This window comes from Desulfosoma sp. (assembly GCA_037481875.1).
Lineage (GTDB): Bacteria > Desulfobacterota > Syntrophobacteria > Syntrophobacterales > DSM-9756 > Desulfosoma.
Genome location: JBBFKY010000001.1, coordinates 519044 through 576354, shown reverse-complemented (window position 1 = coordinate 576354; position 57311 = coordinate 519044). Strand labels below are relative to the sequence as shown.

Sequence of the window (57311 nt, the reverse complement as noted above, 5' to 3'; positions counted from 1 at the left end):
CCTTCCCCTTTATGGTTTTCCTAGGCGAAGGATTCTAGCGAAGGCGCTCAGCGTTGACAAGTCAATAGGCCGAAACCTTGGCCCCCCTTTCAGACAGACAAAACAGGTGGTTTCCAGGAGAGGTTTGGGCGGGGCGGCATCGCCCTTCCAGAATGGACCGCCGCAACAGCCGGGATGAAACGCACATATCCGGGTCGCTCACACAGGGCTCTCAACAGACGATTGTGCAGAGCATGCCCCGCCTTGTAAGCTTCAAAAGTTCCAAAGACCGGAAACGGGCACAGCCCCAAATCACCCACAAAATCCAGCACCTTATGCCGGACGCATTCATCCCGATACCGAAGCCCCTCTGGATTAAGGACATCCAGATCGTCAAAGACCACGGCGTTTTCCAAAGAACCTCCCAAAGCCAAGCCGCGACTTTGCAGGCTTTGTACGTCCCTCAAAAACCCAAAGGTGCGTGCGCACGCCACTTCCCTCGCAAAAGATCCAGGATCAAAGGACCAGACATAAGCCTGGCGCCCTACCAAAGGATGCGGAAACTCAATAGTGTAGCAAATACGCAACTCATCGGACGGAAACACCTTGATGTAGGCGTCCCCTTGACTCACCATAAACGGATGATCAATCCGCAAGCACTTTTTCGAAACCTTCTGGTCCTTGACGCCCGCGTCTTGAAGAATATCCAAGAAAGGTTTCGCGCTGCCGTCTAAAACCGGCATTTCCGCCCCATCGATTTCCACCCGCACATTGTCCAATCCGACCACCCGCAAGGCCGCCATGAAATGTTCCACCGTGGACACGCACACCCCGTTTTTGCCGATCACGGTGGCCAAGGATGTGTCCACCACATGGTCATAACGGGCGGGGACGCTCGGAGATCCCGGCATATCCACGCGGTAAAAGATCACGCCGTGGTCGGGAGGCGCGGGACAGAGCCTGACATGCACACAAGCCCCCGAATGCAGGCCCGTCCCGCTGAATCGCACTTCCGCTTGAATCGTATGTTGCGTGAAAAGGTCATAGCGCACTGGTCTCTTCCTCCTCGACGATTCTGCTAGAGCAAGCGGTGTACCAGAAGACCCTTTCCCTTGAGCAGAGGCGGGGTTTTTCTTACATAGCTGTAAAGTCAAGGTTTTCGTGGTGGAATGAGGGCCTCCGGTGAGGTCTTCACGGTCGTCGGGTGTGGCGAAAAAAGCACACGACCCTTGGGAGTGTATCCTTTTTGCAACGCAACCCGTCCTCACGGCATGACCCTCCACAAATCCGCTGGGTCTTGTGAGGCGGCACCGTTGTGTGCCCCTTGATCTGCTCCCAAACCTCGGGCCTTTGGGACGCACATATGGGGTTGTCCCCACAAGGTGTTCCGTGTGGACCAGACAGGGAAATCACCGAGACCAGGCGTTCATCTCGGGGCGGACACTTGGGTCCGCCCCGACAGGAAAGGCCGAAGATCCGGTTTTTGAGAGTCCTGAGGGTTCCTATGCTTTTAAAGTGAATTTCCAGGCACACCACCAAGAATCCGGATGGGCATCAGGCGGGCACCCGACGCATTCGGTACGAATTCTTGGATCAATGGCTTCGGCGAAATAGGGGTATTCCACAAGGCCTGCCGATTTACAGGGATAGTCGGGAAGGCCCTTGCGTTTACGAGCCGCTTGCACACGGCAATCCACCATGCGAAAGATAAAACTATGATCGTCCACATCTTCGATGGTTTGGCGATTGATACGGGCGTAAAGGCGGTAACCCAGAGCGGCTTTAAGGCCGGCCAATCCAGGAAGCGGCTCCAGGCCCAAGAGTTTTTTAATGCGCAGGGCTTCATAGGGAGAAAATCGTGTCCAACACGTATCATTGCACCGTTTGGCCGCATCCATACCAAAGCGTTTTTCCACCGCCTGAAACCACACACCGTCATTGGCCAGCCAGTTGGTGCCCACAGCGTCCATGAGCTCCAACAGTTTGGTCTTGTCCAGGTTCTTAAGCGCCTTGGGGACATCGCCGTCCATTTCAAAGCCCAAAACCTTTGACAACCTTTTAAGAATAATGGAAAAAGCGGCATCTCCGGCTTCCGCTTCCACCTCCATGGCCTTGATCATTCCCAATTGGTATTCCACTTCACGAAACCAACATCCGTAATGCACCAGCGTGCGCCGAAGCCCGTCCATCACCCAAGGAACCAGTTCTTCCGCCGTCAATTCTTCAAAACTCTTGATTGCCGATAGCTCACCCATGCGTGCCACCTCCCGTTCCAGAGTTTCCAGTATCCACCTCGCTTCCACAACGCCCACCAGAAAAGCACTCCCATCCATGGCTCAAAGAAAGCCGTCCGCTTAGCCCTTGTCCAAGGTTTCGCGAATTTTTTTCGCAAGATCTTTATACCCGAACGGCTTTGCCAAGAAGGACACTCCAGGGTCCAAGATCCCGTGATGGGCAACCACGTTGGACGTATACCCTGACATATAGAGGACTTTCACGCCAGCGCGTCCTTCTCGAACCTCGGTAGCCAGAGCCTTTCCGTTCATGTCGGGCATGATCACATCGGTCATGAGCAGATCTATGGTCCCGGAATATTCCTTGGCCAAGGCCGAAGCCTCCTTGGGATTTGCCGCCGCCAACACTTCGTAACCAAGATCCTCCAGCATGACTTTCGTCATTTCCAAGAGCACAGGGTCGTCTTCTACCAGGAGAACGGTCTCCCCTTTACCCCGCGGCACCTCATCCAAGGATGGCTCTTTAGCCGGGGTGGACACCTCTTCCGTCTCCCGTGGTAAATAGATTTTAAAGGTGGTTCCCACACCGGGCTCGCTGTACACATTAATGAAACCACGATTTTGCCGTACAATACCGTAAACCGTGGATAATCCTAACCCAGTTCCCTTTCCCAATTCTTTGGTGGTGAAAAAAGGCTCGAAAATCTTATCCAGAGTGTCCTTATCCATACCGCAGCCTGTGTCGGTTACGGCCAGCATGACGTAATCTCCGGGAATAAACTCCGCATGGGTCGCGCAGTAGTCTTCACCGATGGAAATGTTTGCCGTCTCCAAAGTTATGGTTCCAACACCTCCGATGGCGTCCTTAGCATTGACACATAGATTCGCCAGGATTTGATCTAACTGCACGGGATCCATCTTGACCTTCCATAAATGGGACCCTGGCTTCCATACCAAATTGATGTCTTCCCCGATGAGGCGCCTTAGCATTTTTAGGGTTCCCTCCACCGAAACATTCAAATCCATCACGATGGGCTCGATGATTTGTTTGCGGGCAAAAGCCAGCAATTGACGTGTGATGGACACGGATCGTTCCGCCGCTCGAGTGATTTCACGAATGTAGTCGGCAGCCAAGCTTTCCTTGGGAAGTTCTCTCAAAGCGAGATCCGCAAATCCCAAAATAATGGTGAGGCTGTTGTTGTAGTCGTGGGCCACTCCTCCCGCCAGGCGTCCCACAGATTCCAGTTTCTGAGCCTGGTAAAACTGCTGTTCCAACTGAAGCTTTTCCGTAATATCCCGCATGACGGCCACATAATTAACGACATTGCCTTCGGCATCCTTAACCGGCGTGATGGTAGTCTCTTCCGTATACAAGGTTCCGTCTTTTTTCTTGTTGACCAAGCGGCCTGACCATTTCTTTCCGGCCTTCAAGGTAGCCCACATATCGCGATAAAACGCCTCATCTTGAAGCCCGCTCTTTAAGATGGCGGGCTTTTGGCCAACCGCTTCCTCCCGAGTGTATCCCGTAACAGCCTCAAAAGCCGGGTTCACGTACTGAATGAAACCGTCGGCATCGGTGATGAGCATCACTTCACCGGCCTGCTCGATAGCAGTCAGCCACCGAGCCCGCTCGGCTTCCATTCTTTTCCTTCCGGTCACATCGTGAATGATGGAATGGAGGTACGGTTTTCCGTCCACATCAATGCGGCTGCTGTACACTTCCACGTCTCTTACGGATCCATCGGCAAGACGGTGCTGGAACTCAAAATAGCCCCGCCGTCCTTCCTTCACTTCTTTCATGCGTTCTTTGACGGCTTCTGGAGGCAACGTGTTGATCTGTTGAATGAACATACGCGTCAATTCTTCTTGGGACCAGCCGTAAAAATCCACCGCTGCTCGATTGGCGTCCACGATGTGTCCGTTCTGTGGGTCTATCAGGAGTTTCACGGCCTTGTGATCTTGAAAAAGGCTCTTGTAGCGGGCTTCACTTTGTCTGAGTTTTTCTTCGGCTTTGCGGTGTTCCACCACCTGATGGATGAAGCTGGCCAGCGTCTCGAGGGTTTCCGCATCCAACTGAGTATATTCGGAACTTTTATTAGCCAGGGCTAATAAGGCGCGGGGCTTGCCGTCCTGGATAACGGGCACCACGAGAAGACGCTCCACCGGTCCGTGGCCCTCGGGCATACCTCGCCCAACTCCCAAGGTTCTGCTGTCGTTTATGATCAAAGGCTTATGCGATCGAGCTGGTTCAGCCCACATTCCGGCGTGTTCCAAATGGCGATGACCGTCCGTGCAATTCTTTCCACAAAAATTTTCCGGCATTTTTTCGGACCAATAGACGCATTGAACTTCGTCGGTATCGCCAACCAAGGACACATAGAAACCTACGGCACTTTCCATAAGATCCGCCACATCCTGAAGAATCTTGGGTAAAATACGGTCAACGCCTTCGGTTTCGGATCGTTCCATCAAATCCAATCGAATCTCCATGATCCGTCTCGATAGCCTTTCACGGCTCTCATCCCTCAAGCAAAAGATAAAAGCCTTCGGTTCGCCGGATTGACTTTCCAGGGGAGAGACACTCACCGAGACGGGAATCGTTCGACCCGACCGATGCACGAGATAAAAAGAAGGAGCGGCGCTCCCATCAAATTCTTTCCTCGCCAGTCCTAAAAGGCCTTCGGGCACCGGTTTCTTTGCAGCATCCTGAATCGCAAGAATCTGGGACAATGTTTTCCCCATAACCTCATGAGCTGAAAAACCCGACAGCTTTTCCGCCTCCGGATTCCACACTTCCACACGGCCTTCAGGGTCCGTAGCGATGACCGCATCGCTCATGGCATCGAGCACGGCCGCTTGACGAGCCATGGATTTTCTTAGGTCGGATTCAGCACGATACAAGCGTTCATAGTAGGCCTTTTCGGCGCTTTGACGCGCCCCGAAAACCAGGACGATGAGAAAGGCAGTGAACCCTATAAAATGCCCCACAATCGATAGAGACATCTTACGCAAAGGAGCCTCTATTTCCTGGCGATCCATTTTGGCCACCAGAAACCAGGGAGTTCCTTTCACAGGCATGATGGCCGCCGTCACGGGAACACCGCGATAGTCGATCCCTTGAACCACACCTGTTTGGCCTCGAGCCGCCATGGCCGCCGGGAGATCCACTCGGTCCAAGGACAGGCGAAGACGAAAGGCCGCATCGGGTTTATGGCGCAAAGCATTCAGAAACACCACTTCGTTTCCTTCACGCCTCACCAGCAGCACTTCTCCCGTGGAACTGGGAACAGGCCATGCCTGTGTTATGGGGTTGATAAACCGCAAAGCTTTGGTCACCAGAAGAACTCCTCCTAAAGCTTCCACGGGTGTGGTTCCCCAGCCATAGACCGGCACGGCCACTGTAAGAAAGGCTTCATCGGTATCCAGATCGACATGCAGATCAGTCATGACGGGACGACCTGTTTTGAGCGCTTCTTCAAGAGCGGCAGCGTCATCCGAATGAACCTTCTGGGCACCGCTCAAAGCAAACCGAACTCGACCCTCTCGATCCAAGACAAGCACATCGTCCGCAACATGGCTGGTGGCCACGTATCGCAGGAGATCCTCCAGGGATTCCGTAATAGGGGCTTCCGCGTCCGCCAAAAAGCGCGTCAAATAGTCCCTGAAGAGGGTTGAATGCTGCAAAGCCGATGCATCATCTTTTTGGTCCTGAACCCAATTCGCAAGCTCTTCGGCTTTGAACTGGGCGATGGTCTCCAGGAAATGCGCCGTCTCTTTTTCATGGGCATTTTCATGAGTGAGATAGAACCATAGGAAACCGGCCCCAAAAGCTATGGCGGCCAAAACGCCCAAGAGGATCCACTTCAGTGAGACTTGGGGGAGATTCATTCCGGCTTTCATGGTTTCGCTTCTCCGGCCTTCAGAAAGCTTAAGGCTTTTCGTGCCGCATCCTGCTCCGCCGCCTTTTTGCTCTTGCCCACTCCTCGAGCCAGAAGCTTTCCTTCCACAGTGACAGTCACGTAAAACACTTTGTCGTGGTCCGGTCCTTCTTCCCGTTCCACGTCATACTGTGGCACCAACCTTTTTTGAGCCTGAGTGAGTTCTTGAAGTTGCGTTTTATAATCTTTGTCCAAACGGCGCAAAGGATCTTCTTCAGCGGTCACTTGTTCCAATTTTTCCTGAAAAAACCGGCGCACCACCTCAAAAGCGGCGTCCAAGCCACCGTCTAGGTAGACGGCCCCCAGCAAGGCTTCCACCGCATCAGCCAAAATAGACGGTTTCGTCCGTCCTCCGGAAACTTCTTCTCCTTTTCCCAACCGAATCAAGTTTCCCAGCCCAAGGTCCGTGGCAATGGCCGCCAAACTCCCTTCGTTGACCAAGGATGCTCGCATACGAGACAAGCTTCCTTCATCCGCTTCCGGAAATCGCATCCACAGCATGTGAGATATGGTGAGGCTCAAAACGGCGTCTCCAAGGAATTCCAGGCGTTCGTTATCCTCCATGCCCGAGTTCGCTTTTTCGTGGGCGTAGGATCGATGCACCAAAGCCTGATGCAACGTTTCAACGGATCGAAACTGGTACCCTAAGAGCTTTTCAAGATGGTAAAGGGATCTTGTGTTCACGCACTTTTCCTGTTAGGAGCGAAAGGGCCGTATCGTGGAAATTTGCAACGTGACATTTTTTTCTTAGAATGTGTTTATGTCAAGGCATGAAAGAGGCAAAAGGTTCCATTGATCATCTGGATAGCTCAACCGAATCCTTCACCGGGACCCTTTCTTTTTCTGGATCGGGACGGCATTCTCAATGAGGACCGTCCCGACTATATCAAGAACCGCGACGAGCTAGTTTTTTATGCCGATGCCCTGGAAGCCTTGCGATGGCTGAATGCGCGTGGTATTCGTGTGATCATCATCAGCAACCAATCCGCCCTGCATCGAGGTCTGGTGGACTGGCAAGAATTTTTTGCCATGCATCAACTCATGCTTGAGCAGGCGCGTTCAGCTCAAGGATGGATTGATGCAGCCTTTTATTGCCCACATCGGCCCAATGAAAGCTGTTCTTGCCGAAAACCGGCACCAGGTATGCTTTTGGCTGCGGCTTCTTACTTTCGTATTCCTCTCGCGGAAACGGCCTTTATCGGTGACAAGCTCAGCGATGTGGCCGCCGCTCAAAACGCCGGCTGTCTTCCCGTGCTTGTTCGGCGTTCTTCTAATCCCGTCAATATTCCTTCACACGTTCCTGTATACAATTCCTTGCTCGATGCTGTAATAAGGTTTTTGTAGCCTTGTTGAATCGGCCAGAGATCTTTTACAGGAGCGGCTCGCCATGGAAACATGCAACAGACCCACGGAAGGTCGAAAGGTTCCTATAGAAGTTCAAGGTATGGTCAATTACACGCGTGTTCTATATAACGCCCCGACACCGGTCCTTTACGAACAAGCCATCAAGCGCCAGGAAGGTCTTTTGGCTCGGCAAGGCCCTTTGGTGGTCCGCACCGGAACCTACACGGGCCGAGCGCCGCAAGACAAATTCCTGGTTAGAGAACCCAGCTCTGAAGACAAGATTTGGTGGGGCCCCGTCAATCGCGCTTTTGATCCTTCGGACTTCGACAAACTGGAAGCACGTCTCTTAGCTTACCTTCAAGGTCGGGAAATCTATGTTCAGGACTGCTATGTGGGAGCCGATCCTCGATACCGAGTCCCGGTGCGCATCATCACAGAAATGGCGTGGCAGAGTCTTTTTGCTCGGAACATGTTCATTCGTATTGACGACCGGCGGGAACTGGAACAATTTCAGCCGGAATACACGCTGATCGCCGCCCCACACTTTCGCGCTTCGCCCGAATGGGATCACACGCGTTCGGGAGCTTTCATTATCGAACACTTTGGCAAGAAACGCATCCTCATCGGTGGGACAGGGTATGGCGGAGAAATCAAAAAATCCGTGTTTACGATGATGAATTTTCTTTTGCCGCAAAAAGGTGTTTTCCCCATGCATTGTTCGGCCAACGTGGGGTCAGACGGCCATTCGGCCATCTTTTTCGGCCTTTCGGGTACCGGAAAAACCAGCCTATCCGCCGATCCCCATCGAACCTTGATCGGCGATGATGAACACGGTTGGAGCGACAACGGTATTTTCAATTTTGAAGGGGGCTGTTACGCGAAGGTGATTCGTTTGTCACCGGAAGCCGAACCTCAAATTTATCAATGCACACGGCGTTTCGGGACGGTACTGGAGAATGTCGCCATTGACACACAAACGCGGCACATCGACCTTAATGACGATAGTCTGACCGAAAACACTCGAGCGGCCTATCCCCTGTCGTTTATTGAAAATGCCTCCTCCAGCGGCATGGCTCCTCATCCCAAGGACATTGTCATGCTCACCTGCGACGCCTTCGGCGTGCTGCCGCCCATTGCCAAACTGAATCCTTATGAAGCCATGTTTCACTTTCTTTCCGGATACACGGCTAAAGTTGCGGGCACCGAGGCCGGTATTACGGAACCTCAGGCCACCTTCAGCACCTGTTTCGGTGCTCCTTTTATGGCTTTGCCGCCACACGTTTATGCCGAACTGCTGCGATGTCGCATGGAAGCCCATGGTTCCCGATGCTGGCTCATAAACACGGGATGGATCGAAGGGCCTTATGGGGTTGGTCGACGGATTCCTATCGCCTACACACGTGCCATGGTTCACGCGGCTTTGAGCGGTGCTCTGGATTCGGTGGAATTTTACAAGGAACCTTATTTCGGTTTACTCATACCAAGGGAATGCCCTCAAGTTCCCAAGGCAATGCTGACACCTGCTGCCACCTGGCAAGATACCAAGGCCTATACCCGTCAGGCGGAACATCTTAAGGAGCTTTTTCGAAAGAATTTCGAACAATATGCGGACCATGTGGATCCCGCCGTCAGAGCCGTCCTGGGCTGAAAGGATTACCTATGTTTTTTCCACCGTTTCTTGTGATCTTTTTCTTTCTGTTCGTTTTTCTTTTGTTTCTTGTCTTCGGGCTCGTCAAATTCGGGCTTTTTGCCATGGCTTTTGCCAGGCTGGGTATTCCGCCGGAACATCTTTTTTCTTTGCTCTTCCTGTGTATCGTCGGAAGCATGGTCAATATTCCCGTGAAACGTCTTCCATTGGAAGACGAACCGACGATCATCGACGTGGTTTCTTTCTTCGGGTTACGGTATCGCCCACCACGCTGGCAACGGCCTCGAGAAATGGTTCTGGCCGTCAACGTGGGCGGGGCCGTCATTCCCACGCTCATTTCCCTTTATCTTCTCATCAACGCTCAAAATCCCATTCGCATGCTGTTGGCCACGGGTGTTGTGACCTATGTGATTCATCGTATCGCCCGTCCCGTTCCCGGGCTGGGGATCGCCACCCCCATGTTCATTCCGCCTCTTGTGGCCGCTTTGGCCGCCCTTTTGTTCAATCACCAGTGGGCGCCTCCCACGGCCTACGTGGCCGGAACCTTGGGCACTCTTATTGGGGCCGACCTGCTGAACTTGCATCGACTTCGGGAACTAAAGGCTCCTGTGGCATCCATCGGGGGAGCCGGCACCTTTGACGGAATCTTTCTTACGGGCATTCTAGCCGTTCTTTTGTCCTGGTAGCCGGAAGGAGAAAACATGCCAAGAAGTGCTGTATACTTTATCGATCTTCGAGCCGATGATACCTGCAATCTTTTGGACAAGATCACCTATCTTCTAAAAGAAGCTGGACTGGCGAGACGTATTCCCAAACGGGCTTTGACAGCCGTTAAAATGCATTTTGGAGAACGAGGCAATACAGCCTTTATACGCCCTTTGTTGGTCCGTCCCATCATCGACGCCATTGCTGCCGCCGGAGGACGCCCGTTTTTAACCGATGCTGGGACGCTTTATGTGGGCACACGAGGCAACGCTGTGGATCATTTGGTAACAGCCATCCGCCACGGGTTCGTTTTGGAAGTGGTGGGCGCACCCGTGCTGATCGCCGATGGTCTGGACGGCCGGGATGAAGTGGCGGTTCCTGTGTGCTTGCAACGATGCCAGGAGGTATACATCGCTTCGGCACTGGTTCGAGCCGAGGCTTTGGTTTCTGTGGCTCACTTCAAGCTGCACGAATTAGCCGGGTTTGGAGGCGCCATCAAAAATGTGGGTATGGGCGGCGCGTCGCGCCGTGGAAAGCTGCACCAGCACAGTGTCATGGAACCCAAAATACGCCCGAAAAAATGTATCGCCTGCGGTTCCTGTGTTGCCGTGTGCGCTCATGAGGCTCTATCGCTGGTGGAGCGACCTGAAGGCATGGCATGCCCCAAAGAAGCCGTCAAGAAAGTGGCCCGCATCGATCCGGCCAAATGCGTGGGGTGCGGATCGTGCATCCATGCATGCCCCGAAGAAGCCATTGACATCCAGTGGGACAAGGACATCGTAGGATTTATGGAGCGCATGGTGGAATACACAGTCGGGGCTTTGCACGGTAAAGAGGACAAAAGCTTTTTCATCAATTTTCTTACGCAAATTTCCCCGGCCTGCGATTGTCACTCATCAGCCGACGCTCCTATCGTGGCGGATCTTGGCATCATGGCTTCAACGGACCCCGTGGCCATTGACCAAGCTTCAGTGGATCTTTTGAACGCCCAGCCTGTTCTGGCCGGAAGCCGACTAGGTGCCATGCTGCCTGCACCGAAGGACAAGATTCGGGCCGTCTATCCTAACATTGCGTGGGAACATCAACTAGAATATGCGGAATCCTTAGGGTTGGGTTTTCGAGACTACGAGCTGATTAGAGTAAGCCCAGCAAAAAAACGCAAGAGTCATTAAATGAATCCGGAAGACAAAGTCCAGCTCACACCCAACGCCGCCCCGACGAAGGACCCGGGGCAAAGCCTTGCCAAAAACGTTCCTCTGGATTAAAAAGGGCGGCGGAAGTGCCAAGCTCACTGGTGGGGCTCCCGGACTTCAAATCCGGTGTGGGGCGCTGAGGGGCGTCCCAGGTGGGTTCGATTCCCATGCACTTCCGCCATTTTTTACGATGGTGATTTTTGGTCGATCCCACACATTAAGGCATAGAGCGTTTCCATGTGAGGCACGGGAACGCGAAAATGACGGGCTATCCTCACAGCATTGCCCAAAATGGCTTCCACTTCCATAGGACGACCCCCTTCATAGTCTAAAAGCATGCTGGTTTTGTAAGGGGTCATTTTTCGTGTATCGGCAATCATGCGATCCACCACGTCTTCTGGCAGCTCATGGCCCGCCGCCGAAGCCACGGCACACACCTCTTCCATGACCGATCGCACAAGCCGCGTCGTTTCTTCATGGGCAAGCATCTGCGCCGTGCTGGCCCCTCCACACAGGACGGACATGGGATTAAAGGGAGCATTCCAAACGAGCTTTTGCCATCGAGCCGTGACCACATCTTGAGTAACCTCACACGGCACGGCGGCTTTGCGAAACATTTCGGCCAGCTTTTCGGCCGTTGTGGACGATCCCGTGGGGTAACGCCCTAAGACCAATCGACCGTAATCCTGATGGAGCACACATCCGGGCGCTGTTCGATGAACACAGATGAAAGCCAGTCCGCTGAGAATTTCGTTTTCGGGAAAAGCCTCCACCCAAGGTCTTTCTATGTCCACCCCGTTTTGAATAAGAAAAATTGATGTTTTCGGGCCTACGGCTCCCGCAAGGAGATCCGCTGGTCGAATGGAAGGCAGAACCTTTAAACCCACCAAAATGACCTCGGGAAAGCGACCCAGATCCGCGGCCCTTTGGACCACGTGATCCGGCCGAAAACGAAAATTTCCCGCCGGGCTCTGAATGTGAATCCCTTCCCGAAGCACCACCTCGTAATCAGACCGAGCCACCACCGAGACGCGAGCGCCCCCTTGAGCCAGTCGGCCTCCATAGTAGCCACCGATGGCTCCCGCCCCCACAACCAGCACATCCATGGCTTGGCACCTCCTTCATACCGCGCCCTATTTCATCAGGCGAAAAAGACATCTGTTCGCATTGCTTCGTGAAAATCGTTTGCCGACGGGACGATTCGAATCGCTACGGGCGATGCTTTTCGACCTTGGAAATGGGTTGAACACTTGGACCTTCCAAAAGCCGCACCTCCACGGGAACACCGAATTCCTGACGGAGTTCAAAAGCGGTTTTTCGCACCAAGCGTTCCAAATCTTTGATTTCATCACTGAAAAGTCTCTCTTCCATGCCCAAACGCACTTCGAGCGCTTTGTAGCCACCTTGCTGCACAAGGTGCACGGAAAGTCTTTCCGGAGCGAAGCCCATGGTTTGAGCCACTCGAACCGCCACCTGTTCCCTTTGAATCTTCACTCCCTGAATCACCATGAGATCATCCACACGGTCTGGTAACCATTCCACTCGGAGCAAAGTCCGCCCACATGGACATTCACGATTCAAAACTCGCACCGAATCTCCCGTACGGAAACGTATCAGCGGAAACGCTTGAGTGCTAAGGCTGGTCAGAACCAGTTCGCCGCTTTCACCGTCCGGGACCGGCTCCTGAGTGTTCGGGTCCAGCACTTCCACCAGAAAATGGTCTTCGGAAACATGCAACCCCTCATGCCCTTCGCATTCATAGGCTACCGCCGGTCCGGGCACTTCACTCAAACCATAGTGTTGCCAGGTGGTGACATGCAGATGGTCTTCGATGAATCGACGAACATGAAGCTCGGCGGGTTCTCCTACAAGAATCAAGGTCTTCAAGGACAATTCATTGGGATTGATATCGGCTGCAAACAAGAGTTCTTGAATCTGCAGCGCGGAACTGGGCGTTGTGACCAGCACCGAAGTCTTATAATCGCGAAGGACCAAAATCTGTTTACTGATATGCAAAGCGTTGAGGGGAATGACGCCGGCCAGAAGCGCCTCGGCTCCGTCTTTGTAATCCTGGCCCCAATTGGCCAAGCCTGGGTGAAGAACGATCTGAAGGATATCGTCGGCGCAGACCCCGGCCGCAAGGAGCGCCCGAGCCACCATTTCTTTCCACACCCGCAGGTCCCGGGCGGTGTAACCGCTCACCGTCAAGCCTCCGGCGGCTCCAGGAGCCGTGTGAATCCTTACGATGTCACGCAAAGGCACGGCAAACAACCCATACGGATAATGCTCTCTAAAATGCCTCCGTTCCGTGAAAGGAAGGCGTCTGAGGTCGTCCAGACTTGTGATGTCTTGAGGGGACAAGCCTAAGGCCTGGAAACGGTTACGGTAAAACGGCACGCTCTTATAGGCTCGATTGCATGAGACCTGAAGCTGTTCCAGCTGCTGCTGGCGTCGTTCCTCAGGCGTCCATCTTTCCCCGTTGCCGTTCCTTAGACCGCCCATCAGGCCCTCCCTTCCGCAAACTCTCGATAATCCTTGCCCAAGTACGCTCTTTTGACTTCATGATCTTCCAACAGGTCTTGAGCTTTTCCTTGAAGCACCATACGGCCGGTTTCCAAAACATAGCCGCGGTTCGCCACGGCCAGCGCGGCTCGAGCGTTTTGTTCCACAAGAAGAAAGGTGATACCTTCTGCGTTAAGCTGCACAATGATTTCAAAGATCTTTTCCACGAGCAGAGGCGCCAGTCCCGTGGAAGGTTCATCGAGCATGAGCATCTTAGGACGGCTCATGAGGGCTCGAGCAATGGCCAGCATCTGCTGTTCTCCTCCGGAAAGGGAACCCGCCTGCTGTTTTCTTCGTTCAGCAAGAATGGGAAAGATTTCCAGAACACGTTCCAGATCCAGGCGAACCCCTTCCTTGTCCCCTTCCCGCAGTCTCAGGTAAGCCCCTAAAAGCAAATTGTCCACAACACTCATGGGCGGGAACAACCATCGTCCCTCGGGAACGAATCCGACACCTGCAGCGATGATTTGCGGCGGGTTCTCGCCGGCTAAGGACCGATCTTCCAGAAGAATTTCTCCTTGCGAAGGAACTATCAGACCGGCAATGGTCTTGAGCAAAGTACTCTTGCCGGCTCCGTTGGCTCCCACCAAGGCCACAATCTCTCCACGCCTTACGGAAAGACTCACCCCGTGCAGAACCTCGATACGACCGTAGCCGGCTCGAAGATTTCGAACCACCAACATGGAATCGTGACGCCCTTTCCTTTAGTGCTTTTTACCGAGATAGGCTTCCATGACCGCTTCACTGGCCTGGATTTCTCGAGGGGTTCCTTCCGCCAGCTTCCGACCGCGATCCAAGACCACGATTCGGTCGGAAATGTCCATGGTAAGATTCATGTCGTGCTCCACCAGCAGCACGGTGATGCCTCGAGCACGAATCTCCTGCACAAGACGGGATAACCTCTCGGTTTCCACAGCATTAAGTCCGGCAGCAGGCTCGTCCAGAAGCAGGAGTTTCGGGTCGCTGGCCAAAGCTCGGGCAATTTCCACAAGACGCTGCCACCCAAAGGGAAGATCCACAGCCCGACGGTGCGCTACCTCAACCAGTCCGACAAACTCCAGAAGATCCATGGCCTTTTGTCTTGCCCAACGCTCTTCGCGACCCACCCATGGCCAGCGTGCCATGGCCCCCAAGAGGCCGCAGCGGGTTCGGGTGTGACAGCCGACAAGGACATTTTCCAGCACGGTCATGCTGGCAAAGAGTTCCACATTTTGAAAGGTTCTGGCAATACCTCGCCGCACCAGTTCATGCATAGGTCTTCCCTGGATCGAAGCCCCATTCAGGGAGACGGATCCCTTATCCGGAGCAAACGCTCCGGAAATGACATTGAACAGAGTGGTTTTTCCCGCACCGTTGGGACCAATGAGGGCGTGAATGTGCTCCCGAGCAACCGAAAAGGACACCTCATACAGGGCCTGAACACCCCCAAAGGCCTTGCAGACGCCTTCGATGGAGAGAAAAGTTTGTGATGCCCCCTTCACACTTCTTCTCCCTTCCTCGAAGCGGACGCCTCTTGAGCCCCCCTGATGTTGCGGTGAGTGTGGGATCGAGCCTGCTGCACGGCATCCAGGACGCCTCGAGTCAGTCCTTGAGGTAAAAAAATCATGACGACCATAAGGATCAAACCGTACACCATCATCTCGTAGTCGGAAAACACGTGAAGCCATTCCGGAAGCAGCGTGATGACAGAAGCTCCCAGCAGCGATCCCCAAATGCTGGCCATCCCTCCGATCACCACCATGGTGACCATGCGAATGGACATAAGAAAATCAAAGGAACTCGGGCTAATGAATCCCAAAAGATGAGCGTACAGGTATCCGGCTAAGGCGGCCATCATTGCGCTGAACGAAAAGATCAGGGCTTTGAGGTGCGCTGTATGGATTCCGCAGGCGGCCGCAGCTTTCTGACTATCTCCCAAGGCGCGCAACGCCCATCCCACACGGGAATTCACCACACGGCCGCATAGGACGAAAAACAAAAGGACCGTTCCCCAGACGGTGTAGAAGCCGCTAGTGCCAAGCATTATCATCACGGGGCCGAAGGTCAATGGAGGAATCCCCACCAGACCGGAAGCTCCTCCCGTAAAGGTATCCCATTCGCGAAAAATGACATGAGCGATGATACCCAAACCAAGGGTTCCCATGGCCAGGTAATAACCGGAAAGGCGAAGCACAGGTCGTCCGATAAGGTAGCCCAAAAAACACGCTGCGACCAACACCAGAGGCAGGGATGCCAATGGGGACCATTGAAAATGGGTGGTGAGAATGCCCGTACCGTAGGCTCCCATACCGAAAAAAGCCGCATGCCCCAAAGAAATCTGGCCGGCATACCCCATAAGCATGTTCAGACCCAGGGCTAACAAAGTGTGAATACCAATAATAATAAGAAGTTGCTGAACATAGGGATTCTTTGTCCATAACCCAACGGTCGTCACCCCCAGTGCAAAAGCGGTGGTCGACCCTAACCTCTTCACGGAACCCACCGACACTCCTTTGCTTCACCCGGAACCAGAAGACTGTGCCATAATACCCATTTCCATGAAAACACGGGCGTGCCGCCTACATGAATTTCGGGCTGGAAGACCCTCGCCCCAAGAAAAAACGAAGCTTCAGACTTGGAGGGGCGAGGCGATGCCTCGCCCCTACCTTGGAATAAACGCTGGATCCAAGGACCCTTGATCGTTCTGGGACACGCTTCTAAAACCGCTTCACTGCTGAGGCTCCCAGAAGCCCCGACGGACGCACAATCAAAATGATCAGGAGCACGAGAAACGCAATGGCGTCCTTGATGCCCGAAGAGAAATAACCCACCCCCAAGGATTCCAGAACACCTAAGAGCACGCCTCCCAAGGCTGCTCCCCAATGGCTTCCGAGACCTCCCAGCATGGCCGCACAGAACCCTTTCAACCCTAACATGGTACCCATGTCATAGCTGGGCATGGTGATAGGGGCAATAATGACGCCACCGACAGCCCCCAAGGCCGCACTTAGAGCGAAAGCCAAAAGGATCATGCGTTCACTGGGAATACCCAGAATCCATGCGGCGTTTCGATGAATGGCGCAGGCTTCCATGGCCTTGCCGGTCAAGGTGCGCTTTGTGAAAAGATGCAAGCCCGTCATCAGGACCACAACAACACCTAAAATCCATAAGCTCTGGGGCATGAGCGCCGCCCCCCATAGGCGAACAGGCTCCACGGAAGCCGTGATGGGCGGCACGCTGTAAGGATCCTTACCCCACAGACGCATGGCCACTCCTCGAAGAAAGATGCTCGCCCCAACGGTGATAATAATGAGGGTGATCGGTTCCGGTTTCTTGACCGGCCGAAGCGCCGCTCTTTCCAGGAGAAGCCCCAACAGAGCCACCAGAAGGACAGCGATGGCAAAAGCTGCCACCATGGGCCATCCCAAGGATACGCCCAGGCTGTAAAACAGCAGGCCGCCGAGCATCACCCATTCGCCTTGAGCGAAATTGACAAGATCCGTGGCGTTGTAGAGCACATTGAAGCCCAGAGCGATTAAGCCGTAGATGGCCCCGGTGGTGACGCCTGTAAAGAGAAACTGAAGGAATTCACCCATGAAACGGTCGTATCCTCTAGCCTTTTAGTCCACAAGTTTCCATGTGCCATTGCGAATTTCAACCATGACAAAGGCTTCGGGCCCCAAGCCGTTATGATCCTGAGGCGTCATGTTAAAGATGCCGCTGATCCCCACATGGTTGGAAATCTTTTCTAGATTGTCGCGAATCTTGGCCTTGTCCCCACCGGTCCCCTGAAGGGCCTTGGCTAGTATCTGCATGGCGTCATAGGCGTAACCTCCAAAACCTGAAACGCCGCCTCCATAACGCTTGTTGTATTCGGTGATGTATGCAGTCAGCACGACTTTTTGCGGATCGGAGTCCGGCAGGAGATCGGCCACGAGAATTTTTCCGGTGGGCAGGCGAATCCCTTCGGCAGCTTCCCCGGCTAGTTCAATGAACTTGGGAGAAGCCACCCCATGGCTCTGATAAAGCGGAAAAGTAAGACCCAGCTGGCGCATGTTTTTGGCCACCACGGCAGGTCCGGGATTGGTGCCCCAGCAGACCACGGCATCAGGATTTTCTCCTTTAATCTTCGTCAGCTGAGCCGTCATGTCTGTATCGTTGGCGCCGTAAGCTTCTTCCTTGACAATGGTGATGCCGTACTCGGGTGCTTGCTTGACCAGCTGATCTCGACCGCTCACTCCAAAGGCGTTGGTCACAGACAGAATGCCGATCTTTTTAATGCCATGTTTTTGCATGTGCTTGTAAATGGTGGCCACTGCCAGAACATCGCTTTGGGCCGTTTTGAACACGTAGGGTTTGACGGGTTCCACGATTTGAATCCCCGCAGCGCAACTGATGAGCGGCACCTGAACTCGTTCCACAATGGGTATCACAGCCAAGGTGGTGGGGGTCAGGCTGGGGCCGATAATGGCCAGCACATTGTCTTTGCTGATGAGCTTGTTGACGGCCAGGACCGCCTTTGTAGGATCGCCTTCCGTATCGTAGATGACAGCTTCCACCGGTCGTCCGTCAATGCCGCCTCGTGCATTGATTTCATCGACGGCCATCTCGAGGCTTTTCTTCTCGGGATCTCCGAGAAAAGAGGAAGAGCCCGTGATGGAAAAAACTCCTCCGATCTTGTACGGCTCGGCGCCAAAGAGAGTCTTCGGCCCCGCCATCCATGCCAGCATCACCGCTGCGGCCGCCATCCAAGAAATCCACGGTCTTGCCTTGCCTTTCATCGCTCTTCCTCCTGTGTCCTGCTCTTGTCCCGTTCAACGATGACTTCTTCACCCCTCGCCGATGCCGGCAAGAGTGCGAAGTCCCTGCACCGACCGCTACATGGTGTAGACCTTGCTGCCGTTGATCACGGTGACGCCGTTGTCCGTGAGCACACGAACAGCTTCGTCCAAATTATCAAAGCGGAAGATGATCACGGCATTGTCGCCGCTTTGCTGCACAAAGGCGTACATGTATTCCACGTTGATGCCCGCCTTTCTTAGAATGTCCAAAATCCTGTGCAACCCTCCAGGTCGATCTTCCACTTCCACAGCGACCACGTCTGTTTTGCCCACGGTGAAACCGTTGGCCTTCAAAGCCTCCTTGGCCTTTTCGTTGTCGTTGACGATGAGGCGCAAGATTCCGAAATCTGAGGTGTCCGCCAGAGACAGGGCTCGAATGTTCACGCCGGCTTCCGACAAAACTCGAGTCACTTCCGCCAGGCGCCCTGCCTTGTTTTCCAAAAAAACCGAAATCTGTTCCACTCTCATGCTCGGCCTCCTTTCTTTACGGCCCATTACAGTTTCCGATTATCGATCACTCGAACAGCCTTGCCTTCGCTTCGAGCGATGGTCTTGGGTTCCACCAGTTTCACTTTGGCAGACACACCAAGATACTCCTTGATATTCTTGGTGATGAGCTTTTCCAGATCCTGAAGGGTTTTCACCTTGTCCGAAAAAGCGGACTCGCCCACTTCCACAAGAACCGTCAGCTTGTCCAAATTGTCCTCACGGTCCACAACGAGCTGATAATGGGGTTCAACCCCCTGGATTTCCATGAGCACACTTTCAATCTGGGATGGAAAGACGTTCACGCCCCGTATAATGAGCATGTCATCGCTTCGACCGCTCACACGGTTCATGCGCACAAAAGTGCGACCACAAAGACAGGGTTCCGTGTTCAGGCTGGTGATGTCCCGAGTCCGGTAACGAATCACGGGAAAAGCTTCCTTGGTGATGGAGGTGAAGACAAGCTCACCCGTCGATCCAGGCGGCAACACCTCTCCTGTATTGGGATCAATGATTTCTGGAATGAAATGGTCTTCAAAGATGTGTAAACCCGCTTTGGCTTCCAAACATTCCACGGCCACACCAGGGCCGATAACTTCACTAAGGCCGTAGATGTCCAGGGCACTCAAATGAAGTTTTCTTTCAATTTCCTCGCGCATCTTTTCCGACCAAGGTTCCGCACCGAAAAGACCCGCTTTGAACTTGAGGTCTTTGAAATCCACACCCATTTCGTGAGCAACTTCGGCCAAATGCAGAGCGTAAGACGGAGTGCATGTAAGTATGGTGGCTCCGAAATCCTTCATGATCATGATCTGGCGTTTGGTGTTTCCACCGGAGATAGGAATCACCGAAGCGCCCAGCTTTTCCGCTCCGTAATGAACCCCTAGACCTCCGGTGAACAAGCCGTAACCATAGGCATTGTGAATGATGTCGCCTCGAGTAGCCCCGGCGGCGGAAAGGGATCGCGCCATAAGTGTGGCCCAGGTTTCGATGTCTCGAGCCGTATAGCCGACAACGGTAGGCTTTCCTGTGGTGCCTGAAGAGGCATGAATGCGCACCACGTTTTCCATGGGGACCGCAAAAAGCCCGTAAGGATAATTGTCTCGAAGGTCCTGTTTGGTCGTGAAAGGGACACGCCTTAAATCTTCAAGACTCCTGAGGTCCGAAGGCTTGAACCCCACTTCATCAAAGCGCCTTCTGTAAAAAGGAACCGTAGCGTACACGCGCTGCAGTGTGGTCTGCAAACGCCTTAACTGAATGGCCTCCAAAGCCTCTCGCGGTAGGGTTTCGTATTCCATGTCGTAGATCATCGCAATCTGTCCTCCTTGTGGTCTCAATGCTGTGCGCATCTGTCTGAAAAGTTGCCAATAAAAAAGCCGCAGGTTTCAAGAAACCCACGGCTTTGAAAAACATAAAAGCCATGGGTTCCGTTTTCGTCTACCCATGGCTGGCTTTCACGCTTCGGCGAGGCTTTCAGCTTTCGGCTCTTTCCGCCTACCCCGCTCGGCCATGGGCAGACTTCCTAAAAAAGAAGCCCCCATCACCGCCGATAAAGCCGAAGCGAAAGAACCGTTTCATGATCGCTCTTATCCTTTGTGGTGCAGGCCGCTCTCAGACCCTGTCGTACTTGATACTCACCAGCGTCCCTTACCCAAGGCAGCGTTCCATGTCAAGGCAAAACCCATCCCAAGCACTCACCAAGAGCCTTTTCTGCAGGTGGACGGTAAAATGGCACAGCCTGGTACGGCTCATTCTGGGGTCTCGAACGAAACATCCTTAGAGGCGACCCTTTTCCGCCTTCAGGAAGGCATCTTCCGGGTAAAACCCCTTGACCTCAAGGGCCGCGTCATAAAGTTGCCCGGCTTTTTCACGATCCCCCTTGGCGGCGGCCAGACGGGCTTGATGCCAGAGGGCTTCGCGCTTGAGGCCTCCTTCCGCCTTGTCCGCCAGAGCCCCCCAGCCCGCCAGAGCCTCATCCACCCGGCCCAAAGCTTCCAGGCACATCAGGCGGCCGTAGTCCAAGAGCAACTCCACCGTCGCATCTTTGGAAAAGCCTTTGGCGGCCCTTTCAGACCACTGGAGGGCTTCCTCATATCGGCCGTTTTCAAAAAGCAACCTTGTCATCGTGACGGCCGCTGCGGCCGCAGCCGAAGTTCCTCGATGTTTTTCCGCAACCGATTGCAAACGGGTCAGGTGCTCCTGCAAGGCGGCCGTATCCTTGATATCCAGCACCTCGGTCTCTCTCCAAAGACCGGCCAGTTCCCTCTGGGCTCGACGTTCTTTCATGTCCGAATACGCCCCGACGGCCCAGGACAGAACAAGCACACACAAAAGCCCTGCAACGGCGCCTAACAAAACCGTGACATGACGCCTCCCCCATTCCAGCACGCGCTGGGTGACGCTCAAAATCTCTTCGGCTTTTTCCGTGTCTTTTTTTCGAACCTTGATCTTCTTTGCCCCCATGGAACATCTCCTTTTTCAAGCAAAGCCTTCAATGGCTTGACTACCTGCGCAGCGGTGCACGCGGTTGGTGTTCGCAGCCCCTTACCAGAGGTTTGATTCCCTCGTCAAGAAGCGGCCTGCACCCTTCTGACGGGCATCATACGCGTTTCGAGGCTCACCGGGGAATCGGTTTAACCCAGGAGTTTTGGGGCGGACACACCGGGCCGCCCAGAGGATTCTAAACTGGGGCCATGCCAATGGGTTCCCCCTCAGACCATCCTTTGTGCACCTTTTGTCCACATCGTGTAGGAGCGGACCGATGTGTCCGCCGAAAAAGACATCGCACCGAGGCAGGTTTTTGGAGCGCACACACCCGGGCGCCCCTACAGGGTTTTGCCGCGCCGCATGAATCCACCCCGCCGGGACGCCCCCATAGGCCATGGGTCACCACAGACCTCTGTGGTGCGGACCGAGGTGTCCGCCCTCGAGCCCCCGTAATCCGCCGGCTTCAGGCTTAATATTTTCTCCGCATTGTGGGCTTTCGAAATGATTGACAAGGGTGTCGATCTTTCCTAAGTTAAAGGTGAACATGCATTTATTGTTTGCGCGCCACGGGTGCCGAAAAAGGCGCCTTTTTTCTTTCCACTCCATACGGTACGGCAGGAAAGTTCATGGAAGCACAGGCACACGATCATGTGGTTATGGAAACCGACGCGATGAGTCGAGCTCTCGAGCGCATCGCTCAGGACATTTATCAGGAAGCCGATGACCCTTCCATTTTGGCCCTTGTGGGAATCCACACGAGAGGAGTCTTTCTGGCACGGCGTTTAGGGAAGATTTTGCAAAAGAAATACGGCCTTAACGTGCCCATTGGGACCCTGGACATTAATCTCTACCGTGACGACTGGTCCCGACTACACATTCAACCAAAGGTACGTGCCACAGTGCTTCCTTTTTCCTTGGAAGACAAAGACATCGTCCTGGTCGATGACGTCCTTTTTACCGGGCGGACCATTCGCGCAGCTCTGGATGCCCTCATGGATTACGGTCGGCCGAAAAGGGTTCGCGTGGCCGCTTTGGTGGATCGCGGCCATCGAGAATTGCCCATCTGTGCCCATTTCGTGGGTCTGGAGCTGAAAACTCGACCCGATCAACAAGTGAACGTCTACCTGGAAGAAAAGGACGGTGCGGACAAAGTGGTGCTGGAAGGCCGCTCGGCAGCCTAAACCCTATCATGAAAGGATCTTGCCCGGAACCTGGAACCTGACTGAAAAGACCCTACCCCCTTCAAAATACCGAGGAATTGCGCCGCGCCTTCTTTCTTGACGCCACGTTTTTGAGGGTCATCCAGCCCCGTGTTCGGCCAGTATCTTTTCCAGCTTTCCGTAAGTCATGTTGCCACCCGTCATGACCACCACAACTTTTTTACCTGCAAGACGTTCTCGAATCTTGTAAGCCGCCGCTAGAGCCGCCGCTCCGGCCACTTCCGCCAGATTGTGGGTGTAGCGCAAAGCCAGCCGCACCCCATCGATGAGCTCCTCTTCCGTCAGCAACACCACATCGCTGACGACATCTTTTAGAAGCAAAAAGGGAACCTCAAAAACCGATCGAGCCGCCAGCCCATCCGCGACGGTGTGCGCCGAAGGCACCGTGACTTTTTCTTTACGCTTCCATGATTCGTAAAAGGAAGGCACGTTCTGGGCCTGCACCCCGATGAGCTCCACGTTGGGATTGATGCCGCGAATCACCGTGGCCAGAGCCGCACACCCCGTGCCGCCTCCAATAGGCATAAGGATTACCTCCACCTCCGGCAGTTCTTCAAAAATCTCCAAACCCATAACCGCCGTGCCGGTGATCAAGTGGGGATCGTTACCCTGTCTGAGATAATAGTAGCCGGCATTTTCCGCCAACTCCTCGCAGTAATCCTGGGCTTCGTAAAAGTCAGCCCCCTTGACAATGAGCTGCGCCCCATAAGAGGTAATCTCGGCGTTGATTTCCGGATCATTGCCTTCAGGCACTACCACATTGCAAAAGATGCCCTTCTCTCGAGCCGCCCAAGCCACCGCCATGCCGTGGTTGCCTCGAGTCGCCACCACAATGCCCGAGCGCTCAATCTCCGGAGTGACATGGGCCATAAAATTCACAGCGCCACGTACTTTAAAGGAATTGGTGGGCAAATGGTTTTCATGTTTTATATAAATATCCGCCCCCAAGTCCGCAGAAAGCCTTTCATAACGGGCCAAAAGGGTTGGAGGCAGGACACGCTGCAGCACACGTCGAGCCTTAAATACGGCCAACATGTTCACCTGATCCATGAACTCTCGAAAATACTTTTCCATGGGACCTCCTCTCAGCGTCAAAAAACAAAGGCGCTCCCCTGAACCCAACCTGAAGGGCAAACATTGTTTCATGACATCGAATCCCACTTTCTGGGTCAAAAAGCAAGACAAAATTCTCGTTGAAAACGCATGAAAGGCTATGCTAAAAAGAACATGTCGAGCGGGAGTAGCTCAGCTGGCTAGAGCATCAGCCTTCCAAGCTGAGGGTCGCGGGTTCGAAGCCCGTCTCCCGCTCCAGACAGCCGTTTCATAGAAGGCCCGAAAGGGCCTTTTTCTATGAGCTTGCCCTCGGGATCGATCGGTTTGAAGGAGATGGCGAGTCGGCGTGCCCTAAGGGAGCCCTTTAAGAAAAGGTGAGGAGGGTTTCCTCAATCTTGCTACGCCAGCGTTCCAAGTATTGACCCATTTGGGAACGGTCAAGACGTAGGGCTCTTTCCAGGGGCCCGAGATCCATCAGAGGGCGACGAATGGGGCCGTATTCCATTTTATGGGAGAAAAGGTCAGCCAGGCGGACCACGGCGGGCCAGACAGACCTTCCTCCGGCATCTTTTGGGCGGTGGTGATAGGCAGAGGCGACGGCGGCTTCCTCGCCGCACTGCCAGACATTGAGGCACACGGCACCGACGCGGCTATGGTCGATACCAAGACGTTCTCTTTCCATGGCCACGGAAGAAAGGACCGAGTCTTCGTCCAAAGGCTGGTTGTACTGGTCTTCCAAAATGGCGTGCATGTCTCCCGGAAACTTTAGGCACATGATCATCTTACCAACGTCGTGTAAAAGCCCGCACACGTAGGCGGTTTCTACGTTCTTGGATCCCATGAGACGGACGACTTCGGCGGTGATGACAGCACACGCTATGGCGTGTTCCCAAAGCAGTTTTTCCGCCAGGGACGAATGGCGAATCATGCCTCGCAGGGCATGGCTCAAAACAGCGGATACCATGACCTTTCGCCCTAGCAACTGTACAGCCCGGAAAATGCTCAGGGTTATCGGTGAAGAGAACCCGGGTCTGTATAAGGGGGAATTGGCCATGCGCAACACCTGGACGCACAAGCCGGGATCTCCGGAAATCGTGGAAGCAATCTCATCGAGGTCGGTGTCCGGATCTTTGAGCTGTTTCATGAGCTGAGAGACGGCGTTGGGAAAGGTGGGAATGGTTCCCACCATGGCAAGCACTTCTTCGGGGGAATATTCATGGTGTTTCGCTGCCATGGGATCCCGACCTCTTATTCTTTTTTCATACCCTTAGTTGTTACCCGTGAGTAACGTCGAATAGGCTTCTTTCGCAAGCATGAATATCTCGAATTTTTGAAGCCGTGATCGACAAGACAGCCGGAGTCTTTTCGAACATCCTTCCAAGGAACCTTAAAGATCGACTTTTCTGAGACTTGCAGCTTTGGTAAGAGGGGGAGTGTGCTGAGACATGTGTCGACTTTGAGGAGCCCATGGTGAGTGTGCTTGCGCGTCGTCGCATCCGCTTATGGATCGCCACCCTCGTGGGGGGTGCTCTTTTTACTTTTGTCATCTGGCAAGCGGATTTTCCCGTTCTGTCCAAAAGGCTTAGTGAAATTGAGCCATTGTGGGCCGTGACAGCCCTCGGAGCCAGTGTGGTCAGTTATGTATTCATGGGCATGGTGCTTTTTGAGCTGCTGAAAACCCTGGATCATCGCCGTCCTATGGGGTTGGTCCTTTCCCTCTCCCTTGTTTCCTGCTGCGTTAACTACCTCATGCCCGTCGGCGGACTTAGCGGTCTTGCCTTGAAAGTCTACCTTCTCAGCCAACAACGCATCCCCGCCAGCCGCACCCTGAGCATTTCCATGGTCCATGGATTCTTGACCAATACCGTCGCCGTTCTTTTGATCTATCTCGGTTTTTTTTATCTTTACGGACACACGCAGCTTCACGCCAAACAATTGGGAATAGCCGTCCTGGTGATGGGGTTCGCTTTGCTCTTCACCTGGGTTACCTTTCAGATTCTCATCAGCCCTACCTTTCGTCGTCGAATGTGGGACTTGAGCCTTCGAGCTTTTCATCGGTTCGCCTTGATCCTTAAAAAACCTCAATGGATTTTTCCCAAGAAGGCGGAAGTGTTTTTTCAGAATTTTGATGAAAGCATGACGCTAGTGTTGCAGAACACCTCTCGGCTTGCAGGGCCTGTTGTCTACGCGGCCTTAGACTGGTTGTTCATGTTTTTGTGTCTCAAGTTCTCCTTCAAAGCCGTCGGATGTGCCGTATCTTTGAACGAACTGGCCGTAGGGTTTTCTGTCGGAATCTTTGCCGGGTTGTTTTCCATCACGCCCGTTTCCCTTGGAATGATGGAAGGGTCCATGGCCGGGGCCTTTTATCTTTTGGGTAAAGACTACAACCAAGCTCTTTTGGCCGTGCTCTTGTATCGGTTCGCCTACTATTGGCTGCCTTTGGCTGTGAGTTTTCTGGTGAGCCGACACGTATTTCCCTATCTACAGCTTCACGAGCCCGCATGAATCAAGGAGTTCTTCGGTGAACCCTCCTCATGACCCCCCGGACCGGCAGCCGGATCGAGATCAAGTTTTGATCTGGATGCATCAAGGGGATCAGGCCTGCAGCCATCGTCATTTCATCAAAGCCATTCGTTATTATCAGCAGGCTTTGGATCTGGCGAGGCGCCATGGTTTTCGGGATCTTCAAGGCCGCCTCTGTCGGGATCTGGGCTATCTTTACCTGCATCATCACGCCACGGAGAAGGCTCGAAACCTTCTTCAAGAAGGCCTGGAAGTGTGTGCCGACGATTCCGTCCTGTGTTTTGGCCTTTTGAGCAACCTCGTTTCCGTCTCCATGTTGGAAAACGACTATCGCCAGGGGTTGGCACGATTGGATGAAGCTTTGAAAGTCTTTGAAAAGGCTTATCCCAAGATGAACCGAGCCCCTTTCGACTTGATGGCTTCTTACGCCGCCCTTTATAGACTCAGGCGCAGTCTTCGACGTATCGTGGCCCTTTTGGATGAAGGGGTCAATCCGGAAAGAATTCGAGTGATCTATCGCCTGGCTCCCCCTCCTTGGGATCCCAAAGGATGATCCTTCCATGCGTCCTTAAGCATTCTCAAAGGATAGGCCAGCACGGGCTGCCATCGGACGGTGATATCCAAAAAGCTTGCCTGGGTATGAAGATCCTGCAGTCCCATTTCCGGATGCTTCTGCCATTGCAGCATAGGGGGTTCACGAGATTCCAGGACCATGGGAAAAACACCGGGTGCCAAGGGCGGGTTCAAGCGGCCTGAACGGTCAAATCGGTACTGCTCCACCACAGGCTGATCCGTATCCAGAGGCCGGTAGCATAGGCGAAAAGAACTCCAGGGGAGCACAGGACGTTCCAAAATCAGGCGTCTTTCAGGCCAGGATCGAAACTGAACGAAGGGGATGGGTATGAGCAGCAGGAGCGCCATGGAAACAGTCACCACAAGATCCCATCGGCGCGCTGTTCGATCCGCACGGGATGCCTCGGACAAAGAACCGGAAAAATCCTTCGCCATGCAAACACCAAAGCTTCTTCGGACATTTCACATTTTCGCTTTCCAAGACTCTTGCATTCTAAAGGCTTGATCCAGCGAACGCAATGGAGGAAAAAACCGGCGGTTTTGTGTGACGCATCTTCCATAGGGGGATTCCCATGAGGTCAGAATGGCATCAAATCATTGAAGACCGAATCCAGCTTTGGGCCGACCGTCATGGCGGCCGTTCCTATTGGAGGCTTCCGGCATGTGTCGGGATCGCTCACGTTCATGATCCTCTTTTTGAAAAACTTCGGCTCGTGACCACACCCGATCACGCCTTGCCTCAAGACCTGCTTGCCAACGCCGTTTCCGTGATCGTATTTTTTCTTCCTTTTCAAGAAAGCCTTGCCAAGGAAAATCATAAGGAAAAACCCTACGCGGCTCGATCCTGGGCCGAAGCCTACGTGGCCACCAACGCTTTGATCGCCGAAATTTCGTCGGCTATGCACGATCGTCTGGCCCAAGAAGGCTACGAGAGCGCCGTGACGCCGGCGACGCACAATTTCGACGAAAAACGATTGGTGAGCCGGTGGTCTCATAAGCACCTCGGCTACATCGCCGGATTGGGAACTTTTGGAATCCACCATCAGCTTATTACGGAACAGGGGGCGTGCGGCCGACTAGGAAGCCTGGTGACATCCAAGCCCATAGAGCCGACACCACGCCAACCCGCGGAGTATTGCCTCGCCAAATCCGGCCATACCTGCGAGGTATGTGTGCGTCGCTGCGTTTACGGCGCGCTCACCGCCGACGGTCTGGACCGACATCGCTGTTACGCCCAACTTTTGGAAAATGATCGTCATTACAACGATCTTCCCTTGGTGGACGTCTGCGGGAAATGCGTGGCGAACGTGCCCTGCAGTTACGGTATTCCCAAAGCGTCCACGGCAGAGCGCAGGTGACGAATCCAAATATTGACCACTGCCGGAATTTCTCCCATGCCGCGAAAAACGGGAACGGCCTTGATGCCTTTGGCCGCCAGTTGAGATTTCCAACTGTCGGGATCATCCCCTGCCATGTCGTTGCGAGCATGATCGCCGGCCACGACCATAAAGGGAACAAGATAGGCTTTCTTCACGCCACGGTTTTGCAAGCCAGCCAGAACCTCGTCAAAGGTGGGAGAGCCGTCGACGGTGGCAAGGAACATGTTTTTATCGTGTTTTCTAAAATAGGCCTCCATGGCCACATAGACCGTGTCCGCGGGATGATGTTCACTTCCATGCCCCATGAAAATCACTGGTTCTTCAGGCCGACGTTCGGAAGGCACACTTTCAGCCATCGCCCGTACCGTTTCAAGCATGTCCTCGGCTGATGAAAGCAAGGGGCGAGCGAAAGTGACCTTCTTAAAGCCGCCCGCCATTTGCGTGAACAGGCGGGCGTTCATGTAAAGATCATGAAATTCAGCTCCCGGAATCACATGCAGGGACATGACGGCGACGTGCGTGTAGCCGTCCTCCATGAGTTTGGCTAAGGCCGTTTCCGGAGAATCAATGAATGTTCCCTGAGATCGAAGTTTTTTTCGAATAATGCTGGAGGTGTAGGCCCAGCGCTTTTCCATGGATGGAAAAGCTTTTGCGATCTGCTGGTCGATGGCGTCATAGGCTTTTTGAGCTTCCGGCACACTTGTTCCAAAAGCCACCACAAGGATGACAGGTTTCACTTCTTGTCCGGATTTCTGTTTTCCCATAGCCGTCCCCGCCCCCACGCTTCCCAAAACCACCGACAGCACAACCAGCATGCCCAGAAAAGAAAATGCATTTCCCAGGAACCGTGTCATCATAAACTATTCCTCCCATCCCATGTAAAGCGTGTCACCTGAAAAACTTTTTTCAGCCGCAGATACGAAGCGGATCCCCGATAATGGACATGCCAAGTTCGCTGTCCACCTGCGCTCGGACACAGAGAATTTCCTGCATACCGCGAGTGACCATGCGCCACCAGTTTTCAGCGATGTCAAACTCCGTGTGTGCAACAGCCACCACATCGGCGCCGAACCGATCCATGCACGCATAGGATCCCCAGCTGTCTTCGTAAAGTTCTCCGCCTCCGGTCACATAGACAATCAGGCCTCTTTTCATGTTGCTCCTCCGTTTTGAGAGGCGCCCGGAGCCGGCATGAGCGGGGCTCCGGACGGTCAAAGGGTGAAAGGAACGATGAGGAGGGTGGTGCCGAGAAAAAGGTGGGCCGCCTTTTTCCCAAAAAAAAATCCTTAGAGCCCTTGGCCCTAAGGATTGCACCCAGTTTCACTTGGTCCTCACACGGAAACGTTTCGGCATCCACCCGTGCCGCGTTTCCTCAGGATCAGGCAGGTCTTCTGGCTCACGGATCCACCGGTTACCTGCACCTTCCCGACGACTCTCCGTCGCCAGTGGCTTTCCGCAGGCTCCGTCCCCGTTCACAGCGGCGGGACCGCTCCCGATTTTCACGGGATTCCCTATTAAGCAGCAAGCACCTGATCGCTTGAACGAATTGTAGCTTTCTGCTAGCGCTAGAAAGCCATCCTTGTCAAGCGAAAATTTTCTTAAGGTTGACTCTCTACCGATGGACGGGGTTCAGGGGCAAGACCTGTGGTGACGGTCATTTCGACACCGTCAATCGTTTCCAGAGACTGCAGGATCTTGCCTCCGTTGTGAGCGATAACTCGCTCCATTTTTGACCTCTGCTCTGCGGTGATGAGGAATCGAAAGCTTTGTCCGGGCCGCACGAATCTCAGACGTAAACTTACGTCCAAAAACCCGGCTCAACAGTCGTTTCGGTAGTCGGCCACAACTTCATGGTTCCATGGTCGGCCCATTTCTTGTTTGGTCTTATCCATGGGGTTTTCCCTTCAGTTCGGCAACATGGAAACTCGGTGGTGCACTGTAACACAAATCTCTACGCACCGTGAACCTTGGGCTCGAACCCGTGTGTCCGCCTCAATGACCCAGGTCACCACTGACCGGTAAATCCCTGCATAGGCGCAACGGTCGACACGCCACATATCGACTATCCTTTCCTAGGAGGGCGGGGCGGATACATTGGTATACCCCTACGAAAGCACGGGCCGAACCCTTAAATTTACCCTTTCACGGTGTTCATGGTTTCAAGGACCTTTAGGCGCGCCTTGACAAGGTTTGTCTTTTCCTTCACATTGAATCGGCAATGAAAGGTTGAAACCTTTCGAACCCAGCCGAGGACGCTTGGGAATATTTCCCTCATCACGACGGCCCTAACATGCCTAAGAGCATGGACATGGCCCTGTCTACCTCCGGTCACGAAGACCGCACATGAAACAACTTGCCGTTCAAGCATAGCTCCAAACACTCAGAACAAAAGGAGGTTGTCATGAAACATCCCAGGTTTCTCTCGGTCTTCGTCGCCGCCTTGTTTGTGGGATTCTTTAGCGCAAGCTCCGTTTCAGCCCACTTCGGCCTGATTCTTCCCTCCGATGACATCGTTACGGCGGAAGATGCCAAGACGCTTACGATACAGGCCAAATTCCTTCATCCCATGGAAGGCCATTACATGGAAATGGCCAAACCTAAAAGGTTCGGCTTCTTTCATAACGGCCAGAAAACGGACCTCACCGCATCTTTACAACCGCGCAAAGGCCGCGCCTCTGACCAGGACAAGGACTTCACGTACTGGGAAACCACCTACACGGTGCGTAAGCCGGGAAACTACGTTTTCTTCATGGAGCCGGATCCACACTGGGAACCCGCGGAAGACAAATTCATCGTGCACTACACGAAGGTGTGCGTTCAAGCTTTAGGGCTTGAGGAAGGCTGGGATGAGCCCATAGGCTTAGAAACAGAAATCGTCCCCTTGACTCGGCCCTACGGGCTATGGACCGGAAACGTCTTTACCGGTCGCGTGCTCCTAAAAGGAAAACCTGTCCCTTATGCCGAAGTGGAAGTGGAATACCTGAATGAATCTTCGGACAATCCATCCAAGGTGGTGCCGCCTTCCGATCCGTATGTGACTCAGGTGGTGAAGGCGGACAAAAACGGTGTGTTCACCTATGCCATGCCCCGTGCAGGCTGGTGGGGTTTCGCGGCCCTCAACGAAGCTTCCTGGAAACTGAAAAAAGACGGAAAACCCAAGCCCGTGGAGATTGGAGCCGTCTTTTGGGTACACACCACGGACATGAAATGATTGCGCATCCAAGGAGGAAACCCATGGGTCATCATCACGATGCTTCAGGCTCCAAACACAAGCATCCTCACAGCCATGACCACCAGCATCGCGACGTCACGCCCGAAGGACGTCACAATCATCACGAAGGTCACGATCCAAAGGGCGATCAGGAACCCAGTGCCCTTTCCATGAAGGAAAAGCTGGCCAAAATGCTGGAGCACTGGATTCATCATAACGAAGACCACGCGGTGTCCTATCGCCGATGGGCACAGCACGCTCAATCGGATGGGCTGGCTCAGGTAGCGGAAGTTTTAGAAAAAGTTGCGCACGGTTCTTTGGAACTCAATGATCTTCTTAAAAAAGCTCGACAAGAATTGAACCTGTGACGCTGTGCCACCCAGGAGGAACCCATGGCTCAGGAATGGTTTCGAACCCATTGTGCCCGCTTCGACCACGGGGGCTGCGGCCTCAAAGTTTTGGTGCAAGACGGCCGCCTTCACAAAGTGCTCCCCGACCCCGACGATCCTTTCAGCCACGGTTGGCACTGCCGAAAAGGGCTTTCGGCAAAGGACCGTCTGGAAAGCCCGCTACGGCTCACAAAACCGCTTCGCCGAAACGGGCCTCGAGGTTCCGGCCTTTGGGAAACCATTTCTTGGGACCAGGCCCTGGATCTTCTGGCACAGCATTTTTCCCACGCCCTCCAGAGGATGGGTCCGGAAAGTCTCGCTTTCGCTCAAGGAGCTCCCAAAGGACCGGAATTCTTCCTGCTTCTTCGTTTGGCCAACCTTCTTCGATGTCCCAACATGGCGGGAAGCCAGCACGTGTGCCACATGCCTCGGGAACAAATGGCCTTGGTGACTTGCGGCTTTTTTCCGGTAGCCGACCTGGACGGTCCGTCCCGTTGTGTTTTGCTTTGGGGAAGCAATCCGCCGGCCACCAACGAGGAAGGGGTGTTGGGAGGCCACCTGCATGCCTGCTTGAAACAGGGGGCTCGGTTGGTGGTCGTGGATCCGTTACGAACATCCCTTGCGGAAAAAGCCGATATCTGGCTTCAGATTCGCCCGGGAACCGATGATCTTTTAGCCATGGGCTTTTTGCACGTGATCGTGGAAGAAGGTCTTTATGATCGAGAATTTGTGGAAAAATGGACCGTAGGCTTTGAAGACCTTCGAGAAGCCATCAAGCCTTACACACCCCAACGGGTTGCGGCGGGATGTTGGGTCCCTGCGGAAAAGATCATCGCGGCGGCTCGACTTTACGCCCAGAGTCGGCCAGCCTGCCTTCAGTGGGGCAACGCCGTGGAACAGACTCCCAAAAGCGCCGACACGTGCCGAGCTCTGGTCCATCTCATGGCCGTCACCGGTAACCTTGAGGAACCAGGCGGGAACATTCGTGCGGAAATGCCGCGGCTCATGCCCCTGAAGGACATGATCGCTCTGGATGATTTTCCAGATCGACCAAAGAAACTTCTGAACCACTACCACCGCATCATTCCGCGCCTTATTTCCGTGCCCAGCTGGATGGTGGTACGCTCCATTCTAAACCAATCCCCCTACCCCATTCGCTGTCTATATGTGCAGGGGACAAACCCTCTGCTCAGTTACATGGAAGCCCCAAGCGTCAAAAAGGCTCTAGAATCTTTGGATTTTCTTGCCGTAGCCGATCAGGTGATGACGCCCACGGCCGCCCTGGCGGATCTTGTGCTCCCCGTGGCCTTGCCCATGGAATACGATGACATCGGCCATTATGGCCTGCCTCACGGTTTTATTACGGCACGGCCCAAATTGGTGGATCCTCCCGAAGAGTGCCGTTCCGATCTATGGATCATTACCGAATGGGCTAAGAGGATAGGTTTTGGGGATCGTTTCTGGGCGAAAGAATCAGACATTTTGGATGCCATTCTGGCCCCTTCCGGGCTGTCGTATCGAGAATTTTGCGAAAAAGGCGTCTTGTTCGGCCCCAGACTTTTCCGTAGCTACGAAGCCAGAGGTTTCAAGACGCCTTCGGGCAAGGTGGAATTACGTTCGAATCTTTTAGAAAAATGGGGATTTCGGCCTCTTCCCGCCGCTGAAGATCCTGCGGCTTTGTCCAATGATTTTCCTTTGCTTTTGACAAGCCGAAAGCCCAAGCATTTCTTTCATTCGGCCTATCGACACTTGGAAACTCTAAGAAATCGTCACCCTGAACCCACTGTGTGGATTCCTCACGCCACGGCCTCGCAGCTTGGCATCTCGGAAGGACAACAAGTGTTCATTGAAACCATGCACGGGCGCATTACGCAACGGGCCCATCTCACGGACGCCTTGCAACACCCAGTGGTGTTAGCGGATTTTGGATGGTGGTTTCCGGAAAAGACCGACGATCCCATGCGCGGGTGGGACACGGCGAATCTTAATATGGTGACGGGGGTGGATCGAACAGATCCCATCATGGCCACCCCCTGGGTACGGGCTTTGCCGTGTCGCCTTGTGCCCGTTTGAGAAACTGTCAGACAAAAGATTTTCGCTGGGAGCACGGGCGGAGGCCCGGGCGCCCAGGCAAACCATCGGCCTTTTCTCCTTCTCGGACACGCTCCGGGGTCGAAGCATGCTTCGTCACAACAACCATACATGGCCTTGGCGAAGTGACTATGGGTGAATTCTCAAAGAAATTTTCGGGATTGTCACCAACACCAACCATGGCCGAAATAGAACCGCCACCAGATGGGAGGGTGATGGTAGCAAGAATCGCCATAGGGATCCCGAACAATGAGAGGTTCTTCAGGCCATAGATGCATTTCCATGATAGTGACTACGGGATAGACATACGGCACGTCGCCAACAAACCTTTGTTCCTTGCCTGAAATGGTTCCCGCCACTGTAATCAGCCGGTTAGGGGCGTAGAGAGCGGTGTCCAGAAACCTGGATTCTTTCGCCAAGAAGCGGCCTCCGGATCGGGTCGTGCTGGACGGCTTTCCTTGCCGGTCCGCCGGAAGTTCCAAAATTTCAAGCCACGTACCGTCACTCTTGTTTTCCCCGGCAAGAATCTTTCCGCTCCAAATCACCACCTGGCCCTTGTAAAAGTCAGGATTTCGCCGAACTTCTTCCAAGGTCAGGTTCATGGCCGCTTGTTGCCGCACCTCGGGAGAGATCACATGAGCGCACCCGGCGAGAAGCCCCAGGGCGCTGCAACATCCAAGAAGCCATCGGATTTTTTTCCTCGTCATGACCTCACTCCGAACCGATTGTGGCACATTGAGGAGCATGCTTGGCCAGCGCTTCGGCCGTGGCGGTCAGCTCCAGAAACCATTGGTGCTTGGGGCGTCCCTGCTCGATATCCATCTCTTCAAGCACCTGCTTCAAAGGTGATACTTCAAGCCCCCCGCCTCTCTGCCCCAGAACCAGTACGTCACGTCGATCCTGACGCAGCATAGAGCTCATTTCTCGAGCCGCCGCCGATCCCATGCGGCTCGCCAGAATGCGGTCAAAGGCCGAGGGCACGCCGCCCCGCTGCAAATGCCCAAGAATAGCGGTGCGCACCTGATACAGCCCGTGGCTTTCCTCCTCCAAAAGCCGGCTGATGAAATCGGTGGTGTAATGCTTTGAAGCATTTTCGTTACGAAGATAAATAACCATTCTCTTGCCGCACTGAAAGCTTTCTCGAAGCAGGGCTACATCCTCATTCAATTCAGCCAACCTGATCCCTTTTTCCGGAAGATAGGCTTTTTCGGCTCCCGACGCCAAAGCCGCCATCAAGGCCAAATACCCCGATTGACGACCCATCACTTCCACCACAAAGGTCCGCTTGGTGGCTCCTGCCGTGTGGCGTATCTTGTCCAGGGCCTGAACGATGTTGTTCAGAGCGGTGTCTCCGCCGATGGTGAATTCGGTGCCCGGAAGGTTGTTGTCGATGGTTGCGGGAACAAGGACAATAGGAATGAATAAAGGCTTGAGTTCGGGCGCACGTTCCATGAGCTTGGCCACGTTCATGTAGGTTCCTAAACCACCGATGGCGATCAAGCCCCGAATATGGTGCTTTTCGATGGTTTCAGCCACGCGATGAACGTCCTCATCGCTCAGGCTGTGACGCATGGTCCCCAATTCAGAACTGGGACGGTTCACCCACGATGTCAACTCATTCCACTCCAAGGGCATGAATTCCCCGCGAATGAGGCCCCAAAAGGCATCGCGCACGCCTATGACGGAAAAGCCTTCGTTCATGAGGCAGCGGGCGGCGATACTCACGGCCGTGTTCATCCCCGGCGAATCGGCGCCTCCTGTGAGAATGGCCACGGAGCCGTCGCCATGGGTGGCGGCTGCCGGTTCGATGCGGGTCAGAGTCTTGATGAGTTCGAGGGTCCGCCTAAAGCTTTCCCCACGCAGTTTTTGAGCTTCCTGGTAGTGGCCCTGGTCGATTTGGTTGCCCACTGCCTGACTTTTTTCCACCACTTCCACTAAAGGTGTCATGACCACCCGGTTTTTCTGCAAACCGATCATGTGCCGTAGAGGCTGATCGCCCGCCTGGACCAAAGCATCTACGGCGGCAACCCCCAAACGGGTGGCCAAAATACGATCAAAAGCCGACGGAGCACCACCTCGCTGCACATGACCCAAGACGGTCAAACGCACATCGATGCCCAACCGATCAGCCAAAATCTTTTTGAGTTCCTCCGTGCGAATGGGCAATCCATCTGGATGACGTGCTCCTTCCGCCACCACCACCATCTGGTGGGGACGTCCGATGGCCCGCGCCCTTTCGATGGCCCTTGTCATCTTTTGGTGCCAGCGCAGATCCAGCTCCTCTTCAGGGACCAGGACCCAAGAGGCACCTCCGCCAAGAGCGCCCATGAGAGCCAGGTAGCCGCAGTGGCGTCCCATTGTTTCCACCACGAAGGTGCGCTGATGGGAAGCCGCGGTGGATGTGAGATCGTCGATGGCATGCACGATATGATTCAAAGCCGTGTCCACGCCGATGGACATGTCCGTGCCGTAAAGGTCGTTGTCGATGGATCCGGGAAGACCGACGACACTTAGAGACGCAGGGACCGCCTCAGATGCGCCGAGCAGCCCTTCCTTTTGCAAATCTTCCAGATGCGACGGCCACTCATCAGCCAGTACGTGGGCTCCCATCAAAGATCCGTCCCCGCCGATGACCACCAGAGCGTTCACCCTCAGGGCTACAAGATGCCGCACGGCTTGTCGTCTGCCTTCACGGGTCCGGAATCTCTCCGATCGTGCCGTCCCTAGAAATGTGCCGCCTCGAGGCAAAATACCCCCGACGTCGTTCCACCCTAAAGGTCGTATGGCATCGCCTCCGGCCACCAATCCCTCATAGCCGTTAAAGACGCCGTAAACTTTGAACCCACAATCCAAGGCTCGCCGCACCACGGCGCGCACTCCGGCATTCATGCCCGGCGCATCGCCGCCGCTGGTCATCACCGCGAGGCTTCGTTCCATGATTTCCTCCTGGTTCCCGATGGCTCACAACAGGGACAAAGGGCTTCAGGTCCTGGAAATGGCGTAGCTCACAAGAGCCACCGCCGCGAGACATCCTTCGGCATCTCGAACCTGCACATAGGCCGTACCGACCCGCGAGCCGCATTTAAGGACCTCGGCTTCGGCCGTAAGATCCGAACGTGCGGGTTCCAGAAAGTTTAAACTCATTTCAATGGTGGGCGTGAAGTCCTTTTCCTCCAAAAGGGAAAGCAGGGCCATGGCTCCTGCAAAATCCGCCAGAGTACTCACAAGGCCTCCGTGTACCATGCCTCGAGAATTGCACATGTGAGCCTGATAGGGAAGGCGCACGCTCGCTTTGCCGGCGTAAGCCTTCAGCACCTGAATGCCCAACCATTGAACGGCGGGAACTTGCCGGGTTCGTCGCGCTACCTGTTCGCACACATCTTTCATCGATTCTTCACGCCTCCTCGCCTACGGTAGTCGCGAAAAAAGGACACTCCTTCTTGGTAAACCGCCAATCGTCTTGCATTTCGCCAAACGCTATGATACGCAGCGAGCCAATCCTGCTTACTCGGGAAATCGTCGGGGCGTAGCGCAGACTGGTCAGCGCACCTGCCTTGGGAGCAGGGGGTCGGCGGTTCAAATCCGCCCGTCCCGACCATGAACAGACTTTCAGGTTCCTCCTTCAATATAAAAAACGGTTGAAAACCAACCCTGCAAATGAAACCTAAAGCCTTCGCTGAAGGCAAGACATTTCCCGCACCTGCCCGAGTGGTATTTCACCCTGGAACACATCATGCCGGATCTCCGGGCAAGGCCGTTCAAGAGGGGCAGGGAGCGCCGTGCTTCCTATGAGCATCAAATCGCAGAATTCCCTGGAAATGCAGGTGTCTCGCCAGCGTGACGAGCCAGGCTAATCCTTCGCTCTCCAACGAAAACCAGAGTGTGACCTGATCGTCGAACCGCATTTTTAAGACGCATCGAAGCCGAACCCTCGAAGAATAGGGCTGAATCTGGATCGTCATGGCATGTAACGGCATGCTTTTTCAATCCATAGAACGGACCGATAATGATTAGGCACGTGCATCGCTTTTTCCTCTTGATCGTGTAGGACACTTAAACTATGTTTATTCAAGTTTGTGAGCCTTTTCTTTTCCCCGTTCACGCACCAAAGGAGGAGGGCAATGGCCAACTTTCTTTTCGTCTTGAGCCGCGACGAAATCGACGCGGCCGCTCGTTGTTTTCAGTTCGCCAAGATCGCCCATTCCCAAGGGCACAAGGTGGATGTGTTTCTGATCGATTCAGGAGTTCTGTGGGCGGACACGACGCGGGATTACACCATCAAAACCGCCACCGGGGATTGTGTCAACGACTACCTGCCCTACCTTGTGGAAAACGAAATCCCGATCTATGTCTGAATCCCATGTGCTAAGGCTCGTCAGGTAGACGAAGCCAAATTCTATGCCAACATGGCCCTGGAAGGTGGACCCCTTTTGATCAAGTTGGCGGCTGAGGCCAAGGTTTTTAATTTCTAAATCGAGAAAGTGGCGTGTCCTAATTTTCAAAGTTTCGTCTTTAATGTTTTTTCGAAGCAGGAGCGAGGCCCACTTCGCCCCCCCAAACTACTAACCCGAGACTGTCTCTTTTCTTGGGGGCGCGGGCCACTGATCCGCTCATTGTGGGAGCGGGACACCCTTGCTTCCGGATGAACCGGCGACTTAAGGCATAGGATCGTGCCGCACCGTAGCCCTACAGGCCTACAAAGGCGTTTTATATAACTCGCTTTGGGAACTGCCACAAACCAGGTGCTTCTCGAAGGGGCGTTGATTTTCTCGGTTCGCCGCCTCAGAAAAAGAGTTCTCGCTCTCAAACCTTGTCAATTCCTGGCGAGACGGCCCACAACCGCCGCCATCTTTGTCTGAACCCTATCCTTCATCACGGCGTGTTCTTTCAAAGGATCACGTGGTTTGCTATCCCACAGGACTATGGTAATTTGAGAGGGTAGCAGGAAACTTGGGTAAGGAGTCCGCCATGGGTGGCTACGATGCGGCCGTAAAGGTTGTTTTGGCCCACTGCCGGCAGGCCGCGCTGGAATATTTTCTTGGACTGGATGTGGCGGAATCTGAGCTCTTGGAACTTCCTCAGGAAACGGCTACGGTCAGGCGGAGCGATTTCCCCATTCGGGTGCACACGTCCGACGGGCGTGTCTTTATTGTTCTCCTGGAAGTTCAAAGCCGGTGGGAACCCCAAGTCCCCTTGAAGCTTTTGGAATACGATGTTCGCTACCGCTTGAAAACGGGTCTTACGGTCTATCCCGCAGTGATGCTTCTCGTTCCCAGCGGAAACGTGGTGGAATCCTTTGAGAACGACTTCATTCACTACCGGTTTCGGGTCATTTCCCTTGCGGCTATGGACGCTCGAAAGGTGCTGGAATCAGGAAATCCGTGCCTCATGCCTTTTGTTGGGCTCATGCGGGGAGGCTCCGAAGTTTTTCAAATGGCCGAAGAGGTCATCTACGAATCACAGCTCAAACGAAGCGACAAGGCGGATCTTTTGACCGGCATGGCACTCCTTTCAGGCTTGGTGGACAAGGATTTACCCAGGAAATTGCTGGATCGCAGGAGGGATATTATGACGGAATCCTATGCCTATGAACTGATCAAGAAGGAAGGCTATGAAGAGGGTCTCCGTTCGGGGATAGAACGCGGAAGACAACAGGGATTAGAGCAGGGATTAGAGCAGGGATTAGAGCGGGGAATGCAGCAGGGAACGTTGGAGGCCACGAGGGAACATATTTTAGAAACCCTGGATGCACGGTTTCAGGATGTTCCCAAAGACGTCCTGCGTTGTCTTCGAAGGATCCAAGAGGTGGATGCTTTGAAAATCCTTTTCAAGAAAGCTCTAAGGGTTCGCTCCCTCGATGAATTCCAGGAGTCCCTGAAACGCCTTCTTGATTAGCTTAATTCACCCGGGCCGTGAAACCAGCCTGCTTGTGAGCTTTCTCTGAAGGGGTACAAAAAGATATCACCCAAGGCTCTTTTGTAATCCAAACAGTAAACCTGAGTGTACGCTCCTGACTTCCTTTCAGCGGACAAGTTTGTGCCGCAAGAGTTTTTCTCTCGATATTTTGCCTTTTGTGATCCCGAACATCAGCCTCGAACCCCTCTTTCCTGAACAAAACCGGATCCCGATCCATCCAAAAGGATCAGATCGCTTTTGTCGGCGTGCCGGTGATTCTGCATGGGCGTACCTCGGGAGTTCTCAGTTTGGATCGCCTTTTCTGGCATGGGGTGACTTTTCAAGAGGATATCCGCTTTTTCAGCATCGTTTCGGCCATCATCGCCCAGGTTTTGACGTTAATATGCAAGTGCCCGCAAAGGAAAACGACCTCCACCGAGAAAATCTGGACCTTCGCCTAGAGGTCTCGGAAAAAGACAACGATTTTTTCATGATCGGTCCGAGCCCGCCCATGTTGAACCTTCAGAGCCTCATTCAGAAGGTGACTCCGAGCAAGGTGTCGAGGCTCCTTTTGGGAGAATCGGCGACCTGCAAGATTCTGGTGGCCCGCATCGTCCACGAATTCAGCCCAAGGGCTCGACAAAGGATACGCAAAGGAGTTGACAGCACCGACAGTGTTCGTCTAGATTGGCGCCCCTGTAATGAATCACCGTTCAGTAGCCTCTCGAAAGGTTTCGAGGGGCTTTTTCTTCCCTTCGAGCGATGCTGCAAGGAGCAAGGAAAGCCGCTATGGATGTGGCAAGCGTTCTCAAGCCCTTTGTCGAGGTCAGCCGTGCCCTGTGTGACGGTGTGGAAGCCGCCGATGTCATGAACCTTATCACGCGACGCCTGACGGAGTCTCTCGCTCTCAAAGGGGCGGTCATCAAGGCTTACGGCAGGAATCGCTCTCGTTTGGAACTGGTGGCAGGCTACGGGCTCAGCGAAACCTATCTCTTTTCCAAGCCCAAGGATGAAAGCCTTTGTGCTTCCGTGCCTCAACAGGTGATACAGATTGAAGATCTTCGTCTAGCCAACGACGGTGAAGACTTTGAGGCTTTGCTTCTGGAAGGTGTCCGTGCCGCCGCGGTTGTTCCCTTGGACGTGGAACAGCAATCTGTGGGCATGGTGGCCTTGTTTGCCCCTGAACCTCGAAGGTTCACCAAGGAAGAAATCCAGTTCGCAGAAGCTTTAGCCGGTCGTGGCATCGTCACATTAGTCTGGGAACGTAAGCTGGAAGACATCATCGAACGGGAACGACGTTATCTTTCCAGTTTTCAGGAAATTTCTCACGCCATTAATTCTACGCTTACCATCAACAAGGTTTTGGAGCTGGTCGTGACCAAGATCACCCAGGTCATGGGGGTTTTGGGCACCACTGTGCGCCTTTTGGACACGAAGACCAACACCTTGTACTTGGCCCAGGCTTATGGCCTGAGCGAACGTTTTCTCAAGAAAGGACCTGTCGATGCGGCCAAGAGCATCGCGGAAAACATGGCGGGACGCATTGTGGTCATCGAAGACGTGTACACGGACCCTCGCATACAATACCGAAGCGAAGTCATCGAGGAAGGCATTCGAAAGATTCTCTCCATACCGTTGCAGGTGCGAGGCAAGGTTATCGGTGTGCTGCGTATCCTGACAGGAGAACGCCCACCTTTTCACGACTTGGAAATCCAATTCGCGGCCGCCATTGCCCAACAGTGTGCCATGGCCATTGAAAATGCCCGTATGTATCAGCGCGTCAAATACGAATACCAGCAGCTACTGATCGAGTTCGGCTACGAAGGAAGCAGCCGCTGAGGGGCGACCATGAAAAACGGCCGGAACACTTTGAAAATTCAAGCGGAGAGCGACCCTGATTTTGGGCGCCGAGTGGAAGATCTCAGCGGCCAAAGCATTTCTCGATGTTACCAGTGCGGCAATTGCACCGCCAGTTGCGCTTTTACGGGGGATTATGACTTTCCCATCAACCAGGTTATGCGCCTGGTACAACTAGGACAAAAGGACACCGTGCTTCAGTGCCGAGCTATCTGGATATGCGGCCAATGTCAGGCCTGCACGGTGCGATGCCCTTGTACCCTCGATGTGGCCCGTGTCATGGCTACTCTTCGCATCATGGCCCTGGAAAACGGCTATGTGGCCGATAAAAACCTCAGGCGCTTTTCCGAAGAATTCATGCGATCGGTAGCCCTCTTTGGGCGCGTTTATGAAATGGGCCTTCTCGCCACTTACAAGGTTCGCTCCGGAACCGTGCTTGCGGATTTGGACTTGGCGCCTCAGCTGCTGAAAACTGGAAAGTTGAGCTTCGTTCCTCATCGTATTCAAGGCCGACGCCAGGTAGCGGCTTTGGTGAAACGTTTTTCAAAAATTTTTTGAGCGTCTTTTCCTCCATAGGTGATGGATGGCCATGAGCAAGCCCGTTGCTTACTATCCCGGATGCTCTCTGGAAGGCTTGGCTGCAGAGTACGATCTGTCCACACGAACCGTTTGCAATGCGCTCGGCCTTCAACTAGCGGAACTGGAAGATTGGAACTGCTGCGGCTCTACGCCGGCATCCTTATATGACCCCATGCTCTCGGCGACCCTTGCCGGACGTAATCTGGTTCTGGCCCAAAAAGCCGGTCTGGAAACCATCATGACCCCTTGCCCGGGCTGCCTGAAGGCCCTCAAAGGGGCTATCAAGGTTCATGCTTTCGGCCCCGAAGCTTTTCAAAAAGCTCTCGGGCTCCCATACGCGGGCAGAGTTCGCGCCATTTCCGTGCTTCAGCTGCTTTATGAGACGGTAGGGCCGGAGCTTCTGGCTCAAGCTGTGCAACGGCCTTTGGATGGGGTTTCGGTTGTGCCCTACTACGGATGTTTGTTAACACGCCCCCAGGATTCAGCCCAGTTTGACGATCCGGAAAACCCCGTTTCCATGGATCTGCTTTTGAAAGCCCTGGGATGTTCCGTGCCTGATTTTCCTTTCAAGACCGAGTGCTGCGGCGCCACATCGGGGATGACTCGAAGCGACGTGGTAGCGCGCCTTTCGGGGCGTCTTTTGGACATGGCACAAAGTATGGGGGCCGAAGCGATTGTCGTGGCTTGCCCTTTGTGCCAACAGAACTTGGATCTAAGACAGGCTCAGGCGGAAAAGGCGCTGGGACGTCGATTCAATCTGCCGGTTCTTTACCTGACCCAGGTCATCGGGTGGGCTTTAGGGCTTGCCGAGGAGGATCTGGGGTTGGACAAGCTGGCGGTGTCTCCATATAAGGTCCTTGCGGCACGTTTGAAAGAGCAAACCTCGCCTTCACAAGACACGTTTGTGGCATGAATCGGTTGTCTGTTCTTTGCTTGAATCGGACTCCAATAGCCTTATCGCACACAGTTGGACGCTGAACTGAGGGAACACTCATGCGCATTGGTGTTTTTGTTTGCCGCTGCGGCACCAACATCGCCGGCACCGTGGACACTCAGGCCGTAGCAGCTCAGGCCTCGTTATGGCCCGATGTGGCCTACGCCACAGAACTGCTCTACACCTGTTCCGAACCCGGGCAGCAGGAAATCCAAAATGCAATCCAGGACCATGGACTCCAAGGCGTCGTGGTCGCCGCCTGTTCCCCTCGTATGCATGAACTGACTTTTCGACGGGCCGTCGAGAAAGCGGGCCTTAACCGCTACATGCTGGAAATGGCCAACATTCGGGAACATGTTTCCTGGATCGGGTTGGACAAGACGGTCAACACGCGAAAAGCGATCGATCTCGTGCGAATGGCCGTGGCCAAAGTCAGGCTCAATGAACCCCTTTTTGGTTCTCAGGTTCCCATCACCAAAAGAGTCATGGTTATCGGTGGGGGCGTGGCGGGTATTCAAGCGGCTCTGGATTGCGCCGACGCGGGCCTGGAGGTGGTTTTGGTGGAACGGGAAGCCTCCATCGGCGGCAAAATGGCCAAGCTGGACAAGACCTTTCCTACCATTGACTGCTCGTCATGCATTCTCGGCCCCAAAATGGTGGATGTGGCTCAAAAGGAAAACCTCACACTGCACACCTACACGGAAGTGGAATCCCTAAGCGGCACCATCGGCAATTTTACGATCACCTTACGTCAAAAAGCGACCTACGTGGATTGGAACGCCTGCACAGGATGCGGGCTTTGCATGGAAAAGTGCCCGGCCAAGAAGTCCCCCGATTCTTTTAACGAGGGATTGGGAACCCTTTCGGCCATTCGCATTCCCTTTCCTCAAGCCATCCCCAAAAAGGCGCATATCCTTAAGGACGCATGCCGGTATTTCAAGACGGGCAAATGTCGAGTGTGCCAAAAAATCTGCCCAGTCGGTGCTGTGCGCTTTGAAATGGAGGATCGTTTCATCACGGAACATGTGGGCGCCGTCATTGTAGCAACCGGCTACGATCTTTTTAACTCTGCAGCCTATGGAGAGTACGGCGCCGGACGTTATGCGGACGTGATCAGCACCATGCAGTTCGAACGCATTCTTAGCGCCTCGGGGCCCTTTGGAGGTCATATTCGGCGCCCTTCGGACGGACGAGAACCTCGGGACATTGTTTTCATCGCCTGTGTGGGATCCCGGGACAAATCGGTAGACAGGCCGTACTGTTCCGGAGTGTGCTGCATGGTCATGGCCAAACAAGCCATCTTGGCTCGAGATCACCTTCCTGACGTCCGCTGCTACGTGTTTTACATGGACATTCGAGCTCCCGGTAAAAACTACGACGAGTTCGTCCGTCGAGCCGTGGAAGACTACGGAGTTCAATACATTCGAGGTCGCGTGGGTAAGATATATCCCTTAGGGGATCGTTTGGTGGTGCAAGGCGCCGACACGCTTCTCGGAGCTCAAGTGGAGGTGCAAGCCGACCTGGTCGTTTTGGCAACAGGCATGGAACCATCTCACGGGGCTAAAGAACTGGCCGAAAAACTGCGTATTTCTTACGACCCCTACGGCTTTTTCATGGAAGGTCATCCCAAGCTCAAGCCTGTGGAAACCAACACAGCCGGCATCTACCTCGCCGGAGCTTGCCAAGGCCCCAAAGACATTCCAGCCTCGGTGGCTCAGGGAAGCGCCGCCGCCGCCAAAGTTTTGGCCCTTTTCGCACGCGACAGCATCACCACCGACCCGCAAACCGCCCGTGTGCTGGAAAAGGCGTGCATCGGATGCGGGAAATGCCTTTCCGTGTGCCCCTTTGGCGCCATCGAATGGAAAACGCTTCGGGATGGTTCTCGAAAAGCTCATGTTTTGGATACGGTCTGCCAAGGCTGCGGCCTTTGCAACGCCACGTGCCCTCCCAAAGCCGCGCAACTGAAGCATTTTACGGACGACCAAATCCTGGCCGAACTGGAGGCTTTGTGTGCTTGAAAACACCATGAACATCGCGGATAAACCTCATTCTTCGCTTCGCATTCTGGGATTCCTCTGCAACTGGTGTTCTTACGGCGGAGCGGATACCGCCGGTGTGTGCCGGTTTCGCCAACCGCCTTATCTGCGCATCATTCGTATACCCTGCACGGGACGTATGGACCCTTTGTTTGTGATCAAAGCTCTGGCGCAAGGAGCCGACGGGGTTCTGGTTTCCGGATGTCATCCCAAGGACTGCCACTATGCCGTGGGAAACTTTTATGCTCGACGCCGTCTGGAACTGGTGCAACGTTACCTACCTTTCATCGGTATAGATCCAAGACGGTTTCGGTACACCTGGGTGTCCGCATCCGAAGGCCAACGCTGGCAGCAGGTGGTAACAGAGTTTTCCGCCATCATTGAAGAGTTAGGACCTAACCCAGGCTTTGGCGCTTTGCCGCATCAAACCCGTGATAGCATGACAGCCCCAGGCTGCAACCTTGCTAACGCCGGCATGTGTCAACTCGCTGTGCCCCTGAACTCGACTGCTACTCGTTGACACCGCTGAAGCAGGGCTAGTTCCAATGACTTTGAACAGAGCCTGTATAGAGGAAAGGATGAACTCGCTCAGAACCCTTGTGGAATCTTTCTGGGATCAAACGGATTTGGTCCTGGGCTGGCAAAAAGGTTACGACCCGCTCCATGCGGTCCCGGCTTTCCTTCATACCCGCAACGACCTGGATTCCCTGATCTGGAATCCTCTGTGCGCCCCCAATCTTTCCGTTTATCTGGCAAAGTCTTTGAAAGCCCCAAGCCATGGGGAAAAGAAAATCGGTATTCTGGTCAAGGGCTGCGACAGCCGATCCGTGACGGCGCTCATACAGGAAGGCTTTGTGGACCGAAACCGGCTGGTCATTTTTGGATTGCCGTGCTCCGGCACAGTGGATGTAGACGCTGTGCTTTCGGCCAAAACCCGATCCGGTCCCATTCTCGACGTGTCCTTTGGCGACGGGATGGTCGTGCTGACCTGCACCGATGGAGTGGATCCCATTCCTCTGGACAGGGTTTTGGCACGACGCTGCCAAAGATGCCGATATCCAAATCCCGTTATCTATGACGTTCTTGCCGAACCCCCCATAACCAGGCCGGCGCCGAAAGATCCCTTCGCCCATGTGCATGCGCTGGAAAGTCAACCCCTGGAAGCCCGTAAAACCTTTTGGCTTCGAGAACTTGAACGATGCTTGCGTTGCTACGCCTGCCGTAATGCTTGTCCTTTATGTGTTTGTCAGGATCAATGCCTGGCCGAATCACGCACCCCAAAGTGGGTCACTCAAAAAGATTCTGTCCGTGACAAATTCTTGTTCCACATGATCCACACCTTGCATCTGGCGGGCCGATGCACTGAATGCGGCGAATGCGAACGGGTCTGTCCCATGAAAATCCCCATTGGATTGTTGAAAGAAAAAACAGCCGAAATCGCCCAGGAACTCTGGAACTACGAATCGGGCACGGACATAATGGCTCAGCCGCCTTTGCTGAGCTACGACGCATCGGTCAAAGGAATCTAAATTCGCGTGTCGAGAATCACATGGAACAAAAAATGACTATGAAAAGCGCATCCTTTCTCTCCCATGGGGATCTTAAAGACTTCCTCATGCGGTTGGCCCGTGAGGTGCAAATCTGGGTGCCCACGTTGGACGTTTCGTTTCCCCATGTGGTGACTTTCAAACCATTTCAGGAAGGCATGGAACCGGATTTTCAGCGTCTTCCGGTCAAGTCCGCCAAAAACGTCCTTTTCCCACAGGTGGAAGAGCTTTTGCGATTTCGCCTGGACAAGGAATCCTGCGAATTTTCGCCTCAAACCACATTTGTCGAGGACACAAAGGAGATCCAACCCACTGTCCTCTTTGGATGCCGTCCCTGTGACGCCCGTGGATTTCTTGTTTTTGACCGTTCCTTTCTTCAGGGTCCTTTTGTGGATCCTGTTTATAAGGCACGGCGTGAGAAAAATATCGTGGTCTCCATGGTCTGTTCCGGTCCCGACTCGGCATGCTTTTGTGGCGGCGTAGGCAGTCATCCGGCGGATACCGAGGGAAGCGATGTCCAGATGATTCCCATAAACGAAGGCTATGTGCTTCACGCTCTTACCGACAAGGGACAAGCCTTTTTGGAAGGCATCGGAAATACCGCGACGGCTTCCCAAACCCAAGAAGCGCACCATGTGCGGGAAAAGGCACGGCGCAGCACCGAGCATGTGAATTCCTTGACCGAAAGGGCCGAATCTTTTTCAAAACGTTTTTCCGACATGGCTTTCTGGCGTTTTCAGACGCACCGATGCCTCAGTTGTGGTGTGTGTACGTTTGTCTGTCCCACCTGCTACTGTTTCACCATCACCGACGAGACTCATGGCTTTCAAGGGGAACGACTGCGTTCCTGGGACTCCTGCATGTTCTTTCATTTCACCTTGGAAGCCAGCGGGCATAATCCACGTCCCTTCAAGGCCGAACGGTTTCGAAACCGAATCGGCCATAAGTTCAGTTATTTTCCCGAAAAATACGGCCGCTTCGCCTGCTGCGGCTGTGGCCGTTGCCTGCGGCACTGTCCCGTGGCCATGGATATTCGTGCCATTGTGTGGGCCATGGGTGAGACGGAGGAGGCTCATGACTAGAAGCCTTTTAAAAACCCATCCATACCGGCCACAGATGGCCGTTGTTCGCGATATCATTCAAGAGACTCCCAGCATTCGCACCTTTCGCCTTGTGTGGAAAGATCCTTCTGTAGCATCCCAGTTTTCCTTTCAGCCGGGACAGGTGGGACAAATCTCGGTTTTTGGAGTGGGGGAATCCACTTTCGTCATCAATTCACCCCCCACCCGCAGAGAATACCTTCAGTTCAGTGTCATGCGCACGGGCGAAGTCACCCGAGCCCTGCATCAGTTGAACGTGGGGGATACGGTAGGTGTCCGCGCTCCCCTAGGAAACAGCTTTCCCTACACCACCATGAAAGGCCGAGACATTCTCTTTATCGGAGGCGGTATCGGCATGGCGCCTCTTCGCACGCTGCTTTTAACCATGTTGGACAATCGAGCCGATTTCGGTGACATCACCGTGATCTACGGTGCCAGGTCTCCGGAAGATCTCTGTTACCGATACGAATTCGACGAATGGCGGGCGGCGGGCGTGCATTTGGTGCTTACCGTGGACCGAGAATTTCCTGGATGGTCGGAACGCGTCGGATTCGTGCCGACCATTCTGGCCGAAGAAGCCCCCAATCCGTTCAACAGGGTGGCCATCACATGCGGTCCACCTATCATGATCAAGTTTGTCTTGGCGGGTTTGAAAGAACTGGGATACGAAGACGATCAGATTTATACAACGCTGGAACGGCGTATGAAATGCGGCATCGGCCTATGCGGCCGATGCAATATCGGAAGCACTTATGTGTGCGTCGACGGCCCCGTGTTTTCCGGTAAAGCCTTACGGGCAATGCCTCCGGAACTGTGATGGGCAAAGCTCGCACGACGGCCTTTCAATTTTTCAGTTCTCCAGGGGAGACGCTTCGTCTTTTTTGGGGTCGGTGGCCGCAAAGAAAGAAGCCTGAAAGGTTTTCAGAAGGCACAGAGCCTTCTGGGCAGCGTCCAGAAGCTCATAAGGTTTTTGCATGGCAGGAGTCAATGTGGCTGTGCCGATACGGGGTCGAATCAGGATGACGGTTCGGCCATGACGCAGAGGGGAACGCCGAATCAAGTCATGAAGTTTTGAAGCCAAAACCTGAACTTCCCGGGCATCGGCATAGGGACACACCACGAGAAACTCCACACTGCCGTACCGGCCGATAAAACCTTCACCGTCAGGAAAGGTTGTGCGCAGCAGTTCCCCCACATGCCGAAGCACCGGATCCACCATGTCCTCATGTTCCGCCGCCTCGTCCACAAATTCCAGATCCAAAGCAAGCACAGACAAGGCCGCACCACGCCTTTTGGCTCGGCGAAATTCTCTTTCCAACACGTTATGAATTTGAAAAAAGTTCAATAGCCCCGTCGGTGCATCTCGATCGGAAAGATCCTTGACGCGTTCGTAGGCCAGGCAGTTTTCCATGCACAAGGCGATTTTGATTCCCATTTGTTCCAGAAGCTCGGTCCCGTCTCCAGGACGGTAGTGATCGCGATCGGCACAGGCCAACAGCAAGAACCCGTAATTGAGGTCATGAATCCGTAGGGGCACGAGAGCCGCCGAGCCTATGGGATAAAAGCTTTCCGGCAAGGAAGGTATGCGGTCCATGAGCCTTCCAAGGGTTTCTTCCCCTTGAAACAGCATGGGCGTTGCCACTTGTTCCGCAGCATTCGAACACAAGGCGCTTTCCTGAACGGTCAGGATACATGTTCCCGCCGCATCTTCCAAAACGGAACCGTTTGCTCCATTCAAAAGCTCAGGAAAAAAACGATCCACGATGTCGGGATGGGTCAGGATCAGGGCCACGCCGTCTACATCAAAGCGGGCTCGAATTTCCGTGAGCAACTCGGAAGCCAGGCGGTCGAAATCGCGTGTACGGAACAAGACGCGTTCAATTTCCACCATGTGCCGCCAGATCTTTTCGTTGGCAGCCGCCGTGTGAATGAGCCGCTCCAGTTCCTCTCGAAGACGCTTATTTTCCTTGACTATGTCACCCGAAGACAGCTCTTCCCTCTTTGCCCTGCTCATTTAATACCCTTATCCCCTTACTCCTCCCAACCCCATTTGCCGATAAGATCCACGAAGCGGCAACCACCCAGGCTGCTTTTGCGAATTCCTTCAGGAACCCGCTCCACCAGCACCAGGTCCTGACTCAGACGATCCCCCACGGGAATCACAAGGCGGCCGCCCATGGCCAGTTGATCCACCAGGGGTTGAGGAACCTTGGGAGCTCCGGCGGACACAAGAATGCCATCGAAAGGAGCTTCCTCAGGCCATCCCATGGTGCCGTCCCCGACCTTTAACACCACGTTGCGGTACCCGAGTTTTTCCAGCACATGTCGAGCCTTGTGCAACAGGCTTGGTAGCCGCTCGATGCTGTATACCTTCTGAGCCAGTTCCGCGAGGATCGCCGTTTGATAGCCGGAACCTGTTCCGATTTCCAGGACCTTTTCATGCCCTTGAAGCTGTAAGGCCTCAGTCATGAGGGCCACTATGTACGGCTGGCTGATGGTCTGTTTATCACCGATGGGCAGGGGATGGTCCGCATAGGCTTGAGACTGGAGAGCTTCACTGATGAAAAGATGTCTGGGCACCTTGCGCATGGCGGCCAACACGCGAGGGTCATGAATCCCCCGTGTGACCAGCTGGGTGTCCACCATCTTGTCGCGAGCTTTTTGAAAATTGTTGTTCATGTTTCCACAGGTGTCGTGTCTAGCTTAAGAAATGCACGGTAAGGCTTAGAACTAATTGAAAATCAAGTCAATTCCTTTTTCTCTGAACCCTTCACAAAAGGTTGGCAAACCGAGCATAAAGACGCATCCATTTGGGTTGAAATAAGGTGCCGTGAGGTCGACCCAAGACCAGGCTTCTTAGGATACGCCGAAAAAAACATCCCAAAGGCATCTTCACACCCTCAAATACCACCCACGCCGGCAGGATTTCCGCATCTGTGGCGATGGATGTCAGAAAAGCTGCTTGTGTCCCTGCATAGAGCGCATAGGTGCCGTCTTTCCACGAGGAATCGTAGGAATCGAAAAAGGTTTTCTCCGAAACTCGCCCGGACAGGACCGATTCCAAGGTTTGAGGCGCATGCGTATCGTCGAAAGGTCTCAGCACGTAAAGTCGCTTCGGTTCGGCTTCCCTCATCAGAAAGGTTTTCGCATTCCGGCGTGAACAAGCCCCGTTGCCGAAGACTCCAATCCCCTGAAACGCCTCAGGGCTCCAAGACCTTTCTAACGCCACGGCCAGGCTGGGATGACGACATCGAGTCGTGTCTTCCCACAAAAGAACAATGGGGGAAAGGTCTTCCTTGTGCAACCATTCCATGAAAAGCGCCAGATAGGATGCATCCCTATCCCTTTGAGACGACATGAAAAATTTGTCGATCCATGGCACCACACAGGCTTCCAGCCGACCGGTCTCCAACCAGGCCTGCCCTTTTTCTAGACAGGTTTTCAAAATGCTGAAACCAGGAAGCCATAAGCGTCGCTTTTCCCGCCACCAGCAGGAAATGTCCTGCCAGCACAGTTGCTGATGAGGGCTGACCCAGCCGCTCCAGGCCAAAGGAATTTTTCCCACAAGGTCACTTGGGGATCTAAATTCCAAGAGCCCATCCAGGGCTTGCACCGCTTCCTGAAAAAGCATTTCAAAGCCCAAAGCCGTTCGAGCCGATGCTTCCCACAGCACGTGAAGTGCCTTTGGATAAACAAGACGACGTTCCCAAGCCCGCCAAAGCTTTTGCACCAGATCCACGTCTAAAGAGCCGTCCGAGAATGGATTTTCACTTGGGACCGCGGGGGTCCGGCCCTCATAAATGGCGGCCCGAAGGCTAGCGCTCCTCCAAAAGCCACTGCCTTTTCTCGTTCTCGGACAAGCTTTCAGGTCGTCATGCCGGTTCCGCCCAAGCCGCTGAAGTGAGCCTGAAACTTCTCGAACAAAGGCATTACTATGACGCGGATCGTCGTGGAGAACGTCCACCGGGTCAAACGCCCAGCCGCTACAGGCCGCCGCCGAAGCATTATGCAGGGACAAGACCACGCGGCGTCGAGCCCTGCTGAGGGAAAAGGCCAGATCACGCACGCGGCGCCATTCTTCCGCCGTCGCTTCCACAAGTCTTGCAAGGAATCGGTTTCCTCGCCACCCCAACACTCCCCACACAACGTTCCGTGGCTCTCGTAAGGAACTTCCCTTCCACAAGGAGCCATGCTCTTCCAAATCCTTCCCGGGAACCGGACGGACTGCGACATGATCGTCTTTCAAGGTAAGAGCGGGGTCTGCATCCTCGAAAGAACGCTTTGAATTTCCTTCGGACCATCTAAGGCGCCGTGATGTGGGAAAATGGAACGGTTCGGGGGCTTTCAGGAGTCGTCCCACATGAAGGAATCGGCCTTGTCGGAAATTCAGGCGTTTGAACTGAAAACCAGGAGACCACAGAAAAGCCAAATCCCGCAGGGTCACATAGTTTTGGGTTTCCATACCCTTGTGTTCAGAGGGCATAGGGGTTTGCCGAGATCCGTTTCTTTCCAAGACCTGCCGACGAAGATGCCTGACGTGTTTTTTCCATGTTTGCCGTGAATCCCTTCTACGAAAAGGTTCAGGCATAGGGTTTCCAAGCCTGAGAACGGAGGCCAAAGGGTAACTCTTCCTTTCCAAAAACCGAGGCGGAACGGAAAGAAGCTTTCGGACTTTACGTTCCACCAAGTCTTTCGTCGGATTCGGCGACGAAAAATTCTCACATGCCTTTCGCCAAAAAAAAATGTCTAAGATAAGTTCCCACGTTTGTTCGCTAAGCCCTGACAAAGCTCGAGCTCCAAGGTTTTGAAAAAGATCTCGAACCTCATGCCAGGCTCCCTCGTCTACAGCTTCATTCAACCTTTCAGTGAAGGATCGACAATCCCTCTTGTCTCCCATGGATTCTTCCTGCCTCTGAAAAATATTAAGAACCAGACCGAATAATGGCTTTACCAAGGTCTTTCATGGCATTTCAAGGCAGGGGCGAGCGGCGCCTCGCCCTTAACTGCCTGAAACTGTGTCTTTTCTTGGAAACGCGCGCCCCGCCGGCCTCAATGAGCGGGCCAAAGGGCTTGTGCTTCCAGGCAACAGCCCGGTTTCGGGTTTGTAGGGGCGAGGCGGCGCCTCGCCCCTACCGCAAAACGGCTTGCGATGCAGCGGTCATGGGGCGTTCTTGGACAAGCTCCTAAGTCACGTCAGATTTCCCGCATCAGGCCTTTTTTATTATGAAATCATAGAGCTTTTAGGACAATCCCGGCCTAAGGTTTTCTACGGTCAAATCTCCATGCAGCGTCAGCGAGGGCTCGCCTTCAACCCACCCATAAATCCTTCTTTTTTGATTTCTCTTGACAGGGACCAAAGTTTGGCTTACCTAAGATTTGCTCAAATCAGAAAGGAGCGACGATGAGGTGGTGGTCTATGACACGTTGTGATTCTCCATGTGCTCGCGATAAGGTATGTCCGGGTCCGGTCTTTCCCCTTTCCCAGGCTCCGTCTGGAAAGCGTCTTTTGGTCCAACGCATCGAAGGCGGAAGAAATCTCTGTGCCCGCATGGCGGCCCTGGGGATATATCCGGGAGCGGAACTGGAAGTGCTGTGTGCCGGCTGTGATCGCCCTTGTCTTGTGAAGGTGCATGGAAGCACGCTGAGTCTGGGAGCCGGTGTGAGTAACAAAATTTTGGTATGCGGCGGTCCAACCTGATTTCTTGACACATCAAGCCCCAAGAGCGTTTTTACAGAGCGGCTCATGAGCCGCTCTTTTTCGGCTCTTAAAGTTAGGTTCCCCTAATTAAAAGAAAGGAATCCTATGCCCACGGTGCTTTTGCGCCACATGGAACCCAAGCAGAAAGGAGTTATCGTGAAAGTGACGGCCACCGGCGAATTGGGACGTCGCATTCGAGATATGGGGCTCGTTCCGGGAACACCCATTCAGGTTCAGGGTCGAGCGCCCCTCAAGGACCCTGTAGCCATTCGTGTGCGCCAGTTCACACTGACTTTGCGGAACAATGAGGCGGATTATATTCTGGTTGATGTGGAGGCATCCCAATGAATAAAGCACCTCGAGAATCCACGGAACACCTCTTTGCTCTTGCGGGCAATCCCAACTGCGGCAAGACCACACTTTTCAACGCCATCACCGGCGCCCGCCAGCACGTGGGCAATTATCCGGGCATCACCGTGGAAAAAAAGGAAGGCCTTTATTCCTTAAACGGCCGACAGATTCGGCTGGTGGATCTGCCGGGTACCTATTCCCTGACGGCCTATTCTTTGGAAGAACTTGTCGCTCGGGATTTCCTTGTTCATGAGCGACCGGAAGTGGTGATTAACATCGTGGACGCTTCCAACCTGGACCGCAACCTTTACCTCACGCTGCAGCTTCTGGAACTAGGAGTCCCCGTGGTGGTGGCGCTCAACATGATGGATGTGGCCGAAGGGCGAGGGATGCGCATCCACGCGGAAGAACTTTCCAAACGATTGGGTGTTCCGGTGGTGCCGACGGTGGCACGCCGTGGCGAGGGTAAGGAAAACCTTATTCAGACCGCAGTAGAGACGGCTTTATCGGGGCGTCGTTGGGAACCGCTTCATATCTCCTATGGGCCCGATGTGGATCCCGTCCTGAAGGAAATGGAAAAAATCATTGTGGACCATCAGTTCCTTACCGACCTGTATCCGGCTCGCTGGACGGCTTTGAAGTATCTGGAAGAAGACGAGCAAGTGAAGTCGAGAGGGCGGGCAAAGGATGCCAAGGTTTCCGAGGTCCTGGAAGCCATGGCGGGAAAGCTTACCGAACACATTCAAAAAACCCTCGACAGTTACCCGGAAGCCATCATCGCCGATCATCGTTACGGTTTCATCGCCGCTTTGCTTAAGGACGGAGTGGTGGAACAGCGCCTCAAAGGCAATCGCTTGCACCTTTCCGATCAGATCGATCGAGTGCTCACCAACCGTTTCTTCGGCCCTATCGTCATGGTGGCAGTGCTTTATGCCGTCTATGAATTCACATTTACTTACAGCGAGTTACCCGTGCAGTGGTTTGAAGCGGCTTTCGGGGCTTTAGGCCGCTGGGCGGAAAAGGTCACGCCGGAAGGGCCTCTGCAATCTCTTTTGGTTTCCGGCATCATCGATGGTGTGGGCGGTGTCATGGGCTTTGTCCCTTTGATCTTTTTCATGTTTTTGGCCATCGCCTTTTTGGAAGACACGGGATATCTCGCTCGGGCCGCTTACATGTTGGATCGAGTGTTTCGGATCTTCGGCCTGCACGGAAGTTCTTTTATGGCCTTTATCATTTCAGGAGGGATCGCCGGAGGCTGTGCGGTGCCGGGTGTGATGGCCACCCGAACATTGCGCACATCTCGGGAACGCCTCGCCACACTTTTAACCGCACCTTTCATGAACTGCGGTGCCAAGGTTCCCGTCCTGGCCATGTTGATCGCCGCTTTTTTTACTCAAAACCGTGCCCAAATGCTCTTTCTTCTCACCCTATTGGCCTGGGTCTTTGCTTTAGTGTTGGCCAAGATTATTCGACTGACTATCCTTCGAGGCCCCAGCAGTCCCTTTCTCTTGGAACTTCCACCCTATCGCATTCCTACTTTTAAAGGGCTCATGATTCATACGTGGGAACGCATCTGGCAATACATTCGAAAGGCAGGCACCGTCATTGTGGCCATATCTGTGGTTTTGTGGGCCTTGATGACCTACCCCGGCCTTCCGGAATCGGAAAAAGCCCGCCTTGAAGCGGCCCGCCAAGCCGTTCTGGAAAGGTTATCAGAAGAAGACAGGACTCGGTTGGCATCGGGGGAAGAGCAGGCCTTACCGGCCTCCCTGCAGGAAGTTCGAGCACAACTGCTGGCCATCGACAAAGAAGAGGCTTCTGAAGCCCTCAAAGCCTCCTTTGCCGGGAAAATGGGCACGGCTCTTGAGAAGGTGACGCGTTGGTGCGGATTTGATTGGAGAACCAACGTGGCCTTGGTGGGTGGTTTCGCCGCCAAGGAAGTCATCATTTCCACTTTGGGCACGGCGTATTCTCTGGGGGAACTGGATGTGGAAGAAAGTCTTAGCCTTAGTGAAAGGCTGCGTCGGGACCCTCACTGGAATCCCTTGGTGGCCTTTTCGGCCATGGTTTTCATCATGTTGTATTCGCCGTGTTTTGTGACAGTGACATGCATTATTAAGGAATCCGGCTCCTGGAAATGGGGCGTGTTTTCCATGGTTTTCAACACCACGGTGGCCTTTGTGGTAGCCACGGCCGTCTACCAAGGCGGTCGATTGCTGGGCCTGGGTTCCTAGCCTCATGTGAAAAAGGAGTTCTCCGTCATGTGGCAGCATCTCGTTGTGGGCATTTTCGTGGCGGCAGGTTTTGTGGTCGTGGTGCGTCATTTCATCAAGACGTTTCGAGGTGAAACTTCTCATTGCTCCGGCTGTTCCGGATCCTGCTCCCTTACGTCGGTACGGGAGCTTCGGGGTCTCGAATCGTCGGAACCTCCTCCAACGTGCGGACAATCTTCTTCGCCACCGTGATGAAACCCGTATGGCCGATCATTCGGTCCTCAGGTCTGGCACGTCGAGCATCGATTTTCCAATTACGTTTCAGCAGTTCAAAGGTGGTCACATTGACATAGCCATGACGTTTCAATTCCTGGCAGACCATCTGAACCTGGGCCACCTGGGGGCTCAAAGAAACGAGAAGCCCTCCCGTGCGCAGGCAGGCGGAGACCGCTTCCACAGCGTGCCAGGGTTCGGGAAGGTCCAAGACCACGCGATCCACCGGTGCGACCAAAGGTAGGGCTGTGACATCCGCCACAAGAAGCGTGTGGTTTTTCGGTGCTTCTCCAAAAAAGACTTCGATGTTTTTCCGAGCCAGTTGAGCAAATTCAGGTCGAATTTCCACCGAAATGACCCGCCCCGTAGGACCAACGGCTCGAAGCAACGCCAAGGTGAGAGCTCCTGAGCCGATGCCGGATTCCAACACCACATCGCCCGGGCGAATATCGCCGTAAACCAAAAAAGCTCCGATGTCTTTAGGATAAATGACTTGCGTTCGCCTTTTGAGCTTGTGGATGTAGTCTCCAAGGGACGGACGAAAGAGAAAGACTTTGGCTCCTTGATGCGTTTCCAGAAATTCGCCTTCCTGACGACCGACCACGTCCTGAAGATCCACGTTTCCCAGATGCGACGAAAAGGATCCTGACCCTGCTCGAACAAGCCAGGTCTTGCCTTTCTGTGATGTGAGAAGCACCAGTTCTCCCGGTTGAAACGCGCTCATGAATCCTTGCCTGTCCTTTCTTCCTTGGCTCTGCGTCTTCTAAAGGTTCATACCCAGGTCCGCCGAGTCGCCCCTCATGAGACCTGTGAAAAGCTTTCCGAAGACCTTCCACAGTTGGGGCATTGGTCCGGCGCCGCATCTTCTGTCACCCATCCGCAATTTTGACACACGAAGTATGCAGGGCTACGGTCGGAAATCAGGTGTAGCAGAGCCATCTTGTACAGCTTGGCGTGTCGTTCTTCGGCATTGCGTGCGGAGGTGAGAAACCA

The 57311-nt window shown here is 54.0% G+C and carries 52 protein-coding genes, 3 tRNA genes, 1 pseudogene and 1 riboswitch (1 of these 57 cut by a window edge); of the genes and pseudogenes, 27 read left to right on the top strand and 29 right to left on the bottom strand.

Annotated features, from left to right (window positions below):
* Positions 1–89: 89 nt before the first annotated feature.
* The 4 genes from lpxC to rnc form a co-directional block, all read right to left on the bottom strand.
* On the bottom strand, positions 90–1031 hold the full coding sequence (lpxC, locus tag WHS46_02575; protein MEJ5347561.1) for a UDP-3-O-acyl-N-acetylglucosamine deacetylase: 942 nt from the start codon (positions 1029–1031) through the stop codon (positions 90–92).
* Positions 1032–1481: 450 nt separating this feature from the next.
* Positions 1482–2312 carry a DUF6125 family protein gene (locus tag WHS46_02570; protein ID MEJ5347560.1) on the bottom strand — a complete coding sequence of 277 codons (831 nt, stop codon included), beginning with the start codon at positions 2310–2312 and terminating at the stop codon, positions 1482–1484.
* A gap of 21 nt (positions 2313–2333) precedes the next feature.
* Positions 2334–6113: a PAS domain S-box protein gene (locus WHS46_02565; protein MEJ5347559.1), complete on the bottom strand. Its 3780-nt coding sequence runs from the start codon at positions 6111–6113 to the stop codon at positions 2334–2336.
* The gene (gene rnc / locus WHS46_02560; GenBank protein MEJ5347558.1) at positions 6110–6835 is read right to left on the bottom strand and encodes a ribonuclease III; all 726 of its coding nucleotides are present in this window, start codon (positions 6833–6835) and stop codon (positions 6110–6112) included. The genes WHS46_02565 and rnc overlap by 4 nt, the downstream gene beginning before the upstream one ends.
* A gap of 108 nt (positions 6836–6943) precedes the next feature.
* Here rnc and WHS46_02555 point away from each other — a divergent pair, with 108 nt between their 5' ends.
* The 5 genes from WHS46_02555 to WHS46_02535 all read left to right on the top strand — a co-directional run bounded on the left by WHS46_02555 (position 6944) and on the right by WHS46_02535 (position 11222).
* On the top strand, positions 6944–7495 hold the full coding sequence (locus tag WHS46_02555; protein ID MEJ5347557.1) for an HAD family hydrolase: 552 nt from the start codon (positions 6944–6946) through the stop codon (positions 7493–7495).
* Positions 7496–7538: 43 nt separating this feature from the next.
* Positions 7539–9143, top strand: a complete 1605-nt coding sequence (gene pckA / locus WHS46_02550; GenBank protein ID MEJ5347556.1) for a phosphoenolpyruvate carboxykinase (ATP) — start codon at positions 7539–7541, stop codon at positions 9141–9143.
* An 11-nt stretch (positions 9144–9154) separates the two neighbouring features.
* Entirely contained in the window at positions 9155–9829 is a 675-nt protein-coding gene (locus tag WHS46_02545; GenBank protein MEJ5347555.1) for a DUF1614 domain-containing protein, read from the top strand.
* A gap of 15 nt (positions 9830–9844) precedes the next feature.
* Positions 9845–11020: a DUF362 domain-containing protein gene (locus WHS46_02540; GenBank protein MEJ5347554.1), complete on the top strand. Its 1176-nt coding sequence runs from the start codon at positions 9845–9847 to the stop codon at positions 11018–11020.
* A gap of 103 nt (positions 11021–11123) precedes the next feature.
* A tRNA-Sec gene (locus tag WHS46_02535) sits at positions 11124–11222 on the top strand.
* Positions 11223–11226: 4 nt separating this feature from the next.
* Here WHS46_02535 and WHS46_02530 read toward each other — a convergent pair.
* The 10 genes from WHS46_02530 to WHS46_02485 all read right to left on the bottom strand — a co-directional run bounded on the left by WHS46_02530 (position 11227) and on the right by WHS46_02485 (position 21372).
* On the bottom strand, positions 11227–12147 hold the full coding sequence (locus WHS46_02530; GenBank protein ID MEJ5347553.1) for a 2-dehydropantoate 2-reductase: 921 nt from the start codon (positions 12145–12147) through the stop codon (positions 11227–11229).
* A 103-nt stretch (positions 12148–12250) separates the two neighbouring features.
* Positions 12251–13543, bottom strand: coding sequence for an AMP-binding protein (locus tag WHS46_02525; protein MEJ5347552.1), 1293 nt, complete (start codon positions 13541–13543; stop codon positions 12251–12253).
* Complete coding sequence (locus WHS46_02520; protein ID MEJ5347551.1) at positions 13543–14286, bottom strand: ABC transporter ATP-binding protein; 744 nt, start codon at positions 14284–14286, stop codon at positions 13543–13545. Before WHS46_02520 ends, WHS46_02525 begins: the two co-directional genes overlap by 1 nt.
* Before the next feature lie 21 nt (positions 14287–14307).
* Complete coding sequence (locus tag WHS46_02515) at positions 14308–15084, bottom strand: ABC transporter ATP-binding protein (protein ID MEJ5347550.1); 777 nt, start codon at positions 15082–15084, stop codon at positions 14308–14310.
* Complete coding sequence (locus tag WHS46_02510; protein MEJ5347549.1) at positions 15081–16085, bottom strand: branched-chain amino acid ABC transporter permease; 1005 nt, start codon at positions 16083–16085, stop codon at positions 15081–15083. The genes WHS46_02515 and WHS46_02510 overlap by 4 nt, the downstream gene beginning before the upstream one ends.
* Before the next feature lie 214 nt (positions 16086–16299).
* Entirely contained in the window at positions 16300–17178 is an 879-nt protein-coding gene (locus WHS46_02505) for a branched-chain amino acid ABC transporter permease (protein ID MEJ5347548.1), read from the bottom strand.
* 24 nt (positions 17179–17202) lie between these two features.
* Positions 17203–18363, bottom strand: a complete 1161-nt coding sequence (locus WHS46_02500; protein MEJ5347547.1) for an ABC transporter substrate-binding protein — start codon at positions 18361–18363, stop codon at positions 17203–17205.
* A gap of 96 nt (positions 18364–18459) precedes the next feature.
* Positions 18460–18891 carry an ACT domain-containing protein gene (locus WHS46_02495; GenBank protein ID MEJ5347546.1) on the bottom strand — a complete coding sequence of 144 codons (432 nt, stop codon included), beginning with the start codon at positions 18889–18891 and terminating at the stop codon, positions 18460–18462.
* Positions 18892–18917: 26 nt separating this feature from the next.
* Positions 18918–20219, bottom strand: a complete 1302-nt coding sequence (locus WHS46_02490) for a phenylacetate--CoA ligase (protein MEJ5347545.1) — start codon at positions 20217–20219, stop codon at positions 18918–18920.
* A 466-nt stretch (positions 20220–20685) separates the two neighbouring features.
* Positions 20686–21372, bottom strand: a complete 687-nt coding sequence (locus tag WHS46_02485; GenBank protein MEJ5347544.1) for a hypothetical protein — start codon at positions 21370–21372, stop codon at positions 20686–20688.
* 650 nt (positions 21373–22022) lie between these two features.
* Between WHS46_02485 and pyrR the strand changes: the two genes are divergently transcribed.
* Positions 22023–22577, top strand: a complete 555-nt coding sequence (gene pyrR / locus WHS46_02480; protein MEJ5347543.1) for a bifunctional pyr operon transcriptional regulator/uracil phosphoribosyltransferase PyrR — start codon at positions 22023–22025, stop codon at positions 22575–22577.
* Between the two features lie 117 nt (positions 22578–22694).
* Here the strand turns inward: pyrR and WHS46_02475 are convergent, their stop codons facing one another.
* Complete coding sequence (locus WHS46_02475; GenBank protein ID MEJ5347542.1) at positions 22695–23690, bottom strand: pyridoxal-phosphate dependent enzyme; 996 nt, start codon at positions 23688–23690, stop codon at positions 22695–22697.
* 160 nt (positions 23691–23850) lie between these two features.
* Between WHS46_02475 and WHS46_02470 the strand changes: the two genes are divergently transcribed.
* Positions 23851–23927: transfer RNA gene (locus tag WHS46_02470), tRNA-Gly, on the top strand.
* A gap of 106 nt (positions 23928–24033) precedes the next feature.
* On the opposite strand, the gene WHS46_02465 is transcribed toward WHS46_02470, so the two are convergent.
* Positions 24034–24903, bottom strand: coding sequence for an HDOD domain-containing protein (locus WHS46_02465; GenBank protein ID MEJ5347541.1), 870 nt, complete (start codon positions 24901–24903; stop codon positions 24034–24036).
* Between the two features lie 233 nt (positions 24904–25136).
* Between WHS46_02465 and WHS46_02460 the strand changes: the two genes are divergently transcribed.
* Together WHS46_02460 and WHS46_02455 are read left to right on the top strand one after the other, a co-directional pair.
* Positions 25137–26174: a lysylphosphatidylglycerol synthase transmembrane domain-containing protein gene (locus WHS46_02460; GenBank protein MEJ5347540.1), complete on the top strand. Its 1038-nt coding sequence runs from the start codon at positions 25137–25139 to the stop codon at positions 26172–26174.
* A gap of 16 nt (positions 26175–26190) precedes the next feature.
* On the top strand, positions 26191–26745 hold the full coding sequence (locus WHS46_02455; protein ID MEJ5347539.1) for a tetratricopeptide repeat protein: 555 nt from the start codon (positions 26191–26193) through the stop codon (positions 26743–26745).
* Here WHS46_02455 and WHS46_02450 read toward each other — a convergent pair.
* Entirely contained in the window at positions 26706–27200 is a 495-nt protein-coding gene (locus WHS46_02450) for a hypothetical protein (GenBank protein ID MEJ5347538.1), read from the bottom strand. The two genes, WHS46_02455 and WHS46_02450, sit on opposite strands and share 40 nt — an antisense overlap.
* A gap of 137 nt (positions 27201–27337) precedes the next feature.
* Here WHS46_02450 and WHS46_02445 point away from each other — a divergent pair, with 137 nt between their 5' ends.
* Complete coding sequence (locus WHS46_02445; GenBank protein ID MEJ5347537.1) at positions 27338–28123, top strand: epoxyqueuosine reductase; 786 nt, start codon at positions 27338–27340, stop codon at positions 28121–28123.
* On the opposite strand, the gene WHS46_02440 is transcribed toward WHS46_02445, so the two are convergent.
* From WHS46_02440 to WHS46_02425, 4 genes are all read right to left on the bottom strand, one after another.
* Positions 28084–29001, bottom strand: a complete 918-nt coding sequence (locus tag WHS46_02440; protein ID MEJ5347536.1) for a sirohydrochlorin cobaltochelatase — start codon at positions 28999–29001, stop codon at positions 28084–28086. The two genes, WHS46_02445 and WHS46_02440, sit on opposite strands and share 40 nt — an antisense overlap.
* Positions 29002–29050: 49 nt before the next feature.
* A complete protein-coding gene (locus WHS46_02435) occupies positions 29051–29299 on the bottom strand; it encodes a hypothetical protein (GenBank protein ID MEJ5347535.1) in 249 nt (82 codons plus the stop codon).
* A 208-nt stretch (positions 29300–29507) separates the two neighbouring features.
* Positions 29508–29692: riboswitch (cobalamin riboswitch) on the bottom strand.
* Between the two features lie 50 nt (positions 29693–29742).
* The gene (locus tag WHS46_02430) at positions 29743–29871 is read right to left on the bottom strand and encodes a hypothetical protein (protein ID MEJ5347534.1); all 129 of its coding nucleotides are present in this window, start codon (positions 29869–29871) and stop codon (positions 29743–29745) included.
* 177 nt (positions 29872–30048) lie between these two features.
* Entirely contained in the window at positions 30049–30201 is a 153-nt protein-coding gene (locus WHS46_02425; protein ID MEJ5347533.1) for a hypothetical protein, read from the bottom strand.
* 344 nt (positions 30202–30545) lie between these two features.
* Between WHS46_02425 and WHS46_02420 the strand changes: the two genes are divergently transcribed.
* The 3 genes from WHS46_02420 to WHS46_02410 are packed head-to-tail and all read left to right on the top strand — an operon-like array spanning position 30546 to position 33817.
* Positions 30546–31355, top strand: a complete 810-nt coding sequence (locus WHS46_02420; GenBank protein ID MEJ5347532.1) for a DUF4198 domain-containing protein — start codon at positions 30546–30548, stop codon at positions 31353–31355.
* A gap of 23 nt (positions 31356–31378) precedes the next feature.
* Positions 31379–31723 (top strand): hypothetical protein, encoded by a 345-nt coding sequence (locus WHS46_02415; GenBank protein MEJ5347531.1) that lies wholly within the window; start codon positions 31379–31381, stop codon positions 31721–31723.
* A 24-nt stretch (positions 31724–31747) separates the two neighbouring features.
* The gene (locus WHS46_02410; protein MEJ5347530.1) at positions 31748–33817 is read left to right on the top strand and encodes a molybdopterin-dependent oxidoreductase; all 2070 of its coding nucleotides are present in this window, start codon (positions 31748–31750) and stop codon (positions 33815–33817) included.
* A 182-nt stretch (positions 33818–33999) separates the two neighbouring features.
* On the opposite strand, the gene WHS46_02405 is transcribed toward WHS46_02410, so the two are convergent.
* From WHS46_02405 to WHS46_02395, 3 genes are read right to left on the bottom strand one after another with little or no spacing between them, the layout of a single operon-like run.
* Positions 34000–34542: a Slp family lipoprotein gene (locus tag WHS46_02405; GenBank protein ID MEJ5347529.1), complete on the bottom strand. Its 543-nt coding sequence runs from the start codon at positions 34540–34542 to the stop codon at positions 34000–34002.
* 4 nt (positions 34543–34546) lie between these two features.
* Positions 34547–36772 carry a 6-phosphofructokinase gene (locus tag WHS46_02400; protein MEJ5347528.1) on the bottom strand — a complete coding sequence of 742 codons (2226 nt, stop codon included), beginning with the start codon at positions 36770–36772 and terminating at the stop codon, positions 34547–34549.
* A 45-nt stretch (positions 36773–36817) separates the two neighbouring features.
* A complete protein-coding gene (locus tag WHS46_02395) occupies positions 36818–37222 on the bottom strand; it encodes a PaaI family thioesterase (protein ID MEJ5347527.1) in 405 nt (134 codons plus the stop codon).
* Between the two features lie 133 nt (positions 37223–37355).
* On the opposite strand from WHS46_02395, the gene WHS46_02390 reads away from it, so the two are divergent.
* From WHS46_02390 to WHS46_02340, 11 genes and pseudogenes are all read left to right on the top strand, one after another.
* Positions 37356–37433: transfer RNA gene (locus WHS46_02390), tRNA-Pro, on the top strand.
* A 523-nt stretch (positions 37434–37956) separates the two neighbouring features.
* Positions 37957–38190 carry a DsrE family protein gene (locus WHS46_02385; GenBank protein MEJ5347526.1) on the top strand — a complete coding sequence of 78 codons (234 nt, stop codon included), beginning with the start codon at positions 37957–37959 and terminating at the stop codon, positions 38188–38190.
* A gap of 613 nt (positions 38191–38803) precedes the next feature.
* The gene (locus WHS46_02380) at positions 38804–39730 is read left to right on the top strand and encodes a hypothetical protein (GenBank protein ID MEJ5347525.1); all 927 of its coding nucleotides are present in this window, start codon (positions 38804–38806) and stop codon (positions 39728–39730) included.
* 789 nt (positions 39731–40519) lie between these two features.
* Positions 40520–41569 (top strand): GAF domain-containing protein, encoded by a 1050-nt coding sequence (locus WHS46_02375; protein ID MEJ5347524.1) that lies wholly within the window; start codon positions 40520–40522, stop codon positions 41567–41569.
* Positions 41570–41578: 9 nt separating this feature from the next.
* Positions 41579–42145: a 4Fe-4S dicluster domain-containing protein gene (locus WHS46_02370; GenBank protein ID MEJ5347523.1), complete on the top strand. Its 567-nt coding sequence runs from the start codon at positions 41579–41581 to the stop codon at positions 42143–42145.
* 31 nt (positions 42146–42176) lie between these two features.
* The gene (locus WHS46_02365) at positions 42177–43079 is read left to right on the top strand and encodes a CoB--CoM heterodisulfide reductase iron-sulfur subunit B family protein (GenBank protein ID MEJ5347522.1); all 903 of its coding nucleotides are present in this window, start codon (positions 42177–42179) and stop codon (positions 43077–43079) included.
* An 80-nt stretch (positions 43080–43159) separates the two neighbouring features.
* Positions 43160–45118: a CoB--CoM heterodisulfide reductase iron-sulfur subunit A family protein gene (locus WHS46_02360; protein MEJ5347521.1), complete on the top strand. Its 1959-nt coding sequence runs from the start codon at positions 43160–43162 to the stop codon at positions 45116–45118.
* A gap of 7 nt (positions 45119–45125) precedes the next feature.
* A pseudogene (locus tag WHS46_02355) lies at positions 45126–45542 on the top strand (hydrogenase iron-sulfur subunit).
* A 172-nt stretch (positions 45543–45714) separates the two neighbouring features.
* Positions 45715–46665 (top strand): 4Fe-4S dicluster domain-containing protein, encoded by a 951-nt coding sequence (locus WHS46_02350; protein MEJ5347520.1) that lies wholly within the window; start codon positions 45715–45717, stop codon positions 46663–46665.
* 32 nt (positions 46666–46697) lie between these two features.
* Positions 46698–47765 carry a 4Fe-4S dicluster domain-containing protein gene (locus tag WHS46_02345; GenBank protein MEJ5347519.1) on the top strand — a complete coding sequence of 356 codons (1068 nt, stop codon included), beginning with the start codon at positions 46698–46700 and terminating at the stop codon, positions 47763–47765.
* Positions 47758–48600: an FAD/NAD(P)-binding protein gene (locus WHS46_02340; GenBank protein ID MEJ5347518.1), complete on the top strand. Its 843-nt coding sequence runs from the start codon at positions 47758–47760 to the stop codon at positions 48598–48600. The genes WHS46_02345 and WHS46_02340 overlap by 8 nt, the downstream gene beginning before the upstream one ends.
* Positions 48601–48633: 33 nt before the next feature.
* On the opposite strand, the gene WHS46_02335 is transcribed toward WHS46_02340, so the two are convergent.
* The 3 genes from WHS46_02335 to WHS46_02325 form a co-directional block, all read right to left on the bottom strand.
* On the bottom strand, positions 48634–49797 hold the full coding sequence (locus WHS46_02335) for a sensor domain-containing diguanylate cyclase (protein ID MEJ5347517.1): 1164 nt from the start codon (positions 49795–49797) through the stop codon (positions 48634–48636).
* A 17-nt stretch (positions 49798–49814) separates the two neighbouring features.
* The gene (locus WHS46_02330; protein ID MEJ5347516.1) at positions 49815–50462 is read right to left on the bottom strand and encodes a protein-L-isoaspartate(D-aspartate) O-methyltransferase; all 648 of its coding nucleotides are present in this window, start codon (positions 50460–50462) and stop codon (positions 49815–49817) included.
* Between the two features lie 91 nt (positions 50463–50553).
* Positions 50554–52680 carry a hypothetical protein gene (locus WHS46_02325; GenBank protein ID MEJ5347515.1) on the bottom strand — a complete coding sequence of 709 codons (2127 nt, stop codon included), beginning with the start codon at positions 52678–52680 and terminating at the stop codon, positions 50554–50556.
* A gap of 504 nt (positions 52681–53184) precedes the next feature.
* On the opposite strand from WHS46_02325, the gene WHS46_02320 reads away from it, so the two are divergent.
* From WHS46_02320 to feoB, 3 genes are all read left to right on the top strand, one after another.
* Entirely contained in the window at positions 53185–53481 is a 297-nt protein-coding gene (locus WHS46_02320) for a FeoA family protein (protein ID MEJ5347514.1), read from the top strand.
* A gap of 105 nt (positions 53482–53586) precedes the next feature.
* Positions 53587–53829, top strand: coding sequence for a ferrous iron transport protein A (locus tag WHS46_02315; protein MEJ5347513.1), 243 nt, complete (start codon positions 53587–53589; stop codon positions 53827–53829).
* Entirely contained in the window at positions 53826–56066 is a 2241-nt protein-coding gene (gene feoB / locus WHS46_02310) for a ferrous iron transport protein B (protein MEJ5347512.1), read from the top strand. The genes WHS46_02315 and feoB overlap by 4 nt, the downstream gene beginning before the upstream one ends.
* Before the next feature lie 151 nt (positions 56067–56217).
* On the opposite strand, the gene WHS46_02305 is transcribed toward feoB, so the two are convergent.
* Complete coding sequence (locus tag WHS46_02305; protein MEJ5347511.1) at positions 56218–57042, bottom strand: tRNA (adenine-N1)-methyltransferase; 825 nt, start codon at positions 57040–57042, stop codon at positions 56218–56220.
* A gap of 74 nt (positions 57043–57116) precedes the next feature.
* Positions 57117–57311 carry the 3' end of a rubrerythrin family protein gene (locus WHS46_02300; GenBank protein MEJ5347510.1) on the bottom strand. The gene runs 324 nt beyond the window's last position, so the window shows 195 of its 519 coding nt (coding positions 325–519); the start codon falls outside the window, past its right edge; it ends in the stop codon at positions 57117–57119.

Bases quoted from the DNA above. Each gene is read 5' to 3' on its own strand.
- WHS46_02420 (MEJ5347532.1), top strand. From the start codon at position 30,546: ATGAAACATCCCAGGTTTCTCTCGGTCTTCGTCGCCGCCTTGTTTGTG.
- WHS46_02330 (MEJ5347516.1), bottom strand. From the start codon at position 50,462: ATGAACAACAATTTTCAAAAAGCTCGCGACAAGATGGTGGACACCCAG.
- WHS46_02395 (MEJ5347527.1), bottom strand. From the start codon at position 37,222: ATGAAAGATGTGTGCGAACAGGTAGCGCGACGAACCCGGCAAGTTCCC.
- WHS46_02345 (MEJ5347519.1), top strand. From the start codon at position 46,698: ATGACTATGAAAAGCGCATCCTTTCTCTCCCATGGGGATCTTAAAGAC.
- WHS46_02570 (MEJ5347560.1), bottom strand. From the start codon at position 2,312: ATGGATGGGAGTGCTTTTCTGGTGGGCGTTGTGGAAGCGAGGTGGATA.
- WHS46_02380 (MEJ5347525.1), top strand. From the start codon at position 38,804: ATGGGTGGCTACGATGCGGCCGTAAAGGTTGTTTTGGCCCACTGCCGG.
- feoB (MEJ5347512.1), top strand. From the start codon at position 53,826: ATGAATAAAGCACCTCGAGAATCCACGGAACACCTCTTTGCTCTTGCG.
- WHS46_02405 (MEJ5347529.1), bottom strand. From the start codon at position 34,542: ATGACGAGGAAAAAAATCCGATGGCTTCTTGGATGTTGCAGCGCCCTG.
- WHS46_02440 (MEJ5347536.1), bottom strand. From the start codon at position 29,001: ATGATGACACGGTTCCTGGGAAATGCATTTTCTTTTCTGGGCATGCTG.
- WHS46_02315 (MEJ5347513.1), top strand. From the start codon at position 53,587: ATGCCCACGGTGCTTTTGCGCCACATGGAACCCAAGCAGAAAGGAGTT.
- WHS46_02365 (MEJ5347522.1), top strand. From the start codon at position 42,177: ATGAGCAAGCCCGTTGCTTACTATCCCGGATGCTCTCTGGAAGGCTTG.
- WHS46_02385 (MEJ5347526.1), top strand. From the start codon at position 37,957: ATGGCCAACTTTCTTTTCGTCTTGAGCCGCGACGAAATCGACGCGGCC.
- WHS46_02370 (MEJ5347523.1), top strand. From the start codon at position 41,579: ATGAAAAACGGCCGGAACACTTTGAAAATTCAAGCGGAGAGCGACCCT.
- WHS46_02545 (MEJ5347555.1), top strand. From the start codon at position 9,155: ATGTTTTTTCCACCGTTTCTTGTGATCTTTTTCTTTCTGTTCGTTTTT.
- WHS46_02500 (MEJ5347547.1), bottom strand. From the start codon at position 18,363: ATGAAAGGCAAGGCAAGACCGTGGATTTCTTGGATGGCGGCCGCAGCG.
- WHS46_02490 (MEJ5347545.1), bottom strand. From the start codon at position 20,219: ATGATCTACGACATGGAATACGAAACCCTACCGCGAGAGGCTTTGGAG.
- WHS46_02415 (MEJ5347531.1), top strand. From the start codon at position 31,379: ATGGGTCATCATCACGATGCTTCAGGCTCCAAACACAAGCATCCTCAC.
- WHS46_02360 (MEJ5347521.1), top strand. From the start codon at position 43,160: ATGCGCATTGGTGTTTTTGTTTGCCGCTGCGGCACCAACATCGCCGGC.
- WHS46_02340 (MEJ5347518.1), top strand. From the start codon at position 47,758: ATGACTAGAAGCCTTTTAAAAACCCATCCATACCGGCCACAGATGGCC.
- WHS46_02485 (MEJ5347544.1), bottom strand. From the start codon at position 21,372: ATGGGGGCAAAGAAGATCAAGGTTCGAAAAAAAGACACGGAAAAAGCC.
- pyrR (MEJ5347543.1), top strand. From the start codon at position 22,023: ATGGAAGCACAGGCACACGATCATGTGGTTATGGAAACCGACGCGATG.
- WHS46_02430 (MEJ5347534.1), bottom strand. From the start codon at position 29,871: ATGGAGCGAGTTATCGCTCACAACGGAGGCAAGATCCTGCAGTCTCTG.
- WHS46_02465 (MEJ5347541.1), bottom strand. From the start codon at position 24,903: ATGGCAGCGAAACACCATGAATATTCCCCCGAAGAAGTGCTTGCCATG.
- WHS46_02410 (MEJ5347530.1), top strand. From the start codon at position 31,748: ATGGCTCAGGAATGGTTTCGAACCCATTGTGCCCGCTTCGACCACGGG.
- WHS46_02445 (MEJ5347537.1), top strand. From the start codon at position 27,338: ATGAGGTCAGAATGGCATCAAATCATTGAAGACCGAATCCAGCTTTGG.
- WHS46_02450 (MEJ5347538.1), bottom strand. From the start codon at position 27,200: ATGGCGAAGGATTTTTCCGGTTCTTTGTCCGAGGCATCCCGTGCGGAT.
- WHS46_02475 (MEJ5347542.1), bottom strand. From the start codon at position 23,690: ATGGAAAAGTATTTTCGAGAGTTCATGGATCAGGTGAACATGTTGGCC.
- WHS46_02425 (MEJ5347533.1), bottom strand. From the start codon at position 30,201: ATGTGGCGTGTCGACCGTTGCGCCTATGCAGGGATTTACCGGTCAGTG.
- WHS46_02335 (MEJ5347517.1), bottom strand. From the start codon at position 49,797: ATGAGCAGGGCAAAGAGGGAAGAGCTGTCTTCGGGTGACATAGTCAAG.
- WHS46_02400 (MEJ5347528.1), bottom strand. From the start codon at position 36,772: ATGGAACGAAGCCTCGCGGTGATGACCAGCGGCGGCGATGCGCCGGGC.
- WHS46_02460 (MEJ5347540.1), top strand. From the start codon at position 25,137: ATGGTGAGTGTGCTTGCGCGTCGTCGCATCCGCTTATGGATCGCCACC.
- WHS46_02325 (MEJ5347515.1), bottom strand. From the start codon at position 52,680: ATGGGAGACAAGAGGGATTGTCGATCCTTCACTGAAAGGTTGAATGAA.
- WHS46_02305 (MEJ5347511.1), bottom strand. From the start codon at position 57,042: ATGAGCGCGTTTCAACCGGGAGAACTGGTGCTTCTCACATCACAGAAA.
- WHS46_02520 (MEJ5347551.1), bottom strand. From the start codon at position 14,286: ATGTTGGTGGTTCGAAATCTTCGAGCCGGCTACGGTCGTATCGAGGTT.
- WHS46_02505 (MEJ5347548.1), bottom strand. From the start codon at position 17,178: ATGGGTGAATTCCTTCAGTTTCTCTTTACAGGCGTCACCACCGGGGCC.
- WHS46_02320 (MEJ5347514.1), top strand. From the start codon at position 53,185: ATGAGGTGGTGGTCTATGACACGTTGTGATTCTCCATGTGCTCGCGAT.
- WHS46_02350 (MEJ5347520.1), top strand. From the start codon at position 45,715: ATGAACTCGCTCAGAACCCTTGTGGAATCTTTCTGGGATCAAACGGAT.
- pckA (MEJ5347556.1), top strand. From the start codon at position 7,539: ATGGAAACATGCAACAGACCCACGGAAGGTCGAAAGGTTCCTATAGAA.
- WHS46_02530 (MEJ5347553.1), bottom strand. From the start codon at position 12,147: ATGGATGTGCTGGTTGTGGGGGCGGGAGCCATCGGTGGCTACTATGGA.
- WHS46_02495 (MEJ5347546.1), bottom strand. From the start codon at position 18,891: ATGAGAGTGGAACAGATTTCGGTTTTTTTGGAAAACAAGGCAGGGCGC.
- WHS46_02565 (MEJ5347559.1), bottom strand. From the start codon at position 6,113: ATGAAAGCCGGAATGAATCTCCCCCAAGTCTCACTGAAGTGGATCCTC.
- WHS46_02540 (MEJ5347554.1), top strand. From the start codon at position 9,845: ATGCCAAGAAGTGCTGTATACTTTATCGATCTTCGAGCCGATGATACC.
- WHS46_02375 (MEJ5347524.1), top strand. From the start codon at position 40,520: ATGGATGTGGCAAGCGTTCTCAAGCCCTTTGTCGAGGTCAGCCGTGCC.
- WHS46_02435 (MEJ5347535.1), bottom strand. From the start codon at position 29,299: ATGAAAAGAGGCCTGATTGTCTATGTGACCGGAGGCGGAGAACTTTAC.
- WHS46_02525 (MEJ5347552.1), bottom strand. From the start codon at position 13,543: ATGGGCGGTCTAAGGAACGGCAACGGGGAAAGATGGACGCCTGAGGAA.